The organism is Streptomyces sp. NPDC050422, assembly GCF_044458665.1.
Lineage (GTDB): Bacteria > Actinomycetota > Actinomycetes > Streptomycetales > Streptomycetaceae > Streptomyces.
Genome location: NZ_JBITIE010000018.1, coordinates 57406 through 112273 on the forward strand (window position 1 = coordinate 57406; position 54868 = coordinate 112273).

Annotated in this window: 54 protein-coding genes, 6 tRNA genes and 1 pseudogene (2 of these 61 running past the window's edge); 40 read left to right on the forward strand and 21 right to left on the reverse strand. The window is 71.5% G+C overall.

The annotated features are described in order from the left end of the window. Positions 1–669 carry the 3' portion of a serine hydrolase domain-containing protein gene (locus tag ACIBJG_RS27245; RefSeq protein WP_399311261.1) on the forward strand. Its footprint begins 537 nt before the window's first position, so 669 of the gene's 1206 nt are visible here — the last part of the coding sequence; the start codon falls outside the window, past its left edge; the stop codon is at positions 667–669. A 21-nt stretch (positions 670–690) separates the two neighbouring features. On the opposite strand, the pseudogene ACIBJG_RS27250 reads toward ACIBJG_RS27245, so the two are convergent. The 5 genes and pseudogenes from ACIBJG_RS27250 to ACIBJG_RS27270 form a co-directional block, all read right to left on the reverse strand. After that, positions 691–1431 (reverse strand): annotated as a pseudogene (locus tag ACIBJG_RS27250) (MMPL family transporter); the annotation flags it as partial. 104 nt (positions 1432–1535) lie between these two features. Next, entirely contained in the window at positions 1536–2279 is a 744-nt protein-coding gene (locus ACIBJG_RS27255; RefSeq protein ID WP_399311263.1) for a Clp protease N-terminal domain-containing protein, read from the reverse strand. A 188-nt stretch (positions 2280–2467) separates the two neighbouring features. Continuing rightward, positions 2468–2965 (reverse strand): peptidylprolyl isomerase, encoded by a 498-nt coding sequence (locus ACIBJG_RS27260; RefSeq protein WP_399311264.1) that lies wholly within the window; start codon positions 2963–2965, stop codon positions 2468–2470. Between the two features lie 130 nt (positions 2966–3095). Next, the gene (locus tag ACIBJG_RS27265) at positions 3096–3608 is read right to left on the reverse strand and encodes a DinB family protein (RefSeq protein WP_399311266.1); all 513 of its coding nucleotides are present in this window, start codon (positions 3606–3608) and stop codon (positions 3096–3098) included. Positions 3609–3777: 169 nt separating this feature from the next. Beyond that, positions 3778–4584, reverse strand: coding sequence for a LysR substrate-binding domain-containing protein (locus tag ACIBJG_RS27270; RefSeq protein WP_399311269.1), 807 nt, complete (start codon positions 4582–4584; stop codon positions 3778–3780). A 58-nt stretch (positions 4585–4642) separates the two neighbouring features. On the opposite strand from ACIBJG_RS27270, the gene ACIBJG_RS27275 reads away from it, so the two are divergent. The 4 genes from ACIBJG_RS27275 to rox all read left to right on the forward strand — a co-directional run bounded on the left by ACIBJG_RS27275 (position 4643) and on the right by rox (position 10678). After that, positions 4643–5032: a DUF5997 family protein gene (locus ACIBJG_RS27275; RefSeq protein ID WP_399311271.1), complete on the forward strand. Its 390-nt coding sequence runs from the start codon at positions 4643–4645 to the stop codon at positions 5030–5032. Between the two features lie 279 nt (positions 5033–5311). After that, complete coding sequence (locus ACIBJG_RS27280; protein ID WP_399311273.1) at positions 5312–6958, forward strand: TlrC/CarA/OleB/SrmB family ABC-F type ribosomal protection protein; 1647 nt, start codon at positions 5312–5314, stop codon at positions 6956–6958. Between the two features lie 53 nt (positions 6959–7011). Continuing rightward, the gene (locus ACIBJG_RS27285) at positions 7012–8805 is read left to right on the forward strand and encodes a hypothetical protein (RefSeq protein ID WP_399311275.1); all 1794 of its coding nucleotides are present in this window, start codon (positions 7012–7014) and stop codon (positions 8803–8805) included. Between the two features lie 418 nt (positions 8806–9223). Further along, positions 9224–10678: a rifampin monooxygenase gene (rox, locus tag ACIBJG_RS27290; protein WP_399311277.1), complete on the forward strand. Its 1455-nt coding sequence runs from the start codon at positions 9224–9226 to the stop codon at positions 10676–10678. 84 nt (positions 10679–10762) lie between these two features. Here the strand turns inward: rox and ACIBJG_RS27295 are convergent, their stop codons facing one another. Beyond that, positions 10763–11500 carry an esterase/lipase family protein gene (locus ACIBJG_RS27295; protein WP_399311279.1) on the reverse strand — a complete coding sequence of 246 codons (738 nt, stop codon included), beginning with the start codon at positions 11498–11500 and terminating at the stop codon, positions 10763–10765. 268 nt (positions 11501–11768) lie between these two features. Beyond that, the gene (locus ACIBJG_RS27300; protein ID WP_399311281.1) at positions 11769–12428 is read right to left on the reverse strand and encodes a TMEM175 family protein; all 660 of its coding nucleotides are present in this window, start codon (positions 12426–12428) and stop codon (positions 11769–11771) included. 257 nt (positions 12429–12685) lie between these two features. On the opposite strand from ACIBJG_RS27300, the gene argC reads away from it, so the two are divergent. The 5 genes from argC to ACIBJG_RS27325 are packed head-to-tail and all read left to right on the forward strand — an operon-like array spanning position 12686 to position 17519. Then, positions 12686–13714, forward strand: a complete 1029-nt coding sequence (gene argC / locus ACIBJG_RS27305) for an N-acetyl-gamma-glutamyl-phosphate reductase (protein WP_399311283.1) — start codon at positions 12686–12688, stop codon at positions 13712–13714. Continuing rightward, positions 13711–14865, forward strand: coding sequence for a bifunctional glutamate N-acetyltransferase/amino-acid acetyltransferase ArgJ (argJ, locus tag ACIBJG_RS27310; protein WP_399311285.1), 1155 nt, complete (start codon positions 13711–13713; stop codon positions 14863–14865). Before argC ends, argJ begins: the two co-directional genes overlap by 4 nt. Then, entirely contained in the window at positions 14862–15764 is a 903-nt protein-coding gene (gene argB / locus ACIBJG_RS27315; protein ID WP_399311286.1) for an acetylglutamate kinase, read from the forward strand. The genes argJ and argB overlap by 4 nt, the downstream gene beginning before the upstream one ends. Further along, the gene (locus ACIBJG_RS27320) at positions 15761–16972 is read left to right on the forward strand and encodes an acetylornithine transaminase (protein WP_399311288.1); all 1212 of its coding nucleotides are present in this window, start codon (positions 15761–15763) and stop codon (positions 16970–16972) included. Before argB ends, ACIBJG_RS27320 begins: the two co-directional genes overlap by 4 nt. 10 nt (positions 16973–16982) lie before the next feature. Beyond that, entirely contained in the window at positions 16983–17519 is a 537-nt protein-coding gene (locus ACIBJG_RS27325) for an arginine repressor (RefSeq protein WP_385287303.1), read from the forward strand. 286 nt (positions 17520–17805) lie between these two features. Here the strand turns inward: ACIBJG_RS27325 and ACIBJG_RS27330 are convergent, their stop codons facing one another. Beyond that, the gene (locus ACIBJG_RS27330) at positions 17806–18399 is read right to left on the reverse strand and encodes a pyridoxamine 5'-phosphate oxidase family protein (RefSeq protein ID WP_399311290.1); all 594 of its coding nucleotides are present in this window, start codon (positions 18397–18399) and stop codon (positions 17806–17808) included. 296 nt (positions 18400–18695) lie between these two features. Here ACIBJG_RS27330 and argH point away from each other — a divergent pair, with 296 nt between their 5' ends. The 3 genes from argH (at position 18696) to ACIBJG_RS27345 (ending at position 22181) form a co-directional block, all read left to right on the forward strand. Then, positions 18696–20129 (forward strand): argininosuccinate lyase, encoded by a 1434-nt coding sequence (gene argH / locus ACIBJG_RS27335; protein ID WP_399311292.1) that lies wholly within the window; start codon positions 18696–18698, stop codon positions 20127–20129. A gap of 63 nt (positions 20130–20192) precedes the next feature. Then, a complete protein-coding gene (locus tag ACIBJG_RS27340) occupies positions 20193–21164 on the forward strand; it encodes an aldo/keto reductase (protein WP_399311294.1) in 972 nt (323 codons plus the stop codon). 126 nt (positions 21165–21290) lie between these two features. Next, positions 21291–22181 (forward strand): sigma-70 family RNA polymerase sigma factor, encoded by an 891-nt coding sequence (locus ACIBJG_RS27345; protein ID WP_399311296.1) that lies wholly within the window; start codon positions 21291–21293, stop codon positions 22179–22181. 21 nt (positions 22182–22202) lie between these two features. Here ACIBJG_RS27345 and ACIBJG_RS27350 read toward each other — a convergent pair whose 3' ends face one another. Continuing rightward, positions 22203–22727 (reverse strand): hypothetical protein, encoded by a 525-nt coding sequence (locus tag ACIBJG_RS27350; protein WP_399311298.1) that lies wholly within the window; start codon positions 22725–22727, stop codon positions 22203–22205. Positions 22728–22812: 85 nt separating this feature from the next. On the opposite strand from ACIBJG_RS27350, the gene ACIBJG_RS27355 reads away from it, so the two are divergent. Both ACIBJG_RS27355 and ACIBJG_RS27360 read left to right on the forward strand, forming a co-directional pair. Next, positions 22813–23364, forward strand: coding sequence for a TetR/AcrR family transcriptional regulator (locus tag ACIBJG_RS27355; RefSeq protein ID WP_399311300.1), 552 nt, complete (start codon positions 22813–22815; stop codon positions 23362–23364). After that, positions 23361–24905, forward strand: coding sequence for an MFS transporter (locus tag ACIBJG_RS27360; protein WP_399311302.1), 1545 nt, complete (start codon positions 23361–23363; stop codon positions 24903–24905). The genes ACIBJG_RS27355 and ACIBJG_RS27360 overlap by 4 nt, the downstream gene beginning before the upstream one ends. Positions 24906–25050: 145 nt before the next feature. On the opposite strand, the gene ACIBJG_RS27365 is transcribed toward ACIBJG_RS27360, so the two are convergent. Then, positions 25051–25722, reverse strand: coding sequence for a lysophospholipid acyltransferase family protein (locus ACIBJG_RS27365; RefSeq protein ID WP_399311304.1), 672 nt, complete (start codon positions 25720–25722; stop codon positions 25051–25053). A gap of 235 nt (positions 25723–25957) precedes the next feature. On the opposite strand from ACIBJG_RS27365, the gene ACIBJG_RS27370 reads away from it, so the two are divergent. The 3 genes from ACIBJG_RS27370 (at position 25958) to ACIBJG_RS27380 (ending at position 28319) form a co-directional block, all read left to right on the forward strand. After that, a complete protein-coding gene (locus ACIBJG_RS27370; RefSeq protein ID WP_399311306.1) occupies positions 25958–27121 on the forward strand; it encodes a glycerophosphodiester phosphodiesterase in 1164 nt (387 codons plus the stop codon). Between the two features lie 90 nt (positions 27122–27211). Further along, positions 27212–27778: a sigma-70 family RNA polymerase sigma factor gene (locus ACIBJG_RS27375; protein ID WP_399311308.1), complete on the forward strand. Its 567-nt coding sequence runs from the start codon at positions 27212–27214 to the stop codon at positions 27776–27778. A 37-nt stretch (positions 27779–27815) separates the two neighbouring features. Next, entirely contained in the window at positions 27816–28319 is a 504-nt protein-coding gene (locus ACIBJG_RS27380) for a GNAT family N-acetyltransferase (RefSeq protein WP_399311490.1), read from the forward strand. Here ACIBJG_RS27380 and ACIBJG_RS27385 read toward each other — a convergent pair. Together ACIBJG_RS27385 and ACIBJG_RS27390 are read right to left on the reverse strand one after the other, a co-directional pair. Further along, positions 28316–28753 carry a hypothetical protein gene (locus tag ACIBJG_RS27385; RefSeq protein WP_399311309.1) on the reverse strand — a complete coding sequence of 146 codons (438 nt, stop codon included), beginning with the start codon at positions 28751–28753 and terminating at the stop codon, positions 28316–28318. The genes ACIBJG_RS27380 and ACIBJG_RS27385 overlap by 4 nt on opposite strands. 2 nt (positions 28754–28755) lie before the next feature. Further along, positions 28756–29115 carry a hypothetical protein gene (locus ACIBJG_RS27390; protein WP_399311311.1) on the reverse strand — a complete coding sequence of 120 codons (360 nt, stop codon included), beginning with the start codon at positions 29113–29115 and terminating at the stop codon, positions 28756–28758. Positions 29116–29736: 621 nt separating this feature from the next. On the opposite strand from ACIBJG_RS27390, the gene ACIBJG_RS27395 reads away from it, so the two are divergent. From ACIBJG_RS27395 to ACIBJG_RS27430, 8 genes are all read left to right on the forward strand, one after another. Beyond that, positions 29737–30789: a methionine ABC transporter ATP-binding protein gene (locus ACIBJG_RS27395; RefSeq protein WP_399311313.1), complete on the forward strand. Its 1053-nt coding sequence runs from the start codon at positions 29737–29739 to the stop codon at positions 30787–30789. After that, complete coding sequence (locus ACIBJG_RS27400; RefSeq protein WP_399311315.1) at positions 30786–31454, forward strand: methionine ABC transporter permease; 669 nt, start codon at positions 30786–30788, stop codon at positions 31452–31454. Before ACIBJG_RS27395 ends, ACIBJG_RS27400 begins: the two co-directional genes overlap by 4 nt. Before the next feature lie 70 nt (positions 31455–31524). Next, positions 31525–32391 (forward strand): MetQ/NlpA family ABC transporter substrate-binding protein, encoded by an 867-nt coding sequence (locus ACIBJG_RS27405; RefSeq protein ID WP_399311316.1) that lies wholly within the window; start codon positions 31525–31527, stop codon positions 32389–32391. 101 nt (positions 32392–32492) lie between these two features. Then, positions 32493–33170, forward strand: coding sequence for a GNAT family N-acetyltransferase (locus ACIBJG_RS27410; protein WP_399311318.1), 678 nt, complete (start codon positions 32493–32495; stop codon positions 33168–33170). 116 nt (positions 33171–33286) lie between these two features. Beyond that, entirely contained in the window at positions 33287–34525 is a 1239-nt protein-coding gene (gene cbiE, locus ACIBJG_RS27415) for a precorrin-6y C5,15-methyltransferase (decarboxylating) subunit CbiE (RefSeq protein ID WP_399311320.1), read from the forward strand. A gap of 333 nt (positions 34526–34858) precedes the next feature. Further along, a complete protein-coding gene (cobT, locus tag ACIBJG_RS27420; protein WP_399311322.1) occupies positions 34859–38320 on the forward strand; it encodes a nicotinate-nucleotide--dimethylbenzimidazole phosphoribosyltransferase in 3462 nt (1153 codons plus the stop codon). A 163-nt stretch (positions 38321–38483) separates the two neighbouring features. Beyond that, positions 38484–39737 (forward strand): uroporphyrinogen-III C-methyltransferase, encoded by a 1254-nt coding sequence (cobA, locus tag ACIBJG_RS27425; protein ID WP_399311324.1) that lies wholly within the window; start codon positions 38484–38486, stop codon positions 39735–39737. Positions 39738–39801: 64 nt separating this feature from the next. Continuing rightward, entirely contained in the window at positions 39802–40620 is an 819-nt protein-coding gene (locus tag ACIBJG_RS27430; protein ID WP_399311326.1) for a TrmH family RNA methyltransferase, read from the forward strand. A 389-nt stretch (positions 40621–41009) separates the two neighbouring features. On the opposite strand, the gene ACIBJG_RS27435 is transcribed toward ACIBJG_RS27430, so the two are convergent. Continuing rightward, complete coding sequence (locus ACIBJG_RS27435) at positions 41010–42290, reverse strand: protein kinase (RefSeq protein WP_399311328.1); 1281 nt, start codon at positions 42288–42290, stop codon at positions 41010–41012. Between the two features lie 205 nt (positions 42291–42495). On the opposite strand from ACIBJG_RS27435, the gene ACIBJG_RS27440 reads away from it, so the two are divergent. From ACIBJG_RS27440 to ACIBJG_RS27455, 4 genes are all read left to right on the forward strand, one after another. Beyond that, a complete protein-coding gene (locus tag ACIBJG_RS27440; protein ID WP_399311329.1) occupies positions 42496–42756 on the forward strand; it encodes a hypothetical protein in 261 nt (86 codons plus the stop codon). Positions 42757–42941: 185 nt separating this feature from the next. Further along, a complete protein-coding gene (locus ACIBJG_RS27445) occupies positions 42942–43151 on the forward strand; it encodes a hypothetical protein (protein WP_399311331.1) in 210 nt (69 codons plus the stop codon). 240 nt (positions 43152–43391) lie between these two features. Then, on the forward strand, positions 43392–44408 hold the full coding sequence (locus tag ACIBJG_RS27450; RefSeq protein ID WP_399311333.1) for a phosphotransferase enzyme family protein: 1017 nt from the start codon (positions 43392–43394) through the stop codon (positions 44406–44408). Positions 44409–44476: 68 nt separating this feature from the next. Further along, positions 44477–44761, forward strand: coding sequence for a zf-TFIIB domain-containing protein (locus ACIBJG_RS27455; RefSeq protein ID WP_399068083.1), 285 nt, complete (start codon positions 44477–44479; stop codon positions 44759–44761). A 102-nt stretch (positions 44762–44863) separates the two neighbouring features. On the opposite strand, the gene ACIBJG_RS27460 is transcribed toward ACIBJG_RS27455, so the two are convergent. The 5 genes from ACIBJG_RS27460 to ACIBJG_RS27480 form a co-directional block, all read right to left on the reverse strand. Then, positions 44864–44935, reverse strand: a tRNA-Val gene (locus tag ACIBJG_RS27460). A 23-nt stretch (positions 44936–44958) separates the two neighbouring features. Next, a tRNA-Val gene (locus ACIBJG_RS27465) sits at positions 44959–45030 on the reverse strand. 19 nt (positions 45031–45049) lie between these two features. Further along, a tRNA-Val gene (locus ACIBJG_RS27470) sits at positions 45050–45121 on the reverse strand. A 1-nt stretch (position 45122) separates the two neighbouring features. Then, a tRNA-Cys gene (locus tag ACIBJG_RS27475) sits at positions 45123–45196 on the reverse strand. Between the two features lie 37 nt (positions 45197–45233). Continuing rightward, a tRNA-Gly gene (locus ACIBJG_RS27480) sits at positions 45234–45306 on the reverse strand. A gap of 163 nt (positions 45307–45469) precedes the next feature. On the opposite strand from ACIBJG_RS27480, the gene ACIBJG_RS27485 reads away from it, so the two are divergent. The 3 genes from ACIBJG_RS27485 (at position 45470) to ACIBJG_RS27495 (ending at position 48237) form a co-directional block, all read left to right on the forward strand. Further along, the gene (locus tag ACIBJG_RS27485; protein WP_399311492.1) at positions 45470–46507 is read left to right on the forward strand and encodes a chorismate-binding protein; all 1038 of its coding nucleotides are present in this window, start codon (positions 45470–45472) and stop codon (positions 46505–46507) included. Beyond that, the gene (locus ACIBJG_RS27490) at positions 46504–47325 is read left to right on the forward strand and encodes an aminotransferase class IV (protein WP_399311335.1); all 822 of its coding nucleotides are present in this window, start codon (positions 46504–46506) and stop codon (positions 47323–47325) included. The genes ACIBJG_RS27485 and ACIBJG_RS27490 overlap by 4 nt, the downstream gene beginning before the upstream one ends. A gap of 75 nt (positions 47326–47400) precedes the next feature. Then, positions 47401–48237 (forward strand): GNAT family N-acetyltransferase, encoded by an 837-nt coding sequence (locus ACIBJG_RS27495; protein WP_399311336.1) that lies wholly within the window; start codon positions 47401–47403, stop codon positions 48235–48237. An 83-nt stretch (positions 48238–48320) separates the two neighbouring features. Here the strand turns inward: ACIBJG_RS27495 and ACIBJG_RS27500 are convergent, their stop codons facing one another. Continuing rightward, positions 48321–48836, reverse strand: a complete 516-nt coding sequence (locus tag ACIBJG_RS27500) for a DsbA family protein (RefSeq protein WP_399311337.1) — start codon at positions 48834–48836, stop codon at positions 48321–48323. 212 nt (positions 48837–49048) lie between these two features. Between ACIBJG_RS27500 and ACIBJG_RS27505 the strand changes: the two genes are divergently transcribed. From ACIBJG_RS27505 to ACIBJG_RS27520, 4 genes are all read left to right on the forward strand, one after another. After that, positions 49049–49501: a hypothetical protein gene (locus ACIBJG_RS27505; RefSeq protein ID WP_399311338.1), complete on the forward strand. Its 453-nt coding sequence runs from the start codon at positions 49049–49051 to the stop codon at positions 49499–49501. Positions 49502–49729: 228 nt separating this feature from the next. After that, entirely contained in the window at positions 49730–50749 is a 1020-nt protein-coding gene (locus tag ACIBJG_RS27510) for a LacI family DNA-binding transcriptional regulator (RefSeq protein WP_399311494.1), read from the forward strand. 72 nt (positions 50750–50821) lie between these two features. Next, positions 50822–51793 carry an acetylxylan esterase gene (locus ACIBJG_RS27515; protein WP_399311340.1) on the forward strand — a complete coding sequence of 324 codons (972 nt, stop codon included), beginning with the start codon at positions 50822–50824 and terminating at the stop codon, positions 51791–51793. A 214-nt stretch (positions 51794–52007) separates the two neighbouring features. Then, on the forward strand, positions 52008–52163 hold the full coding sequence (locus ACIBJG_RS27520; protein WP_164494018.1) for a hypothetical protein: 156 nt from the start codon (positions 52008–52010) through the stop codon (positions 52161–52163). A gap of 4 nt (positions 52164–52167) precedes the next feature. Here the strand turns inward: ACIBJG_RS27520 and ACIBJG_RS27525 are convergent, their stop codons facing one another. Together ACIBJG_RS27525 and ACIBJG_RS27530 are read right to left on the reverse strand one after the other, a co-directional pair. Beyond that, positions 52168–52743 carry a CGNR zinc finger domain-containing protein gene (locus tag ACIBJG_RS27525; RefSeq protein ID WP_399311341.1) on the reverse strand — a complete coding sequence of 192 codons (576 nt, stop codon included), beginning with the start codon at positions 52741–52743 and terminating at the stop codon, positions 52168–52170. A gap of 342 nt (positions 52744–53085) precedes the next feature. Further along, a complete protein-coding gene (locus ACIBJG_RS27530; RefSeq protein ID WP_003959770.1) occupies positions 53086–53499 on the reverse strand; it encodes an SsgA family sporulation/cell division regulator in 414 nt (137 codons plus the stop codon). Between the two features lie 190 nt (positions 53500–53689). Here ACIBJG_RS27530 and ACIBJG_RS27535 point away from each other — a divergent pair, with 190 nt between their 5' ends. The 3 genes from ACIBJG_RS27535 to ACIBJG_RS27545 form a co-directional block, all read left to right on the forward strand. Further along, on the forward strand, positions 53690–54181 hold the full coding sequence (locus ACIBJG_RS27535; RefSeq protein ID WP_399311343.1) for a TIGR02611 family protein: 492 nt from the start codon (positions 53690–53692) through the stop codon (positions 54179–54181). Between the two features lie 54 nt (positions 54182–54235). After that, positions 54236–54307, forward strand: a tRNA-Val gene (locus ACIBJG_RS27540). Between the two features lie 177 nt (positions 54308–54484). After that, positions 54485–54868, forward strand: partial view of an ABC transporter substrate-binding protein gene (locus ACIBJG_RS27545; RefSeq protein ID WP_399311346.1) — the 5' end (the start) only. The gene runs 900 nt beyond the window's last position; the window shows 384 of its 1284 coding nt (coding positions 1–384); the start codon lies at positions 54485–54487; its stop codon lies beyond the right edge, outside the window.

A 54868-nucleotide genomic window follows, 5' to 3' on the forward strand; every position in this document is an offset into this window, starting at 1 on the left:
TACGGCTTCCTGGTCGGCGAGGTGATCCGGCGGGTCAGCGGACTGCTGCCGGGGGAGTTCCTGCGGCGGGAGGTGACCGGCCCGCTCGGCATCGACTTCACCGTCGGCCTCCCGGAGAAGGAGGCGGCGCGCGCCGCCGAACTCGTCGTCCCGAAGGCGGACAGAGCTCAGCAGGCGGCGCTCTTCACGCGGATGGAACCGGTCGCCGTCGCCTCGCTGCTCAATCCGCCCACCGGGGCGGCCGCCGCCAACACCCCCGCGTGGCGGGAGGCGGAGATCCCCGCAGCCAACGGCCATGGCACGGCCCGTGCGGTCGCCGCGCTGTACGGCATCCTCTCGGGGCGCGGCAGTGCGGACGGGGTGCGCATCCTGTCCGAGGAGGCCGCCGAGCGCGTCCGCGAGGGGCAGGGCAGTTGCCGCGACCTGGTGCTGGGCGCGGGCTTCGTCCATGAGACGGAGATCGCGCTCGGCCTGTGGCTGAGTGGTCCCGACGCCAGTTACGGACCCAACCCGCGTGCCTTCGGCCACGACGGTGCGGGCGGATCGTGCGGCCTCGCCGACCCGGAGAACGGGATCACCCTGGGGTACGTCATGAACCGGATGGGCCCGCACATCGCGAACGACCCGCGCAAGACGGCGCTGGTCGACGCGGTGTACGCGTCGCTGTGACCCCCGCCACCCCGCGGCGCGTCAGGGCGCGGCCACCTGCGGGACCGACTCGCCCTCGGTGTCGATGTGGGGGAGCACCCGGTCCAGCCACCGGGGCATCCACCACGCGCTGCGGCCGAGCAGCGTCATCGCCGCGGGGACCAGCAGCAGCCGCACGATCGTGGCGTCGACGAGCACGCTGACCGCCAGCCCGAGCCCCAGCATCTTGACCACGATGTTGTCGCTGATGGCGAAGGCCGCGAAGACGCTGACCATGATGAGCGCGGCGCAGGTGATCACCCGTGCGGTGATCTCCAGCCCGTGTGCCACCGCTCCTTTGCTGTCCCGGGTCCGCAGCCAGGCCTCGTGCACCCGGGAGATCAGGAACACCTCGTAGTCCATGCTCAGGCAGAAGACGATGGCGAACATCATCATCGGTACGTAGCTCTCGATGGGCACGGTTCCGGAGACTCCCAGCGAGGGCCCGCCCCAGCCCCACTGGAAGACCGCCACCACCACTCCGTACGAAGCGGCGATGGAGAGCAGGTTGAGAACGGCAGCCTTGACGGCGACGAGGACGCCACGGAACACGATCAGGATGATGACGAAGGCGAGCCCGACCACGACCGCGATGATCAGGGGCAGTCTGCGGGCGACGATGTCCAGGAAGTCCTCCTGGGCCGCGGTCGTTCCGGTCACAGCGTCGGTACCGGCGATTCCCTGTGGCAGGACGTCGTCCTTGAGCTGGTTGAAGAGGGAGGTCGTGCCCGCGTCCTGCGGGGCCTCCGACACGTCCGGGGGACTGCCCGTTCCGCCGCACGGCCGGTAGCCGCAGGTGGTCCGGCGCAGCCGTGCGGCAGGTCCCGCCGGAGGCCGTCCCGGCCGGCTCAGTCCTTCTGCTGCGCGTCGACGATGAGCGTGAGCGCCTCGGTGATGGCCGCCTCCGCGGTCGCCTTGTCGAGCCCGAGGCCGGTCAGCAGCCCCGCACCGTCCTCGTGCTCCAGCAGGGCCAGCAGGATGTGCTCCGTGCCGATGTAGTTGTGCCCCATCCGCAGAGCCTCCCGGAACGTGAGCTCCAGGGCCTTGCGGGCGTCGGCGTTGTACGGGATGAGCTCGGGCAGCTGGCCCTCCGCGGCCGGCGGGAGGGCCTGCTCGGCGGCCTGGCGGACGGCGTCCAGGGCGACACCCTGTGCCTTGATGAACGCCCCGGCGAGGGCCTCCGGCTCGATGAGCAGCCCCAGCACGATGTGCTCGGTGCCGATCTCGGCGTTGCCCGCGGCGCGGGCCTCGTTCTGGGCGGCCATCACGACGTTCCGTGCGCGCGGGGTGAAGCGGCTGAAGCCCTGGCTCGGGTCGAGCTCGGACAGCTCGCCGGGGTCCTTGGCGACGAACCGCTTCTGGGCGGCCTGCCGGGTCACGCCCATGCTCTTGCCGATCTCGCTCCAGGAGGCGCCGGAACGCCGGGCCTGGTCCACGAAGTGGCCGATCAGGTGGTCGGCGACGTCACCGAGGTGGTCCGCCGCGATGACGGCGTCCTGAAGCTGGTCGAGGGCGTCGGGGTGGACCTTCTTGATGGCTGCGATGAGGTCGTCCAGACGGACGGGCTGCGTCATGCCTACGGGATTCGTCATGTGTCAACGGTAGGTTGACAGTGGCGCACTGTCAACCTTGGGTTGACGTGTGTGCTCGCTACACGATCAGGGGTGCGACGACGTCCGGACCGACGGCCCGGAAGACAGCCCGGAACGGCGGAACGCGCCGGCCGACGGTGTTCGTCGAACGGCGCGTTCCGGTGGGTTGTTCCGCGAGGGGACCGGGGTCAGAGCGTCCCGGAGTCGGCGATGGTGACCTTCGCCTTGGTGCGTCCGCCCTGCGAGCCGAGGCCCTCGATCTTCGTGACCAGGTCCATGCTCTGCTGGTCGGCGACCTCGCCGAAGACCACGTGCTTGCCGTCCAGCCAGGACGTCACGATGGTCGTGATGAAGAACTGCGAGCCGTTGGAGTTCGGGCCGCTGTTCGCCATGGAGAGGAGGCCGGGCTTGGTGTGCGCCAGCTTGAAGTTCTCGTCGTCGAACTTCGCACCGTAGATGCTCTTGCCGCCCGTGCCGTCACCGCGGGTGAAGTCGCCGCCCTGCAGCATGAACTCGGGGATGACGCGGTGGAAGGACGAACCCTTGTAGCCGTAGCCCTGCTCGCCGGTGGCCAGCTGGCGGAAGTTCTCCGCGGTCTTGGGAACGACGTCGTCGAACAGATTGAAGACGATGCGCCCGGCGGGCTCGTCGTTGATGGTGATGTCGAAGTAAACCTTGCTCGTCATGGAACCATCCTGACATCTGCCCGCCCGGCCCCGACGGGCGGGCGCGTCCAAACACCGCTCACGGGTGACCGGCCAGGGGCATGTGGTGGACACGCGGCCGGAGCCGTCGGCCCTGTCGCGCGCCGCGGCGTCACACCCCCGTAGTGCCGTCGATCCGCTCCCGCAGCAGGTCGGCGTGGCCGCTGTGGCGGGCGTACTCACCGATCATGTGCGTGTAGATCCACCGCAGGTTCACCTCGCCGCCAATGAAGGGGGCCGTGTCCTCCAGCGAGCGCGCGGCGCAGTTGACCCGGGACACGGCGATCTCCTCCTGCCAGCGCGCACAAGCTCCCGCGAAGGTCTCACCGCCGGAGAGCTCGAACCCTCCGTCATGGCCCTCGGGGCCGGCCGGCGCCCCGTGCGCGGGCGGGACGTCCTCGCCGGTCAGCACCCGGCGGAACCAGTTCCGCTCGACTTCCGTGAGGTGCTGGACGAGTCCCATCAGGGTCAGCGTCGAGGGCGACACGGATGCGTCACGGACCTGCTCGTCGGTGAGACCCTCGCACTTCACCGCCACGGTGGCCCGGTAGAAGTCGAGCCAGGCGGCCAGACCGGTGCGTTCGTCGGCGTTCAGGGGCGGCATGGGGCGTTCGGTGTTCGTCATGATCACCGATGCTGCCAGGAGGGTCTGACAATCACCCCGCCGAGACCCGCCGAGACCCGCCGAGACCCGAGACCCGCCGAGACCCGCCGAGACCCGAGACCCGCCGAGACCTGCCGAGACCCGAGACCCGCCGAGACCCGAGACCCGCCCCGGCCCGTACGTGCTTCGCCTACGGACGCCGTCGGGGCTTGCCGCGCTTCGCACCGGCCGCGCCCTTGGCCCCGCGGGCACCGCCCTTCGTGCCCTTCGCCCCGCCCGAACCGCTCCGGGGGTTCTTCCCCGCCGACGCACCCGCCGCGGGCTTGCGCCGCGCGCCGCCCGCGTCCCCGCGCTTCGACTTCGGCTGCTGCTCCGCAGGCGCCGTACCGCGTCCCCGAGAGCTGTTCACGGTCCGTCCGCGGACGATCCCGATGAAGTCCTCCACCAGATCCGTGGTCCTGTCCTCGGGCCAGGACAGGGCGATCCGCGATTCCGGCGCGTGCGACAGCGGACGGTAGGTGAGGTCCTTGCGGTGGTGCAGGCGGGCGAGCGACTGCGGGACGACCAGGACACCCACCCCGGCGGCCACCAGCTCGACGGCGTCCTCCGTCGTGGCCGGGCGTTCGATCGCGGGCTTGCCGGGGAGTTCCTCCCAGCCGAGGGTGTCGTCGAGCGGATGCAGCACGATGTCGTCGGCCAGCTCCGCGAGGGAGACCTCGTCGACCGCTGCCGCCACGTGGTCCTTGGGGATCACGACGACGGTCTGCTCGGTGTAGAGGGGGATCGCGCTGAGGTCCGTCCCGTCGACCGGCAGCCGGACGAAGCCCGCGTCGGCCTCACCGGCGCGCAGCAGGGCCGTCGCCTCGGCGGCGGGCACCGCGACGAGAGTCAGGGGGGTGCCGGGCAGACGCTCGTTCCAGATCCGCACCCACTTGGTGGGGGTCACTCCGGGGACGTACGCGAGCCGGAATGAAGGGGATGCTTCCGAGCCTGTCACCCCGCCAGGTTACCGGTCGTGGTCAGAGGTGGCGCACACGCTCGATACTCTTGACACCATGACGTCGCACCAGACCACCCAGACCATGAAGCCCGCGACCGCGGCGAAGAAACTGGGTGTGTACCTCGAGGCCACCCCCACCGAGTTCCAGGAGGGTGTCGTCTCGCGCGCCGAGCTGGCGGCCCTCCAGGCCGATCCGCCCGCGTGGCTGCAGGAACTGCGGAGCAACGGCCCGCACCCGCGGCCCGTGGTCGCGTCCAAGCTGGGCATCTCCATCTCCGGCCTCGCCCGCGGAGGTGTCACGGACGCCCTCACCACGGAGCAGATCGAGGCGCTGAAGCAGGACAACCCCGAGTGGCTGCAGAAGGAGCGGGCCACGCAGGCGGACGTCCGGAAGGAAACCGTACGCATCAAGGAGCGGAACGCGGAGCGCAAGAACGCTTCCTAGCGTTCGCTCCCGACCGCTGAAGACCGCCGTGTGGGTGGTCTCCGTCCCCTTGCCGATCCGGCCGGGGCGACGGAGACCGCCCATCGTCGTTTCCGCGCAGGCGCCGCCACGGCGGCCCGTAAAAGCGGGTGACGGCCGGCCCGCCCCGCCGTATCTTGGTCCGTATGGGAACGCTGTGATCGCCCCGCCCACGACCGTGTAGAGCTCAGCTCCGCCGTCGTGGTGCCGATTCGTCCACGAATCCGTTCTTTCGGCATGGCCGGGAACAGGGGCTTCAGCATGCACCCAGCACACTCCGCACAACTCTCCCTGCACGGCGTCACCAAGCGTTACGGCGACCGCACCGTGCTCCAGCAGATCTCGTTCAGCCTGGCGCCCGGTGAGAAGGCCGGCGTCGTAGGCGACAACGGGGCGGGCAAGTCCACGCTGCTCCGCCTCCTCGCGGGCGAGGAACGGCCCGACGCGGGCGAGGTGACCGTCGTCGCGCCCGGCGGTACCGGGTATCTCGCCCAGGCCATCGGGCTGCCCCCGCAGGCCACGGTCCAGGAAGCCGTCGACCAGGCGCTGGGGGAGCTGCGCGCCCTCGAAGCAGAGCTGCGCCGGGCCGGGTCCGCGCTGGCCGGAGCACATCCCGGGCCGGAGCTGGAGGCGGCCCTCGCCGACTACGCCCGCCTGACCGAGCGGTACGAGGCGCGCGAGGGCTACGGCGCCGACACCCGGGTCGACACCGCACTGCACGGGCTCGGTCTGCCGTGGCTGTCCCGCGACCGGCCGCTGGGGACCCTCTCCGGTGGCGAGCGGTCGCGGCTGGCCCTGGCCGCGACCCTCGCGTCCCGTCCGGAACTGCTGTTGCTGGACGAGCCGACCAACGACCTGGACGACCAGGCGGTCGGCTGGCTGGAGGACCACCTCAGGGCCCACCGCGGGACGGTCGTCGCGGTCACCCACGACCGGGTGTTCCTGGAGCGGATCACCACCACGGTCCTGGAGGTCGACGGCGGCAGGGTCTCCCGTCACGGGGACGGCTACGCCGGATACCTCACGACCAAGGCCACCGAACGCCGCCGGCGCCAGGAGCGGTACGACGCGTGGCGGGCCGAGCTCGACCGCAGCCGCCAACTGGCCGAGTCCAACGGCGCCCGCCTGGACGCCATCCCGCGCAAGCTGACGAAGCCCGGCTCCGGGGCCGGCGCGTTCCGCGCGCGTGGGCGTGCTCACGGTGCGATGAGCCGTATCCGTAACGCGAAGGAGCGGGTCGAGCGGCTCACCGCGCACCCGGTGACTCCGCCACCGGCCCCGCTGTCCTTCACAGCCCGCATCACCACGGCGGCCGGCACCCGCGAGGCACCGGCCGCGGCCCTGGACGGCGTGGTCGTCGAGGGCCGGCTGAAGGTGCCGGAACTGCGCATCGGCCCGGCCGAGCGGTTGCTGGTCACCGGCCCCAACGGCGCCGGCAAGAGCACCCTGCTGCGGGTCCTGGCCGGGGAACTCCGGCCGGACGCGGGCACGGTGGGATGCGCAGGGCGGGTGGGGCACCTGCGGCAGGAGGAGACACCGTGGCCGCCGGACCTGACCGTACTGGGGGCCTTCGCCCACGGCCGCCCCGGCGACCGCGACGAGCACGCCGACCTGCTGCTGTCGTTCGGCCTGTTCGAGCCGGACGACCTACGGACGCGCGTCGGGGACCTCTCGTACGGCCGGCGGCGCCGCATCGAACTCGCCCGGCTGGTCAGCGAGCCGGTGGACCTGCTCCTGCTGGACGAGCCGACCAACCACCTCTCGCCGGCCCTCGTGGAGGAACTGGAGGCGGCGCTGGCCGGCTACGTGGGCGCACTGGTGCTGGTCACCCATGACCGCCGGATGCGCTCACGGTTCAGCGGCACGCGGCTGGAGCTGAGGGAGGGCGTTGCCACCGGCAGGCCCTGAGTGGTCCGGCGCCCCGGCGCCGGCCGTCCGGGACAACCCTTAGGGTGACGCCCATGCTGGAGGGGATCGACGACGTCGAGTGGGCGGTACTGGAGCACGCGTACGGAGCGGCGGACGATGTCCCCGCCCTGCTGCGGGCGGCCGGATCGACGAACGCCCGGGACCGCGAGGAGGCAGTGGACGAGCTGTCCACCTCCCTCTGCCACCAGGGCTCCGTCTACTCGGCGACGGCGCCGGCCATGCAATTCGTCGCGCTGCTCGCACTGGACGGACCCGGCGACCGTCTGCCGCTGTTGTGGCTGCTGCACGGCGCGGCCGACGGGGCGGGACCCGAACGGCAGCAGGCGCGACGGGCGGTGGCCACGGCCCTTCCGGCCCTTCTCGGGCTCGCGGCGGACCAGGACGCGGGGGTACGGCGGGCCATGGTGTGGATCGTCGCCGCCTGTGAGGAGGCCTCCCTGCCGCTGCTCCCGCTGCTGCGGGCCCGGCTGGAGAAGGAGGAAGACGGCGAGGTGCGGGCGGACCTCGTCACCGCGCTGGGCCTGCTGGACGTCGCGCCGGACGTCAGCAGGGCGCGCAACCAGCGCCTGCTCTCCGCTCCGGAGCCTGCGGTGCGCAGGGCCGCGGCGACGGACCTGTTGCGTACGGCCTCGCTGCCGCTGCCGCTCACGCTCGTGGAATCGGCGCTCGACGCCCGGGAGGCCGCGCCCGGCGACGGGGACATCTTCCACCCATGGCCCGCTTCCCACGTCCCGCTCAGGCAACGGCTGATGGACGACCCGGAAGCGGCCCTGCGTGCCGTCGAACGGGGACTGCCGATGGCCCTGGAGCTCACCGAGACCTGGCGAGACCGGGAGAGGGACGTCCTGCCGTGGCTCGCGGCCGCGGCGACGAACTCCGAGGACCTCTGTCAGGTGGCCCGCGCGGGTGCCGCGATGCCGGGCGGGGAGGCAGCCCCGTGGCTCGACTCCCACCTGCGGTCCGACGCCCCTGAGATCCGGGTCGCGGCGACCCTTGCCGCAGTGCGGCTGCGCGTGCCCGGCGCGCTCGGCCTCGTCGTGCGGCTGATGGACGAACTGCCGGAGGCGGCGGCCTCGCTGCAACTGACCCCTCTCGGCACGCCCGGCACGGTCGTGACAGCGGCGGTGGAGGTGTTTGGCGCGGCGGCCGGACCGGTGGCCCGTCGGGTCGCGGCCCGGCCCCGCGCCGAGTGGCTCGACGCCCTGCTCCCCTTTCCGGGGCTCGCTGCCGACTGCGTGGACGACCTGGTCAGGCTGCTGCCCGCTTCGGCCGGGGTGCTGGCCGTGCTGGGACCGGCGGCCGGCCGGGAGGTCTCACAGGCCCTCCGGGCGCGTGCCCGGGCGGGTGACCTTTCCGCAGCGCTGGCGCTGGTGCGGGTCGACGGCGACGCCGAACCTGCGGTGCGGGTGGTGCACTTGATGCCGGATGTGGTGGCGCGACGTGCGGCGGCAGTCCGGGTGGCTGGCGAAATCGGCCCGTCGGCACGTGCGTTGCTCCCGCTGCTGGAAGAGCAGTTGGGGGCGCCGGCCCGGGAGAGGCGGGCGGGCGCGGCTGCCGCGATCTGGCGGGTCACGGGCCGCACGCACGACACGGCGCCGGTGATCGCGGACGGGCTGTCCCACCGCGGCGGCCTGCACGAACCACACCTCGGCGCGCTGCGTGCACTCACGACGATGCGCCTGCTCCCGTCTGCGGCCCGCCCCACGGTCGAGCACATCGTCTCCTCACCGCGCCGTGTCGTCAGGGCCCTTCTCTGCGACGGCACCCCCCACCCGGACCTCGTGGCGAGGGAGCTGGCACGGGAACTGCTGGCGGTAACCGGCTGAAGGGGGGAGGGGCGCCGGCCCGCGGTACCTCGGCGCGATGCGACGGAGGCGGCAGCGGGCGCAGCGAAAGCAGAGAAGGACAAGAAGGCAGAGAGCGCCGAAAAGGACGCGAACGCCGAGAGTGCCGAAAGCACTGAACAAGAAAGGCAAGGAGGGTTTCCCACTCCTTGCCACTATCAAGATATAGCGCACCCGGGGGCTTGCGGCAAGGCCCCGGGTATGCCGCACGATGATCGACCGCAGCCGGAACCAACGGAGTCGGCGACGGCGCGCGGTCCGCGCGTTCATGGCGAAGCAAGGATCGTGCGCGCCCGGTCCAACCGCCGGTGGGACGGGCGGGCGGACGTGGGCGGGCGGCACGGACCATGCCGGAGCGCAGGCCGAAGTCTGATCTCTTGAACTTGGATGGGTGTTTTCGATGATTGACGTGATCGTGGTCGGCGGCGGACCGACCGGATTGATGCTGGCCGCCGAGTTGCGGCTGCACGGCGTGCACGTGGTCGTGCTGGAGAAGCTGACCGGCCCGACGGGAGAGTCCCGCGGACAGGGCCTGCACGCGCGGAGCGTCGAGATGATGGACCAGCGCGGCCTGCTGGAACGGTTCCTGGCCGTGAGCGAGAAGTTCCAGGTCGGCGGTCTCTTCGGCGGCATCGCCACGGCGTGGCCGGAGCGGCTGGACATGGCGCACCCGTACGGCGTCGCCACCCCGCAGCCGGTCACCGAGCGGCTGCTCGAAGAGCGTGCCGTCGAACTCGGGACCGAGATCCGGCGTGGCTGCGAAGTGGTCGGGTTGAGTCAGTCCGAAGACGGGGCCGATGCCGGCGTGACCGTCGAGCTGGCAGACGGCACCCAGTTGCGCTCGCGCTACCTCGTCGGGTGCGACGGCGGCCGCAGCACGGTGCGCAAGCTGCTCGGCGTCGGTTTCCCCGGCGAGCCCGCCACGGTCGAGACGCTGCTGGGGGAGATGGAGGTGACCGAGGATCCGGAGAAGATCGCCGCCGTCGTCGCGGAAGTCCGCAGGACCCAGCTGCGGTTCGGCGTCGGCCCCGCGGTCGACGGTGTGTGCCGCGTCGTCGTGCCTGCCGACGGTGTCTCCGAGGACCGTACGACACCGCCGACCCTCGAGGACTTCAGACAGCGGCTGCGGGCCGTCGCGGGCACCGACTTCGGGGTGCACTCGCCGCGCTGGATGTCCCGGTTCGGGGACGCCACCCGGCAGGCCGAGCGCTATCGCGTCGGCCGGGCGCTGTTGGTCGGGGACGCGGCGCACATCCACCCGCCGACCGGTGGACAGGGGCTCAACCTCGGCGTCCAGGACGCCTTCAACCTCGGCTGGAAGCTGGCTGCCACGGTCGCCGGACGGGCCCCGGAGGGGCTGCTGGACAGCTACCACGCCGAACGGCACCCGGTGGGCGCCGCCGTACTGGCCAACACCCGCGCGCAGATCACGCTGCTGGGGACCGATCCTGGTGCGACCGCGCTGCGCGAGCTGTTCACGAAGCTGATGGGCTTCGAGGAGGTCAACCGGTACGTGACCGGGATGATCACCGCGGTCGACGTCCGGTACGACTTCGGCGAAGGCCACGAGCTGCTCGGCCGCCGGATGCGGGACGTGGAGCTGAGGGACGGGCGGCGCCTCTACTCCCTGATGCACGAGGGGCGCGGGCTGCTCCTCGACCGGACGGGCCGGCTCTCGGTGGGCGGCTGGGCGGACCGGGTCGACCACGTCGTCGACGCCGGCGAGGGTGGCGGCGGGGAGGAACGGGACGTGCCCGCGGTACTGCTGCGCCCTGACGGCCACGTGGCGTGGGCCGGTGAGGACCAGCAGGAACTGCTCGACCGGTTGCCCCGGTGGTTCGGCGCCGCCCTCTGAGTCCGGCCGGCCGCGCACGACCGGCGTCTCGCCCCTGGAGCCGACGAGGGCGGGGGGCGAGACGTGTCCGGTCCGTACCGCGGCTCAGGAGGCGACGAAGCGCGCGATCCGGCCCAGCACGATCGTGTCCGTCAGGTACCCGATGTGGGTCTGGCAGAGCACGTTGTTGTTCGTCGCGCCGGTCAGCCTGGTGCTGGTGTACGGGAGGATGACGCCGTCGCACGCCGAGTACCAGGTGGCGTACTTGGTGTCGCCCGGCGTCTCGTCACCGGAGGAGATCCGAGAGATGAACGACGAGCCCGGGTACATCTGCTGGCAGGTCGTGTAGATCAGGCAGGCACTGGCGAACGTGGTCCCGTGGTTGGCGCCCGCGATGGAGGCGAGGTGGCTGACGCTGGTGTTTCCGCCCAGGACCTTCAGGTAGTACTGGCTGACGAGGCCGCCCATCGAGTGGTTGACGATCGCGACCTTGCTCGCGCCGGTCTGCGACTTCACGTTGTTGACGAAGGTGGCGAGGCCCTGGGCGTTGGTGACGTTGTTGCCGTACGAGTTGTACTCGTAGGCGAACAGCTTGGAACCGGACCAGCCGTTGAGCTGGAAGACGCTCTTGGCGGTGACCCAGTTGGAGGCGTTGCCGGTGTACCCGTGGACGAAGACGACCGGGGTGCCGGTCGACAGCGGCGTCACGGCCGCGGCGGTGGCGGTCTTCGCGACGGGCGCACGGTCGGCGGCGCCGGCGGCCGACGTCGAGCCGAACAGGGTGAACGCGATCGTGACGGCCGCGAGAACGCCGAGAATCCGGCGTGGTGAACGACGACGCATGGGGCACTCCTGACAGGGGTGTGGGGATGCGGGGATGCGGATGCCTGCTCGGATCAGAGTCGGGGCGCCGGGCGTGGGCGGCATCGGCGAATTCACCGGTGCTCGCGAGCGGCCGTGGCCGGACGTACCCGGCGGGCCCCGAGTGCCGGGTACGTCCGGCACTCACCAGGCTGCCCGTCCTGGAAGGACAGGGAGAACGCCCCTTCTCGGACGCCCGTGCGTACCGAGGGGCACGCCGCGTGCGCCGAGAGGTGCCTGGACCGGCAGGTCAGGTGCGGTAGCGGGCCGAGGTGAACCGGCGGAGGAGGTACTTGAGGGGAAGCACCGCGAGCCAGGTCCACAGGGCTGCCGGGGGTGACACGGTGTAGGCCACCACCACGGACGCCGCGGCGACCGGGACGGTGGAGGCCAGATCGATGACCCCGTCCCAGGCGGTGCGGTCACTCGACCGGACCGTCATCCCGCCCGGGCGGGACCGTGCGAGGAGGAACAACGTAAGGTGCAGCAGGCCGATCCCGGCGATGGTCGCCGCGTACACGGCTACGGCTGCCGGGTAGCTTCCCCCGTATTCCGAGAGCACCGACGTCGGGAAGGGCAGCAGTGCCACCAGATCCAGTCCCGCCAGGGTGACCCGGACCATCAGGGTGTCGCACCGCCGGACCTGGTGCAGGATCGACCGCTGGTCGCGCCAGAAGCCGGCCAGCACGGCAAAACTGAGCGCGTACGCGCCCAGGCTCGGCCACACCCCGGCCAGGGCGGCCTCGAAGCCCGCCCGGTCCAGCGCGGGCGGGATGGTGATGTCCAGCACGAGCAGCGTCATCGCGATCGCATAGACCCCGTCCGACAACGCCACGAGCCGCTCCGGGCTCCTTGCCCCCTCGGCGGCCCCATCGGGCTCGGTCGGCACGTCCCCGCTCACCCTGGCCATGCCGCCAACCCTGACCGCCCCCCCCGCCCGCCCCGCGGGCCACGCCTCCGGATCACTCGCGCCTCCCGGCCCCTCGCCCGAACGGCCCAGAGAGAGGGGGCGTGCCGTCCTGCCTGCGGAGCGACAGGGGGCCGTTGCAGGACGCGGAAGGGCCGCCTGGAACGCCGAGTCCCCACAACCTTCCGCCGGATGATCGCCATTCTTTGCATAAAAGTGCAGTCATGCGTATAGTCATGCCATCGACGAGGAGGATTTCGATGGTGGTACGTGCAGCGGTGGCCGGGGCGAGCGGATACGCCGGCGGGGAACTCCTCCGTCTTCTGCTGGTCCACCCCGAGGTCGAGATCGGGGCCCTCACGGCGAACTCCAACGCGGGACAGCCGCTCGGAGCCCTGCAGCCGCACCTGCGGCCGCTGGCCGGCCGGGTGCTCCGGCCGACCACCGCCGAGGTGCTCGCCGGGCACGACGTGGTCTTCCTCGCCCTGCCCCACGGGCAGTCCGCCGCCGTCGCGGAGCAGCTCGGTGACGAGGTGCTCGTGGTCGACATGGGGGCCGACTTCCGGCTCAAGGACGCCGCGGACTGGGAGAAGTTCTACGGCTCGCCGCACGCCGGGACCTGGCCCTACGGCCTGCCCGAGCTGCCCGGCGGGCGGGCCGCGCTGGTGGGGAGCAAGCGCATCGCGGTGCCCGGCTGCTACCCGACGGCCGTGTCGCTCGCGCTCTTCCCGGCGTACGCGGGCCGGCTCGCCGAGCCCGAGGCCGTGATCGTCGCCGCCTCCGGGACCTCCGGCGCCGGCAAGGCGGCCAAGCCGCATCTGCTCGGCTCCGAGGTGATGGGCAACATGTCGCCGTACGGCGTCGGCGGTGTCCACCGGCACACGCCCGAGATGATCCAGAACCTCAGCGCCGCCGCCGGCGAACCGGTCACCGTGTCCTTCACCCCGACCCTCGCACCGATGCCCCGCGGCATCCTCGCCACGTGCAGCGCGAAGGCGAAGCCCGGCGTGAGCGCCGAGTCGCTGCGTGCCGCGTACGAGAAGGCCTACGCCGACGAGCCGTTCGTCGATCTGCTCCCCGAGGGGCAGTGGCCCGCGACCGCCGCCGTATACGGCTCCAACGCCGTGCAGATCCAGGTCGCGTACGACGAGGCGGCCGGCCGGATCATCGTGATCAGCGCCATCGACAACCTTGCCAAGGGCACCGCGGGCGGTGCCCTGCAGAGCATGAACATCGCCCTCGGACTTCCCGAGGACACCGGACTTTCCACGATCGGAGTGGCACCGTGAGCGTCACGGCAGCACAGGGATTCTCCGCGGCGGGCATCGCCGCGGGGATCAAGGACAGCGGTAAGCCGGACCTGGCCCTCGTGGTCAACAACGGTCCCCGTCGCGCCGCCGCGGGCGTCTTCACCTCCAACCGTGTCAAGGCCGCCCCCGTCCTCTGGTCGGAGCAGGTGCTCAAGGGAGGCGAGGTCACCGCCGTCGTCCTCAACTCCGGCGGCGCCAACGCCTGTACGGGCCCGCAGGGCTTCCAGGACACCCACGCCACCGCCGAGAAGGCGGCCGAGGTCCTCGAAGGCCACAGCGCCGGCGAGATCGCCGTCGCCTCGACCGGGCTCATCGGTCTGCTGCTCCCCATGGACAAGCTGCTGCCCGGCATCGAGAAGGCCGCGGCGGCCCTGAGCGAGCACGGCGGCGAGAAGGCCGCCATCGCCATCAAGACCACCGACACCGTCCACAAGACGGCCGTCGCCGGCGGCGAGGGCTGGACCGTCGGCGGCATGGCCAAGGGCGCGGGCATGCTCGCCCCGGGCCTGGCCACGATGCTCGTCGTCCTCACCACCGACGCCGACGTCGCCACCCCCGCACTCGACGCCGCGCTGCGCGACGCCACCCGGACCACGTTCGACCGGGTGGACTCCGACGGCTGCATGTCCACCAACGACACCGTGCTCCTGCTGGCCTCCGGGGCGAGTGGCATCACTCCGGAACAGAAGGAGTTCGCCGAGGCCGTACGGGCCGTCTGCGACGACCTCGCCCGGCAGCTGATCGGCGACGCGGAGGGCGCCTCCAAGGACATCCGGATCGAGGTCGTGAACGCCGCGACCGAGGACGACGCCGTCGAGGTGGGCCGCTCCATCGCCCGTAACAACCTCCTCAAGTGCGCCATCCACGGTGAGGACCCCAACTGGGGCCGGGTGCTGTCCGCCATCGGCACCACGAAGGCGGCCTTCGAGCCGGACGATCTGAACGTCGCCATCAACGGCGTCTGGGTCTGCAAGAACGGCGGGGTCGGTGAGGACCGCGATCTCGTCGACATGCGCTACCGCGAGGTCAAGATCACCGCCGACCTCGCCGCAGGCACCGAGTCAGCCGTCATCTGGGCCAACGACCTCACCGCGGACTACGTCCACGAGAACAGCGCGTACAGCTCATGAGCGCCGCGCGGAAGCACACCGCACTCCCGAAGGCGCAGATCCTCATCGAGGCACTGCCCTGGCTGACCCGGCACAACGGCAAGACCGTCGTCATCAAGTTCGGCGGCAACGCGATGATCGACGAGGAGCTGAAGGCGGCCTTCGCCCAGGACGTCGTCTTCCTGCGGCACGCCGGCCTCAAGCCCGTCGTCGTGCACGGCGGCGGCCCGCAGATCAGCGCCCAGCTCGACAAGCAGGGCCTGGTCAGCGAGTTCAAGGCCGGGCTGCGCGTCACCACGCCCGAGGCGATGGACGTCGTACGGATGGTGCTCGCCGGACAGGTCCAGCGCGAGCTCGTCGGACTGCTCAACCAGCACGGGCCGCTCGCCGTCGGCATGACCGGCGAGGACGCCCACACCATCACCGCGATCCAGCACCGCCCGGTGATCGACGGCGAGGCCGTCGACATCGGCCGGGTCGGCGAGATCACCGCGATCGACACCGGGGCCATCCAGGCGCTGCTCGACGACGGCCGCATCCCCGTCATCTCCTCCATCGCCCGCTCGGCGGAGGACAACCACGTCTACAACGTCAACGCCGACACCGCGGCCGCCGCACTCGCCGCCGCGCTGAACGCCGAGACGCTGATGGTCCTCACCGACGTCGAGGGCCTCTACGAGGACTGGCCCAACAGCGACGACGTGATCAGCCGCCTCACCGCCACCGAACTGGAGAAGCTGCTGCCGGAACTCTCCAGCGGCATGGTGCCCAAGATGCAGGGCTGCCTGCACGCCGTGCGCAACGGCGTGGAGACAGCCCGCGTCATCGACGGCCGGGTCCAGCACTCGATCCTGCTGGAGATCTTCACCGACGAGGGAATCGGCACGATGGTCGTGCCCGACGCACAGGGGGAAGCATGACCAACGCCGAGCTCTCGCAGCGCTGGAAGTCCGCTCTGATGGACAACTACGGCACCCCGAAGCTGTCCCTCGTGCGCGGCGAAGGCGCCCACGTGTGGGACGCCGACGGCACCGAGTACCTCGACTTCGTCGGCGGTATCGCGGTGAACGCGCTGGGCCACGCCCACCCCGCGGTCGTCGAGGCGGTCTCCACCCAGATCGCCTCCCTCGGTCACGTCTCCAACCTCTTCATCGCCGAGCCGCCCGTCGCCCTCGCCGAACGGCTGCTCCAGCTCTTCGGCCGGACCGGCAGGGTCTACTTCTGTAACTCGGGCGCAGAGGCCAACGAAGCCGCGTTCAAGATCGGCCGACTGACCGGCCGCACCCACATGGTCGCCACCGACGGCGGCTTCCACGGCCGCACGATGGGGGCCCTCGCGCTCACCGGCCAGCCCAAGAAGCGCGAGCCCTTCGTCCCGCTGCCCGGTGACGTCACACACGTCCCGTACGGGGACGTCAAGGCGCTGCGGGCCGCGGTGACCACCGACACCGCGCTGCTGATCATCGAGCCGATCCAGGGCGAGAACGGTGTGGTCGTGCCGCCCAAGGGCTATCTGGAGGCGGCCCGGGAGATCACCCGGGCCACCGGCACCCTGCTCGTCCTCGACGAGGTGCAGACCGGGATCGGCCGGTGCGGCACATGGTTCGAGTACCAGGCCCACCAGGGCGTGGAGCCCGATCTGGTCACCCTCGCCAAGGGGCTCGGCGGCGGGCTGCCGATCGGTGCCACGGTGGCGTTCGGCGAGGCGGCCGACCTGCTCGCGCCCGGCCAGCACGGTACGACGTTCGGCGGCAACCCGGTGGCCTGCGCCGCCGGTCTCGCGGTTCTGGACACCCTGGCCGCCGACGGTGCGCTGGACAACGTGAAGCGGCTCGGCGAGCGGATCCGCAGCGGTGTGGAGGGTCTGGGGCATCCCCTGGTCTCCCACGTCCGCGGCTCCGGCCTGCTGCTGGGTATCGTGCTCACCGAGCCCCTCGCACCTCAGGTGCAGCAGGCGGCTCAGGGCGCCGGACTCCTGGTGAACGCACCCGCCCCCGATGTCGTACGGCTGATGCCGCCGCTGATCATCGGTGAGGCGGAAGTGGACGCGTTCCTCCAGGCACTGCCCGGCGCTCTCGACGCGGCTTACGGGGACGGACGATCCGGAGAGGGACACACCGGAGAATGAGGCGACGACGATGACCGAGGCGCAGGAATCCGAGCACGGCGGGCCGTCCGTGCCGCAGACCCGCACCGCACGCCACCGCCGGATCGTGGACATCCTGAACCGGCAGCCCGTGCGGTCGCAGAGTCAGCTGGCCAAGCTCCTCGCGGACGACGGGCTGAGTGTCACCCAGGCGACGCTCTCCCGGGATCTGGACGAACTGGGTGCGGTGAAGATCCGCAACACGGGCGGCGAGCTGATCTACGCGGTGCCGAGCGAGGGCGGATTCCGTACCCCGCACGCACCGCTGGGCGGCTCCGCCAAGGAGGAGCGGATGCGCCGCCTCTCCGCCGAACTGCTGATCTCGGCGGAGGCCTCGGCCAACCTCGTCGTCCTGCGTACGCCCCCGGGCGCCGCCCAGTTCCTCGCCTCGGCGATCGACCAGGCGGAGCTGCACGACATCCTCGGCACCATCGCCGGAGACGACACGCTCATGCTGATCAGCCGCGACCCGGCGGGCGGGCAGGCGCTCGCCGACCACCTTCTGCGGCTCGCGCAGAACGACCGTTGACGAGCGGTCAGTAGCGAGTGATCGCGGTCGGACCCGAGCGGGTCCCGATCGCGATATGCGGACGGCGGGCCGGATCGGCCCAGGCCAGGAGCCGGTCCATCGCGGCCGCCGGCACGGAGACGCAGCCGGCGGTCGCACCACGCCCGTTGACGTGCCGGACCGTAGACCGGCCGCCCCCGGGCCGCCTGCGGACCTGCTCCGTACGGCCCAGTCGCTCACGTCCTCACCCGTTGAGGGCTGTCCCGCAGTTCCTGGGCGGCCGGGACAGCCCTCAGGGGCAGCGGCGTCACGGCGAGGGCGGCATGACCGGCAGCGGGAGCGGCAGCCCCGGCAGCCCGTCCATGCTGGTGGCGATGTGTTCCTTCTTCTCGAAATAGGCGCTGAGAGAGGCGTCGTCCTCCCGTGCGAAGCGCTGCCCGTGCAGCGAACGGTCCTCGTCGTACGACATGAAGGGGACGCCGTATCCGCAGGTGTCCCGGATCAGTTCGGCCGTCACCACGATGATCGCCCGCAGTCCGTGCCGGGAGGGGTCGACCCCGTCGAACCGTCCGAGCAGTTCCGGGAAACGGGGGTCGTCGCGGAAGACCGGCTCACCGCGGCCGTGGACCCGCACGATGTTCGGCGGCCCCTGGAAAGCGCACCACATCAGGGTGATCCGCCCGTTCTCGCGGAGATGGGCGACCGTCTCGGCGTTGCTCCCGGCGAAGTCGAGGTAGGCCACGGTCTGTTCGTCGAGGACGGCGAACGAACCGCTGACGCCCTTGGGGGAGAGGTTGACCGTGCCCTTGGCGTCCAGCGGGGAGGTGGCGGTGAAGAAGATGGGCTGCGCCTCGATGAAGGTGCGCAGCCTTCCGTCCATGCGTTCATACGTCTTTCCCATGAGGCGGATTATCCGCTCCGACGCCCGTGGTGGCGGGGGATTTCAGCCGCTGGGACGGCCGCTCCGGACAGAGCCGGCCCGCGCCCGGCCGGCAGCGGCACCACGGCTGCGTGCGGTGCGCCCCTTCGCAGCTTTGACAAAACATACAGAGGACCGCATAGTTATGCTTGTTAGTGATTGCGGCAGTGGCTGCACCGTGGATCGCGCCGTGAGCAGGCATCCGTGACCGAGTGTGCTGCACTCGCACGGGGAAGCGGTCGCACATCCAACCCCCTGGTTCTTCCTAGGAGCACGCAGTGAGCAACGGCAACGGCAACGGCGACGTACGTCTGTGGGGCGCCCGCTTCGCGGACGGTCCGGCCGAGGCGCTGGCCAGGCTGTCCGCGTCCGTCCACTTCGACTGGCGGCTCGCGCCGTACGACATCGCCGGCTCCCGCGCCCACGCGCGCGTCCTCAACAAGGCGGGCCTGCTCACCGAGGACGAGCTGAAGCGGATGACCGCGGGGCTCGACCAGCTGGAAACCGATGTCGCGGACGGCTCGTTCATCGGCACGATCGCCGACGAGGACGTCCACACCGCCCTGGAGCGCGGGCTGCTGGAGCGGCTCGGCCCCGACCTCGGCGGCAAGCTGCGGGCCGGCCGGTCCCGCAACGACCAGATCGCCACGCTCTTCCGGATGTACCTGCGTGACCACGCCCGCATCATCGGCGGCCTGATCGCCGAGCTCCAGGACGCCCTCGTCGGCCTCGCCGAGGCCCACCCGGACGTGGCCATGCCGGGCCGTACGCACCTCCAGCACGCCCAGCCGGTGCTCTTCGCCCACCACGTCCTGGCCCATGTGCAGTCCCTGTCCCGGGACGCCGAGCGGCTGCGGCAGTGGGACGAGCGGACCGCCGTCTCCCCGTACGGCTCCGGCGCGCTCGCCGGCTCCTCGCTCGGGCTCGACCCGGAGGCGGTCGCCGCCGATCTCGGCTTCGAGCGCGGCTCGGTGGGCAACTCCATCGACGGCACGGCCTCGCGGGACTTCGTCGCCGAGTTCGCGTTCATCACCGCGATGATCGGCGTCAACCTCTCCCGGATCGCCGAGGAGATCATCATCTGGAACACGAAGGAGTTCTCCTTCGTCACCCTCCACGACGCCTTCTCCACCGGCTCCTCGATCATGCCGCAGAAGAAGAACCCGGACATCGCCGAACTGGCCCGGGGCAAGTCCGGACGGCTCATCGGCAACCTGACCGGCCTCATGGCCACGCTCAAGGCCCTGCCGCTCGCGTACAACCGTGACCTCCAGGAGGACAAGGAGCCGGTCTTCGACTCCTGCGACCAGCTGGAGGTCCTGCTCCCCGCCTTCACCGGCATGATGGCCACCCTCACCGTCAACCGCGCGCGCATGGAGGAGCTGGCCCCGGCCGGGTTCTCGCTCGCCACCGACATCGCCGAGTGGCTGGTCAAGAAGGGCGTGCCGTTCCGCGTCGCCCACGAGGTCGCCGGCGAGTGCGTCAAGGAGTGCGAGAGCCACGGCATCGAGCTCGACGAACTCACCGACGAGCAGTTCGCGAAGATCTCCGAGCACCTCACCCCCGAGGTCCGCACGGTCCTCAACGTGGCCGGCGCGCTCGCCTCCCGCGACGGTCGCGGCGGCACGGCCCCCTCGGCGGTCGCGGTCCAGCTGACCGAGGTCAAGGCGGACCTGGCGACGCAGCACGCCTGGGCGGCGGCCCGCAAGTAGTCCCAAGGGCATCGCGGGCTACGTTGGGGGTAGTCGATTCCTGCCGACGACGAGGAGCCCGCGATGCCGTTCGCCCGACTGACCACAGCGACCACCCCGACCGCCCACATCGGGCTCGGCCTGGCAGCGGTCGGCAGGCCCGGCTACATCAATCTGCACCGCGACCGCGACCTGCCGGACGAGCGCAGCGTCGAGGCGCTGCGCGCCCGTACGCACGAACTGCTCGACGCGGCCTACGCGCAGGGCGTCCGGTACTTCGACGCCGCCCGCTCCTACGGCCGCTCCGAGGAGTTCCTCGGTGACTGGCTGGCCGCCCGGCCCGACGTCCGCGACGTCGTCGTCGGGAGCAAGTGGGGCTACACCTACACCGCCGACTGGAGCGTCGACGCCGAGGCGCACGAGGTCAAGGACCACACCCTCGCGACGTTCGACCGTCAGCGCGCCGAGACCGCTGCCCTGCTCGGTGACCGGCTCGACCTCTACCAGATCCACTCGGTGACCCCCGACAGCCCGGCGCTCACCGACAAGGAACTGCACACCCGGCTCGCCGCGCTCGCCGCCGAAGGCGTCAGCGTCGGCCTCTCCACCAGTGGACCGGCCCAGGCCGACGCGATCCGGGCCGCCCTCACCGTCACGGTGGACGGCGAACCCCTCTTCCGTACGGTCCAGGCCACCTACAACGCCCTGGAGACCTCGGCCGGACCGGCGCTGGCCGAGGCCCATGCCGCCGGGCTCACCGTCATCGTCAAGGAAGCCATGGCCAACGGCAGGCTCGCAGGTACGGAGGCCCCCGCCGTGATGCGGGAGATCGCCGCCGAGGAAGGGCTGGGCAGCGACGCGGTCGCCCTGGCGCTCGTGCTGCACCAGCCGTGGGCCGGTGTCGTGCTCTCCGGCGCGGCGACCGTGGAACAGCTCGCCGGCAACCTCCACGCGGCCGTCCTCGACCTCGACGAGGAGCGCAGGGCGGGGCTGGACGCGCTGGTGGAGGAGCCGGAGGCGTACTGGCGTCACCGCGCGTCCCTCCCGTGGAGCTGAACCCTTCCCGCGCGCCTGTCACCTCGGACGGATCCACTCCCGTCGCATTGGACGGATCCACTCCTGTCACATCGGACGGATCCGGTACGTCAGTGCGGTGACGGCACACGACGTGGGAGGACGGCTGTGGACGGACACGATTTCCTGGCGGCACGCTTCGAGGAGAACCGGGAACGCCTCAAGGCCGTGGCGTACAGGATGCTCGGCTCCGACAGTGAGGCGGAGGACGCGGTCCAGGAGGCGTGGATCCGCCTCGGCCGCTCAGACAGCACGGCGATCGACAACCTGGGCGGCTGGCTGACCACCGTGGTCGGCCGGGTCTGCCTGGACATCCTGCGCTCGCGCCGCTCCCGCCGCGAGGAACCCCTGGAGACCGGCGCGCCGGAGGCCGACGTACCCGGCCGGACCCTGGGCCCGCAGCCCGGCGCCGACCCTGAGCAGCAGGCGCTGATGGCCGACTCGGTGGGCCTCGCGCTGCTCGTCGTGCTCGAAACCCTGGACCCGGCCGAGCGGCTGGCCTTCGTGCTCCACGACATGTTCGCGGTGCCCTTCGACGAGATCGCCCGGATCGTGGACCGCACCCCGGCCGCCGCCCGGCAGCTCGCCAGCCGGGCCCGCCGCCGGGTGCAGGGCGCCGACCCGGTGCCCGATCCCGACGCGGCCCGCCGGCGGGAGGTCGTCGACGCCTTCCTCGCCGCCGCCCGCGGCGGCGACTTCGACGCGCTCGTCGCCGTGCTCGACCCGGATGTCGTGGCCCGGTCCGAAGGTGCGGCCGGAGCCCCCTCGCTCGTGCGTGGGGCCGCGCACGTGGCCCGGCAGGCCATCATGTTCGCCCCGTTCGGCCGGTCGGCGCGGTTCGCACTGCTCGACGGCGCACCGGCCGTCGTCTCGGAGGTCGACGGGCAGCGGTTCTCGGTCATGCGGTTCACGATCGAGCGCGGAAAGGTCGTCGAGCTGTTCGTGATCAACGATCCCGCGCAGTTGCCCGGGCTCGACCTGCTCCTCCTCGGCGACTGAGCGGGGCGGGCCGGGGAACGGTCAGCCGGCCGTTCCCCGGCCGTCCGCCCACGCCGCCAGCGCGTCGAAGTCGGCCCGGTCCAGGCCGACCCGCGGATCTATCGGCAGCAGCAGGCTCTCGCCGCCCGCCCCGTGCTCCGCGACCCAGGCCAGGTCCCGGTCGGTGATCTCGTCGTCGACCCACGCGTATGGCCGACCGGCCGCGTACTCCACGACGTACCGCGTCTTCCAGTACGTCCCGTCCGGTGCGGCGCCGTGCATCTCCGGCCAGTCGATGTACGGCAGGGCGGGCAGCCCCAGACGCGGCCCGATCCACTCGTTCGCCTCGTCCTTCCAGGTGGTCGCCCAGATCAGCTCGTAGCGGCCGGCGAGCGCGAGCAGCTCCCCGCCGTGCGCCGGGTTGAGCAGAACGGGCAGCGCCGGTCCGCTGGTCCACCCTGTCGGGCGCATGCGGTGCCTGGTGTATCCCTCCGGCACGCGGCGGCGGGAGAGCGCTGCGTACGGATTGAGCGGACCGTCGATGTCGATCAGCAGCAGCGGCTTCATGCGGACATGGTCCTCCGGCCCCGGCGGACGGCGCGACCCCATTTTCGGTGAGACATGAGCGTCTCAAATGGGTTAGTGTCGTCTCATGACTCTTGATCGTGAGCAGGTCCTGCGCAGCGCCGCTGCCCTGCTGACCCGCAAGTCGACGGCCACCATGGACGAGGTCGCCAAAGCCGCCGGTATCGGCCGCGCCACCCTGCACCGGCACTTCGCCGGGCGGGACGCGCTGGTCAGGGCGTTGGAGGGGCTGGGGATCCAGGAGTTCGGTGCAGCCCTCGACGCCGCGAAGCTGGACGAGGGCACGTCTCAGGAGGCGCTGCGCCGGTTCGTCGCCGCGATCGAGCCGAGTGCCGGACTGCTCTCCTTCCTCGTGACCGAGAACCAACTCTTCGAGGGCGACGAGCAGAACGACGGCTGGGACCGGCTCGACGCCCGGGTCGCCGCGTTCTTCCGGCGGGGCCAGGAGCGCGGCGAGATCCGCATCGACCTGACTCCGGCCTGGCTGACCGAGGCGCTCTACGGGCTCATCGGCAGCGCCGCGTGGGCCGTTCAGACGGGCCGGGTGGCCGGACAGGACTTCGCGTACATGATCGTCGAGTTGCTGCTCGGCGGCGCACGCCGGAGCGTGGAGCCATGAGCAGCATGGAACTGCGACCGGAGCCCTCGCCCGACCTGTACCGCCCCGGGCGGTGGATCGCGCTGGCCGTGCTCGTGCTCGCCGTGCTGCTGGTGGCCATCGACGCCACCGTGCTGGGCCTCGCGACCCCGTTCCTCAGCGAGGACCTCGAACCGACCGGCACCCAGCTGCTCTGGATCGGCGACGTCTACTCCTTCGTCATCGCAGGGCTCCTGGTCTCGATGGGCAGCCTCGGTGACCGCATCGGCCGCAAGAAGCTGCTGCTGTGCGGTGCCACCGCCTTCGGCGCGGTCTCGGTGCTCAACGCATACGCGCACACGCCCGAGATGATGATCCTGGCGCGAGCCCTGCTGGGCGTGGCGGGCGCCACTCTGATGCCGTCCACCCTCGCCCTGATCCGCAACCTCTTCCATGACGCCCGCGAGCGGAGTCTCGCCATCGGCATCTGGGGAGCGATGGCCTCGGCCGGTGCGGCGGTCGGGCCCGTCGTCGGCGGATTCCTCCTGGAGCACTTCTGGTGGGGCTCGGTCTTCCTGATCAACGTGCCCGTCATGGCGGTCCTCGTCGTGGTCGGGATCAAGATGATCCCCGAGTCGAAGAACCCGGCGCCCGGACCGTGGGACCTGGTGAGCGTGGTGCTCTCCCTGGTCGGCATGATCGGGGTCGTCTACGCCATCAAGGAACTCGCCGCGCACGGCGGGAGCTGGGAGGTCGCGCTCTCGGGCCTCGGCGGTCTGGCGGCGCTCGTCTGGTTCGTACGCCGGCAGTTCCGGCTCCCGGCCCCGCTGCTCGACATGCGGCTCTTCCACCACCGGGGATTCTCCGGCGCGGTGCTCGCCGACCTGCTGACCATCCTCGGCCTCTCCGGCCTGGTCTTCTTCCTCTCCCAGTTCCTGCAACTGGTCCAGGGGCGCGGACCGCTGGAGGCCGGGCTCGCCGAACTTCCCGCGGCGGTCGGCGCGGTCACGGCGGGTCTGCTGGCCGGGACCACCGCCCGCCGCTTCTCCGTACGCGTCGTGGTGACCGGAGGCCTCGCCGGGATCGGCCTGTCACTGGCCGCGGTCTCCGCCGTCCACAAGGACACCGCCTATCCGCTGATCGGTGCGCTCCTGCTGGTCGTCGGGGTGGGCGCGGGCTTCGCGTTCACGGTCACCTCCGACGTGATCCTCTCCAGCGTCCCGAAGGAGCACGCCGGCTCCGCCTCCGCGGTCTCCGAAACGGCGTACGAGCTCGGCGCAGCCCTTGGCATCGCCCTGCTCGGCTCCATCGTCACCGGGGTCTACCAGGGATTCAACGCGCCGCCCGGAACCCCGCCCGACGTCGCGGCGGCCGCCCATGAGTCACTGGGCGGCGCGGTCGAGGCCTCCGCGGTGCTGCCCGAGCAGCAGGCGACGATCTTGGTCTCCGCCGCCCAGGAAGCTTTCGTCGACGGCTTGGGGGCTGCTTCGGCCATCGGCGCCGTCGTCCTGATGGCGACGGCGGTCGCCGCCTGGTTCCTGCTGCGCGGCCAGGAGCTGGAGGAAGGCATCGTGCACGACTAAGGGCTGTGCCGAGCAGGCCGTTCGAGGGCGGAGCGAATATCCGGACCAGGCCGTTCGCGGGGGAACGAACATACGGAAGGGCCCGTACCGCCAACCGGGGTACGGGCCCTTCCGTATGTTCCGTGCCGTGCCGTCGCGCTCCGGCTCAGGCGGCCTTGGCCTTTGTCGCGTACATGTCGACGTACTCCTGACCGGACAGCCGCATCACCTCGGCCATCACCGAGTCCGTCACCGCCCGCAGCACATAGCGGTCACGGTCCATGCCCTCGTAGCGCGAGAACTCCATCGCCTCACCGAAGCGGACCGTGACCTTGCCCGGCCGCGGCAGGCCGGCGCCGCCCGGCTGCAGCTTGTCCGTACCGATCATCGCGAACGGCACCACCGGTGCACCCGTCATCAGCGTCAGACGCGCGATGCCCGTGCGGCCCCGGTAGAGGCGGCCGTCGGGGGAGCGGGTGCCCTCCGGGTAGATCGCGAAGGCCCGGCCCTCCTCCAGCACCCGGCGGCCCGTCATCAGTGCCGCGACACCGCCGCGGCCGCCGTCCCGGTCCACCGGGATCATGCCGCAGCCGGTGAAGAACCAGGCCATCAGCCGGCCCTTGATGCCCTTGCCCGTGACGTACTCGTCCTTGCCGATGAAGAACACCGGCCGGTCGCAGCAGATCGGCATGATCATCGAGTCGATGAAGGTCAGGTGGTTGCCCGCCAGGATCACCGGCCCGGACCCCGGAATGTTCTCGATGCCTTCAATCCGCGGACGGAACATCAGACGCAGGATCGGTCCGAGCACTGCCTTGATGAGTGCGAGTCGGGACAACGGTTCCTCCGGTGTAGTGGCCGGGCCGGCCGAGGCGACGGATTGTGAGGGTCCATGCAGGTGAGGACGATACTCGCGGGTACTCGCTGATCGCACATCGGGTTCACTCAGTGGATACGCAGTGTTGACGTGTGTTTGCGCCATGTTCGTCCGGATGGCGCCGTCCGGACCGCACCGCTGCCTACGCTCGGTCCTCGCCCGGACAGGTGCCGGACATCACATGCGAGGAGCATTCATGACAGAGCGTGCGCAGGCCAGTCCCGGACGACGGACCGTCATGGGCGTGGGGGCCGCGGTACTCGGCTCCGCCGCCCTCGGCGCCACCGGTACGGCGCAGGCGGCCGGAAAGCCCGCGGGCGCGTCCGCCGGACACGGCCACCGCCTCGACCTGCCGGTGCCGACCGTCATCGGCCACCGCGGCACCAGCGGCTACCGCCCCGAGCACACGCTGGGCTCCTACCAGCTGGCCCTCGACATGGGCGCGCACCTCATCGAGCAGGACCTGGTCCCGACCAGGGACGGCCATCTCGTGTGCCGCCACGAGAACGACATCACCGCCACCACCGACGTCTCCGCCCACCCCGAGTTCGCGAGCCGCCGGACGACGAAGACGGTCGACGGCGCCGCCCTGACCGGCTGGTTCACCGAGGACTTCACGCTGGCCGAGCTGAAGACGCTGCGGGCCAAGGAGCGCATCCCCGGCAACCGCCAGAAGAACACGCTGTACGACGGCCGCTGGGAGATCCCCACCTTCGAGGAGGTCCTGCGCTGGGCCGACCGTGAGGGCCGACGCCGCGGAAAGCCCGTCTGGCTGTACGTCGAGACCAAGCACCCCACCTACTTCCGCGGCCTGGGCCTCGGCCTGGAGGAGCCGCTCGCCAAGCTGCTGCGCCGCTACAACCGGCACCGCGCGCAGTCCCCGCTGATCCTCCAGTCCTTCGAACCCGGCAGCATGCAGCGGCTGGCGAAGCTCGTCGCCGCCCCGCGCGTCGTGCTGCTCTCCGGCGCCGGTTCCAAGCCCTGGGACTTCGTGGTGTCCGGCGACCCCCGCACCACCGACGACCTGGTGAAGCCCGCCGGCCTGAAGTGGATGGCGTCCTTCGCGCAGGGCATCGGCCCCACCCTGGACCTGGTCATCCCCAAGGACGGTGCGGGCCGGCTCACCACGCCCACCACCCTGGTGCGGGACGCGCACGCGCAGGGCCTGATCCTGCACCCGTACACGATGCGCAACGAGAACACCTTCCTGCCCGCCGACTTCCGCCGGGGCACGGACCCCAACGCGTACGGAGACGCCTTCGGTGCCTTCGCGGCGTACTTCGCCACGGGAATCGACGGGATCTTCTCCGACAACCCGGACACTGCGCTGCTCGCGGCGGCGGACTTCGCCGGCAAGTAGCGGCGTCAGCACCCGGCCGGGGCGTGCCCCGGTCGGGTGGTCCCGGCAGGTTCGGCGACCGGCGGCCGGTATACCGGGTCGGGTGGGGGCGTGACTCCCATCGATCTTCCCCGGGCCGTGCCCGCCCCGGGCGCCGCGGCCGTCGTCCGCTCGCTTTACCCACTGGTCGGAGCCGAGGCGAGGGCGGAGGCCGCCGCATCCGCCACCGGCGCGGCCGTCGACCCCGCCGATCTCGAACAGACCGTCTGGCTGCGGCTGCTGGAACGGCTGGCGGACCAGGGCTTGCCCGCGGACCCCGCCCGGTGGGTGCGGGACACCGTCAGAGCGGAGGCCCGCCGGGCCCGCCGCACCGCCCGGCGCGAGCGCCCCTACCGTGACGAGAGGGCCGCCGACCTCACCGGCTGCCCGGAACGAGCAGCCCTCGGCGCGGACCAACGCCGGTTGCTGCGCGCCGCGGTGGACCGGCTCCCCGGCCGCTGCACCCGCTTACTGCGCGCGCTGCTCGCCCCGGGCGATCCCACCTACCGAGAGATCGCAGGGGAGTTGGGTATGTCACAGGGCAGTTTGGGTCCGATCCGTTCCCGATGCCTTGGATGTCTGCGCAGAATGCTGGCGGCGGAGGTTGTAGCTCCTGAACTGCGGGGAAAGGAGCGGTAGACAACCGGCGGATCAGGTGAGCGAGAGGCATGCGCAGATGGGCATGAGCGTGATCATCTCGGCGGCGAAGGCGCAGGACGCCGAACAGATCTTGAAACTCCAGTACCTCTGTTTTCAGAGCGAGGCGGAACTGTACGGGAACTACCGGATCGACCCGCTTGTCCAGACCCTCGACTCGGTACGCGCGGAGATCGCCACGAACCTGGTGTTCGTGGCGCGGCTCGGCGAGGAAGTCGTCGGTTCGGTACGCGGGTCGGCGGACCAGGACGGAACAGGGCAGATCGGGAAACTCTGTGTCCACCCCCGGCTGCAGGGACACGGCCTCGGCGCCCGCCTGCTGGGCGCGGCGGAGGCCGGACTCGCCGACCAGCGGTCGGCCACCCGCTTCCGGCTGCACACCGGACACCGGAGCGAAGGAAATCTGCGGCTCTACCGGCGTGCGGGCTACGCCCTCGTCGGCAACGCCACCGGTCAGGACGGGGTCCGGATGATCCTCCTGGAGAAGGAGGCCTCGGCGCCCGCCTACGTGACGAGCGCCTAGGACGGACGCGCGCGGCGCAGCCACATCATCCCGGTGACCGGAAGGATCACCGGGATGAACAGGTAGTCCCGGCCGAAGTACGACCAGACCGTGGCGTCGGAGAACGCGGACGGCTCGACCAGCGTCCACGTACCCACGATCAGTACGCCGACGAGCTCGGCGGCGCAGCACACCAGTGCCGTCCGGCGCGCCTTCTCGCCGCCGCGCACCAGCGAGTAGGTGATGAAGCCGTAGACGGCCGCCGCGGCGGCCGACAGCACGTAGGACAGGGGGGCCTTCCCGAAGTCCAGGATCATCTGGACGATCGCACGGGAAGCCGCCGCCACGGTGAACACGCCGTAGAACCAGACCAGTACCCGTCCAGGCCCGGTGCCCAGATCGAAGGGCTGTTTCTCGCCGGCGGCCGCTGCGGGGGTGCGATCGGTGTCGGTCACGGTCAGTTTCCCCAGATGTCGTAGAGCCGTACTTCGAGAACGGCCAGTACGACCGCGCCCGCCGCCACCGTCACCGAACCCCACCGGGTCCGCTCGCTCAGCGACAGGAAGCCCGCCGCCGGTACGGCGAGGAAGGCCCCGATCAGATACGCGATGAAAATGGTCATGCCCTGTTCCGGCCGTTCGCCGCGGGCCAGCTGCACGATCCCCACCACCAGCTGGGCCAGCGCCAGAGTCGAGACCACGGCCATTCCGATGAAGTGCCAGTCCTTGGTCGGCTGGTCCCGGTAGGCGGCGAATCCGCACCAGGCGGCGAGGGCGAGGGCGGCCACGCCGACCGCGATCGTCAGGGCGTCAAGCATGAGCCGAGGGTATTACGGGCGGCGAGGACCGTTGCGTGCGCCCCCACGCCCGCCCGTCGCCGCCGGCGGGAACGAGTGCCCGTGACCGGGCCGCGCGGACGGGCGGGCGACCGTGGTCTTGGCCACACGCCTATGTGCTCCCGGCCGGTGAAGGGTACGGCCGCGGAGGGTGAACCCCTTGCATCGGCGCAGGTCACAGCCATATGGCCGGAGATCTCCCCGGCCGTTCGGCCCCGGCCGACACACCATCCACGGCCGTCCGCTATTCGGACAGTCGGTTCGACGGAAACCTGACGTCTGTTTTACTTGGCACATGACCACGACGAGCAGCCGCATCCTTGCGACCGAGGCGATCACGACGCCCGGTGCTCGTTGTATGTGTCGAATGCGCGCCTTCTGAGGGCCCACGCCTGAGCCTCGCGCCCCGAAGCGAGCCCGAGCCCGAGCCGTCCGCACCCAGCGGAACGCGCCCCCAGCACGCTGCCCCGCGGCCACCGCCGTGCCCGGCCGTGCCGGAACCCCGCTCGGAACGTCCGATCGAAACGTCCGGACAGTCGCACCGGACGAATGCCCCGTGCCCGGCGGACACCGCGCCGCGCACTCGACAGTGACGGAAACCCTGTGATCACCACTACGGGCCTCACGAAGGTCTACCAGTCGCGCGACCGTGAGGTCACCGCCCTGGACGGCGTCGACCTGCACGTCCGCGAGGGCGAGGTGTACGGCGTCATCGGGCAGAGCGGCGCCGGCAAGTCCTCCCTCATCCGCTGCGTCAACCTGCTGGAGCGCCCCACCTCCGGCACCGTGACCGTGGCCGGCCAGGACCTCACCGCTCTCGCGGGCCGCGGCCGCCGCGCCGGCAAGGAACTGCGCGAGGCACGCAGTCGCATCGGCATGGTCTTCCAGCACTTCAACCTGCTGGCCTCCCGCACCGTCCAGGGCAACGTGGAACTCCCGCTGGAGATCCTCGGCGTCACCGGCCGCGAACGCTCCCGCAAGGCGCTCGAACTCCTCGACCTGGTCGGCCTCGCCGACAAGGCCAAGGCCTACCCCGGCCAGCTGTCCGGCGGCCAGAAGCAGCGCGTCGGCATCGCCCGCGCACTCGCCGGCGACCCCAAGGTGCTGCTCTCCGACGAGGCGACCTCGGCCCTGGACCCCGAGACCACCCGCTCCATCCTCCAGCTGCTGCGCGACCTCAACCAGCAGCTCGGCCTCACCGTCCTGCTCATCACGCACGAGATGGACGTCGTCAAGACGATCTGCGACTCCGCCGCGCTGATGCAGAAGGGCCGCATCGTCGAGTCGGGAACCGTCGGCGAGCTGCTCGCCACCCCCGGCTCCGAACTCGCCCACGAGCTGTTCCCGGTCGGCGGCACCGCCTCCGGCCCCGACCGCACGGTCGTCGACGTCACCTTCCACGGCGACGCCGCCGGCCGGCCGGTGATCTCGCAGCTCTCCCGTACGTACAACATCGACATCTCGATCCTGGGTGCCGCGATGGACACCGTCGGCGGCAAGCAGATCGGCCGGATGCGCATCGAGCTGCCCGGCCGGTTCGAGGAGAACGTCGTCCCGATCGGCTTCCTGCGCGAGCAGGGACTGCAGGCCGAAGTAGTCGACGACGCCGAACCCGTCGTCATCCCCGCACCGCTCACCAAGGAGGTGGCGAAGTGACCTGGTCCGAAATGCAGCCGCTGCTCACGCAGGGCACCGTCGACACCCTCTACATGGTTCTGTGGTCCGCGGTCGTCACCGTCCTGGTCGGACTGCCGCTCGGCGTCCTGCTCGTCCTCACCGACAAGGGGGGACTGCTGCAGAACACCCCGGTGAACAAGGTCATCGGCGTGATCGTGAACGTCGGCCGTTCGCTGCCGTTCATCATCCTGCTGATCGCCCTGATCCCCTTCACCACCTGGGTCGTCGGCACCTTCATCGGCCCGACCGCGATGATCGTGCCGCTGGCCGTCGGCGCCATCCCGTTCTTCGCGCGGCTCGTCGAGACGGCCGTGCGCGAGGTCGACCACGGGCTCGTCGAAGCCGTCCAGTCCATGGGCGGTTCCATCCCGACGATCGTCCGCAAGGTCCTGCTGCCGCAGGCGCTGCCGTCCCTCGTCTCCGGCGTCACCACCACCGTCATCGTGCTCATCGGCTACTCCGCGATGGCCGGTGCGGTCGGCGGCGAAGGGCTCGGATCCAAGGCCGTCACTTACGGATTCCAGCGCTTCGACAACCAGTTCATGCTCATCACCGTCGTGCTGCTGGTTGTCATCGTGAGCGTGATCCAGCTGATCGGCGACGGAGCCGTACGCCTGCTGGCCCGCCGAGGCCGCACCTCCTGAACTTTCTTTCTCCGAGCCCGCACTCCTTGTCCGGGCGCACCACCATCACCACCTGAAAGAGGCACTCTTCGTGCGTAGGAACATCAAGATCACCGCTGCTGCCGCCGCCACCGCCGCCCTCGCCTTCGGCCTCACCGCCTGCGGTACGGACTCCGACCCGGCGTCCAAGAGCGAGTCCGGCGCCAAGGCCGACACCTCCAAGGCCCTCGTCGTCGCCGCGTCCCCGACGCCGCACGCCGACATCCTGGGCTTCGTCAAGAAGAACCTGGCGGCCAAGGCGGGCCTCAAGCTGGAGGTCAAGGAGTTCACGGACTACGTCCTGCCGAACACCGCCACCGAGACCGGCCAGGTCGACGCCAACTTCTTCCAGCACCAGCCCTACCTGGACGACTTCAACAAGAAGAACAACACCCACCTGGTCTCCGTCGGCACCGTGCACCTGGAGCCTCTCGGCCTCTACTCCAAGAAGGTCAAGGCCCTGGCTGACATCAAGTCCGGCCAGACCATCGCCGTGCCCAACGACACCACCAACGAGGGCCGCGCGCTCCAGCTCCTCGCCGAGAACGGCCTGATCACCCTCAAGGCCGGAGTCGGCACCAGCGCCAAGCTGAGCGACATCACCGACAAGAAGGGCCTGGAGTTCAAGGAGCTGGAGGCCGCAACCGTCCCCCGCGCCCTGAACGACGTGGACGCCGCCGTCATCAACGGCAACTACGCCATCGAGGCCGAGCTCAAGCCCGCCGACGACGCCCTGGCGCTGGAGAAGGCCGACGGCAACCCCTACGCCAACATCATCGCCGTGAAGAAGGGCAATGAGAAGGACCCCCGCGTCGAGAAGCTCGTGAAGCTCCTGCACTCCGACGAGGTCAAGAAGTTCATCGAGGACACCTACCAGGGCTCGGTCGTCCCGGCCTTCGGGACCGAAGCCAAGTCCTGACCCCGGCACGGCACTTGCCCGCGGAGCCCCGCACACCCCGCCCGGGTGTGCGGGGCTCCGCCGTGCCGACCCGGCCATGCACAAGGTCCGCCCGATGCTGCATGCTGTGCCTTTACACGGTCTTCGGCATGGAGCTGCGCATGACTTCCACCTTTCCGGACATCTCCATCAGCACGGACCGGTTGGTGCTGCGCCCGTTCGACATGGCGGACGTCCCCGCGTACATCGAGATGATGAACGACGAACTCGTCGTCGCCTGGACCGAGTCGCCCCACCCCTACACCCAGGTCGACGCCGAACGCTGGGTCCGCAGGATCGCTCCCACACAGCGGACCAAGGGCGACGGCATCGTGCTCGCCGTCACCGAGTTCCTCACCCAGCGCCTCGTCGGCTCGGTGCGGCTGCGCAACACCGACTGGCGCACCCGCGCCACCGAGGCCGCCTACATCACCGCCCCGTGGGCGCGCGGCGAGGGCTACGCCACTGAGTCGGTCCTGGCGCTGGCCCAGTGGCTCTTCCGTGACCAGGCCTTCGAGCGCATCGAACTGCGTACCGCCGCCGACAACACCGCCTCCCAGCAGGTCGCGCAGAAGCTCGGCTGCATCAGCGAGGGAGTCCTGCGCAACGCCCGCATAGCCCGCTCACAGACCGAGGACGGAGGATGGACCGACATCAGGACCGATCTGATCGTCTGGGGCCTGCTTCCCGAGGACCTCGAAGGGGTGGCCGAAGAGCTCGCGGACGCGGGTGGCTACGGCACCTACAACGACTGGAACTAAGAGGGTCCGACTACCCCGGGGCACCGACGGCACACTGGTCCGGACCAGGTAGCCTCACCCTGCCCGACCCCGGGCAACCAGCCCCACCTGCAACAACTCCAGGAGACTGACGACAGATGGCCGACCGGGTCACAGTGATCGGCTGGGACGGCTCGCCACTGACCAGAGCGGCCACGGCCGCTCTCTCGGCCGCAACCCTCGTCGCCGGAGCCGCCCACCACCTCGCCCTGCCCGAGGTCCCGCACGGCGCGGAGCGGATCCGGCTCGGCTCCGTCGACCTCGCGGCCCGCCGCATCGCAGGCCATCGCGGCAGCGCCGTGGTCCTCGCCGACGGCGACCCCGGATTCTTCGGTGTCGTACGCACCCTGCGCGCCCCCGAGCACGGCCTCGAAGTCGAAGTCGTGCCCGCCGTCTCCTCCGTCGCCACCGCCTTCGCCCGCGCCGGCATGCCGTGGGAGGACGCCCAGACGGTCGTCGCCCACCCCCGCACCCTGCGCCGCGCCGTGAACGTCTGCCGCGCCCACCACAAGGTCGCCGTCCTCACCTCGCCCGGCGCGGGCCCCGCCGAACTCGCCCTGCTGCTCGAAGGCGTCCACCGCACCTTCGTCATCTGCGAGGAACTCGGCACCGACCGCGAACAGGTCTCCGTCGTCACCTCCGACGCAGCCGCCGACCACGTCTGGCGCGACCCCAACGTCGTCATCGTCATCGGCGGAGGTCCCGAACAGCGGGCCGAAGGAGCCTGGATCGCCGGCCGCCACCCCGCCTACCCCCAGGGCGTACGCGGCTGGGCGCTGCCCGCCGACGCCTACCGGGGCGCCGGACCGGACGCCGGCGGCGGCAGCGGCGAGGGAGAGGCCCCAGGGCTCCGCGCCGCGCAACTCGCGCACCTCGGGCCCCGGACCGGAGACCTGCTCTGGGACATCGGCTCCGGCAGCGGCGCCCTGGCCGTGGAGGCGGCCCGCTTCGGCGCGGCCGTCCTGGCCGTCGACAGCGATCCCGACGCCTGTGCCCGCACGGCCGCGGCCGCCCGGACCTTCGGGGTCCAGCTCCAGGTCGTCGAAGGCCGGGCCCCGCATGTGCTGGAACGGCTGCCCGAGCCCGATGTCGTACGGATCGGCGGCGGCGGCGCCCCCGTCGTCATCGCCGTGGCCGACCGCAGGCCCGAACGGATCGTCACGCACGCCTCGACCCGCGACGAGGCCGAGGCGCTGGGCGCGGCCCTCACCGGGAACGGCTACACCGTCGCCTGCTCCCTCCTCCAGTCCGTCGAACTCGACACGGCTGCATGGTCGGAGCGCGAACGCACGGTCGTCTTTCTGCTGTCCGCACTGCGTTCGGACCTTGCCCCCTGACCCGGTCGGCGTACGGTGCGAGGTAGGCTGGCCGATCGTTGCACCGCGCCCGGACGTTCGTCGCTTCGTTCGTCAATGTCCGGAAAAGGGGACTGTTTTGGTCCCGGTTGTGGTACGGCAGAACCGGGGGACGCGCAACGTGGCGCAGTCCACAGCGAGCCGTGGCGAAATGACCTGCCGCGGCGGCGATCGGCCGCGAGAATGCAGTATGTCCGCGACCGACTCGTGCCGCGCGGCGAGCCCGCTCGTTCCATGGGACGAGTACCGGCGTGCCGTGTCGGGGCGTCCCGGGCGAAGGGCCGAAGGAGCACTGACGATGGGCGAGGGGTACGCATGAGTGACACCGGCCAGATCCCGGGCGAGGGACTGCCGGAGAACGCAGGCATGGTGGAGCAGCCGGGCATCCCCGCCCCGGGCGCCTACACCTACCTCGACCCCTCCGAGCGCGTGTCCGAGGACGACGACCTCCTTCTGATGCCCAGCCCCCAGGGCGCCTGGAGCGAACCCCAGGCAGGCCAGGCACCGCTGCCCGAGCAGAACGGCGGGTACCGGCCCGGCCACGCTCCACAGCCGCAGGGTGACGTTGGCGCGCAGGGCCCTGTCCAGTTCCAGGAGCAGGTCCAGGTCCCGGCGTACGCGATGCAGCAGGCCGCCGCAGCGCCGCAGGAGACGGGGCAGGGGACCCACGAGTCCGGCGGCCGCGACTCCGGCCATGTCGACCTCAGCGGCGTGCGCATCCCGTCGCCCGTCCCCGCACCGGCACAGGCCCAGGTCCCCGTGGCCCAGGCACCCGTGCGCCGCCCGCTGCACCGCGGTCCGGCCTCCGCCGAATCCGGCCCCGCATACGGTGGTACGTCAGGTGGCGGCGTGGTCCGTTCACTGGCCGACCGGGGCCCGGCGGGAGCGCCCCAGCCGCAGGACCTGCCCCCGATGCAGGCAGCCGTCCAGGCGCCCGCACGGCACGCCGGCCCGGCCACCGCGGAACCCGAGCACTTCGAGCTGCCGGCCGACGAGGTGGCAGCCCTTCCGGGCCCGCAGCTCGGCGAGATCCCGCCGCAGGGGAACCAGTGGGCGGCCCAGGCGCCGCCGAGGACCGCCGAACCGGTCGAGGCGCCCGTGGCCGCTCCGGCCGCCGCGGAGGCGCCGGAGCCGTCGGCAGCAGAAACGGTCGTCCCGGAGGCGGTCGTTGAAGAGCCGGTCGCGGAGGAGCCCGTGGCCGAGGCGCAGACGGAGGAGCCCGCACCGGTCGTGCAGGCCGCCGAGCCGGTGACCGTCGAGCCCGTGGTCGTCGAGCCCGTGGTCGCCGTGGCCGAGGGGCCGGTTTCCGTACCCCTGGCGGTCGAGATCCCGGTCGAGGCCGCCCAGGAAGCCGCCGAGGAGGCCTCTCAGGCCGAGGTGCAGGCCGAGACCGCACCCGTGCACGCGGCGCCGGTCGAGGCCGCACCCGCTGAGCAGACGGCCGCCGAAGCCGCACCTGTCGAGGCTGTGCTCGTGGAGCAGACGGCCGCCGAGGTGCCGCTCGCCCCGGTCGTGCCTGCCGAGTCGGGCCCCGTCGCGGACGCGCAGGCCGAAGAAGTCCTGGCCGAGGCCGCTACTGCCCTACAGCCGCCGGTGGAGCCGGTTCCCGACGGAGCCTCCCTGGGCCGGTTCGTACGGGTCGCGGGCTCGCTTCCGACCACGCCGCACCTGGCACCCACGCCGGTGGCCGAGGAGCCGGTGGAGCCCGCTGCGGAGACCGAGACCGCGACCGTGGTCGAGGCGGCCATCGAGCCCGTGGCGGCGCAGCCCGTCGTTGCGGCGCAGCCCGTCGTCCTGCCCGAGCCCGTCGTCGCGCCCGAGGCGGAGACTGGCCCCGAGGTCATCGAGACCCCGGACGTCACGGAGAGCCACCCGGAGCCCGTACGACCCGAGGCCACCGAGCCCGCGCCGCAGGCCCCGGTCACCGAGCTCGCGGAGGCCGCCGAGACCGCCGCCGCTCCCGCAACGGCCGACGAGCCCGAAGCACCGCAGGGCGCCGACGCCGACGCCCGGGCCTCCGAGGCCGAAGAGGTGCCCGTCGCCTCGCCGCCCGCCCCCGGCTACGACGACGCCGAGCGCGAGGCCGTCCTGCGCGTCATGCGCGAGCGCCGCGACATCCGCAACGGCTTCCGTGGCGACCCCATCCCGCACGAGGTGCTCCTGCGGGTCCTGGAGGCCGCTCACACGGCGCCCAGCGTCGGGCACTCGCAGCCCTGGGACTTCGTCGTCATCCGTTCCGCCGAGACCCGCCGCTCCATGCACGAACTGGCGCAGCGCCAGCGTGAGGCGTACGCGAAGTCGCTTCCCAAGGCGCGGGCGAAGCAGTTCAAGGAACTGAAGATCGAGGCGATCGTCGACACGCCCGTCAACATCGTCGTCACGGCGGACCCCACGCGCGGCGGCCGCCACACCCTCGGCCGGCACACCCAGCCGCAGATGGCCCCGTACTCCTCGGCCCTCGCCGTCGAGAACCTGTGGCTCGCCGCCCGGGCCGAAGGCCTCGGCGTCGGCTGGGTCAGCTTCTTCGACGAGCGCGAGATGGTCCGCGCCCTGGGCCTGCCCGAGCACCTCGAAGTCGTCGCGTACCTCTGTGTCGGTTACGTCGACGAGTTCCCGGAGGAGCCCGAGCTGATGCAGGCGGGCTGGTCCAAGCGACGCCCGCTGTCCTGGGTCGTCCACGAGGAGACGTACGGACGCCGTGCCCTGCCCGGCGAGGAGCCGCACGACCTGCTCCAGGAGACCATCTCCACCATCCGGCCGCTGGACGCCAAGGCGCTCGGCGAGGCGTGGGAGCGCCAGAAGCGGATGACCAAGCCGGCCGGTGCGCTCGGCATGCTGGAGATCATCTCCGCGCAGCTCTCCGGGCTCTCCCGGATGTGCCCGCCGCCGATCCCGGAGCCCGCGGCCGTCGCGATCTTCGCGGGCGACCACGGGGTGCACGCCCAGGGCGTCACGGCCTGGCCGCAGGAGGTCACCGGCCAGATGGTCGCCAACTTCCTCGGCGGCGGCGCGGTCTGCAACGCCTTCGCGAACCAGGTCGGCGCCGAAGTGTGTGTCGTCGACGTCGGCGTGGCCTCGGAGCTGCCCGCGCAGCCCGGCCTGCTGCCCCGCAAGGTGCGTGCCGGAACGGCGGACTTCACCACCGGCCCCGCGCTCACCCGCGAAGAGGTCCTCGCCGCGATCGAGGTCGGCATCGAGACCGCCCGCGACCTGGTCGCGGCCGGCAACAAGGGTCTGCTCACCGGTGAGATGGGCATCGCCAACACCACGGCGTCCGCCGCCCTGATCTGTGTGTACACGGGGATGGACCCGGCCGAGGTGACCGGTCGCGGTACCGGCATCAACGACGAGATGCACGCCCGCAAGGTCGACGTGGTGCGCCGTGCCCTCGACCTGCACCGGCCGGACCCGGCCGACCCGATCGGCGTACTGGCGGCCGTGGGCGGGCTGGAGCACGCCGCGATGGCCGGGTTCCTGCTCGGCGGGGCCTCGCTCCGCACGCCGGTCATCCTCGACGGCGTGAGCGCGGGCGCCGCGGCCCTGGTCGCACGCGCCATCGCGCCGGAGGCCCTGGCCGCCTGCATCGCGGGCCACCGCAGTGCCGAGCCCGGCCATGTCGCCGCGCTCAACAAGCTGGGCCTGCGCCCCCTGGTCGACCTCGACCTCCGCCTCGGCGAGGGCACGGGCGCACTGCTGGCGCTGCCGATCGTGCAGAGCGCGGCCCGCGCGATGCACGAGGTGGCGACGTTCGACTCGGCGGGCGTGACGGAGAAGTAGCGCAGCCGCGGGGGTTTCGGGGGCGCTGCCCTCGGACCCCCGCTCCTCAATCGCCGGAGGGGCTTGATTCTGCCCCCACCCCGTATCGTGAACCCGCACGTCACAGCCGCTCCACCGCCGCAGCGGCCGCAGCCCCCGCATCGCACGAGGAGCCCGCACCGTCATGGCCGAGCACGCCGATCACCCCGCCTACCCCGTCGGACTGCGCCTGAGCGGGCGCCGCGTAGTCGTCGTCGGCGGCGGCCAGGTCGCGCAGCGCCGCCTCCCCGCCCTCATCGCGGCCGGCGCCGACATCGTCCTCGTGTCACCCGCAGCCACCCCGTCCGTCGAGGCGATGGCGGACGCCGGCGAGATCCGCTGGGAGCGCCGCCCCTACGCCGACGGGGACCTGGCCGACACCTGGTACGCCCTCATCGCATCCGACGACACGGCGGCCAACGACGCCGCCTCCGCAGAGGCAGAGCGGACCCGCACCTGGTGCGTCCGCAGCGACAACGCGGACGCCGCCACCGCCTGGACCCCCGCGACCGGCCGCAGCGAGGGCGTGACGGTCGCCGTGCTCACCACTGACGCGCACGGCCGCGACCCGCGCCACTCCGCCGCCGTCCGCGACGCCATCGTCGAGGGCCTGCGCGACGGCACCCTCGCCGCACCCCACCACCGCACCCGCGCCCCCGGCGTCGCCCTGGTCGGCGGCGGACCCGGCGACCCCGACCTGATCACCGTCCGGGGCCGCCGCCTGCTCGCCGAGGCGGACGTCGTCATCGCGGACCGGCTCGGCCCGCGCGACCTGCTCGACGAACTCCCGCCGCACGTCGAGGTGATCGACGCCGCCAAGATCCCGTACGGCCGCTACATGGCGCAGGAGGCGATCAACAACGCGCTGATCGAGCACGCCAAGGCGGGCAAGGCCGTCGTCCGGCTCAAGGGCGGCGACCCGTTCGTCTTCGGGCGCGGCATGGAGGAGGCCCAGGCGCTCGCCGCCGAAGGCATCCCGTGCACCGTCGTGCCCGGCATCTCCAGCTCGATCTCGGTCCCCGGCGCAGCCGGAATCCCCGTCACCCACCGCGGTGTGGCCCACGAGTTCACCGTGGTCAGCGGCCACGTGGCCCCGGACGACGAGCGCTCGCTGGTCGACTGGGAGGCACTCGCCCGGCTGCGCGGCACCCTGGTGCTCCTGATGGCCGTCGACAAGATCGGCGCTATCGCCCGTACGCTCATCGCCCACGGCAAGTCCCCTGAGACGCCGGTCGCCCTGGTCCAGGAAGGGACGACGGCGGCCCAGCGTCGCGTCGACGCGACGCTCGCCACGGTCGCCGAACGGGCCGTGGCCGAGGACGTCCGCCCGCCCGCCGTCATCGTCATCGGTGATGTCGTCGCGGTCGGCGGGGCACCCGCCGCACGCACCGCAGAGTAACCATCGGTAACGGATCTTCCTCCAGACCGTTGGCACCACACACCGGACAAGGCAGTATCAACCTGTGGCTGATCTCATCACCGTCGACGACCCGGACGACCCCCGCCTGAGCGACTACATCGGTCTGACCGACGTCGAGCTCCGGCGCCGACGAGAGCCCGCCGAGGGCCTCTTCATCGCCGAGGGGGAGAAGGTGATCAGACGCGCCAGGCACGCCGGGTACGAGATGCGCTCCATGCTGCTCTCGGCGAAGTGGGTCGACCTGATGCGCGACGTCATCGACGAGGTTCCGGCGCCCGTGTACGCGGTCAGCCCCGAGCTCGCGGAACGCGTCACCGGCTACCACGTGCACCGCGGCGCACTCGCCTCCATGCAGCGCAAGCCCCTGCCGACGGCCGACGAACTGCTCCGCACCACCCGCCGCGTGGTCGTGATGGAGGCCGTCAACGACCACACGAACATCGGCGCGATCTTCCGCAGCGCCGCCGCCCTCGGAATGGACGCCGTCCTGCTCTCCCCGGACTGTGCGGACCCGCTGTACCGGCGCTCGGTCAAGGTCTCGATGGGCGCTGTCTTCTCCGTGCCCTACGCCCGCCTCGACACCTGGCCCAAGGCCTTGGAGACGGTGCGGGAAGCGGGCTTCAAGCTGCTCGCGCTGACGCCGGACGAGAAGGCCAGCAGCATCGAGGAGGCCGCGCCGCACCGGATGGACCAGGTGGCCCTGATGCTCGGTGCCGAGGGCGACGGACTGTCCACACAGGCCCTCGTCGCCGCCGACGAGTGGGTGCGCATCCCGATGGCCCACGGCGTCGACTCGCTGAACGTCGGCGCGGCCGCCGCGGTCGCCTTCTACGCGGTCGCCACGGGGCGCCCGGAGAGGTAGAGCGTGCTTCGAAAGTCCTGCCTGCCGGGCGGCGTCTGGCACTTCCCCGAGCTCTCGGCTTCGCTCGAGCAGGGGAGACCCCATTGCTCGCGGCGTTGCCGAAAAGTCCTGGTAGCTCCGCTACGAGGACTTCCCGGCGCCTTGCGATCGCATGCACCAGACGCCGCCCGGCCCGCCCTCCGGGCGGACGGCGCTACTTTCGAAACACGCCCTGTAGGGCCTGTCCGGCGGATCAAGGCCGGGGTCACGACCTCTGGCACGGCACCTCGCCGCGTTGCCGAAGCGCCCTGATAGCTCCGCTATGAGGATGCTCCGGCGCCTTGCGATGCACCGCACCAGACGCCGCGCCCCGTCCGACCTTGATCCGCCGGACAGGCCCTAGAAGGGCCCTACTGCTCGCTCTGCCCCTGGGTCTGGCCCGCGCCGAGCCCACGGGCCGGGCCCTGGCAGCCCTGCGCCGCCGCGATACCCAGCGCCACCAACAGCGTCACCACGACGAAGACCACCAGCCGCTGCCGCAGCAGCCGCGGATTGGCGGGACGCCGGCCGGCGGACGTCGGGCGTGCGCCGGGCCGGGTACCCGGCCTGCCGTTCGTCCCGACCGCGCCCTGCGACCTCTTACCCGAACGCGTCGTATTGCGCGGCTGCTGCTGCGCGGGGCGCGAACCCCCGGTGCGGGGAGGCGAAGGCCGCCCGGAAGCCGTCTGCCGGCTCTGCGGCCGGGACACCGGAGCGGGGCCGGGCGCGCGACGTGTCTGCTGCTCGGTGTACGGGCCGTCCAGGCGCCCCGTCGGCCGGTCCGCCTCCTGCGCCGAACGCTGGGCGGGCGGCCGGCTCTCGTGCAGCCCCTGCGCCTCCCGCGCCGCGATCTCCTTGAGCCGCATGGAGAGTTGCAGCGTGCTGGGCCGCTCCTCCGGGTCCTTCGCCAGGCAGGCGCTCAGCAGCGGTGCGAGCGCGTCGTGCACGTCGTACAGCTGAGGCTCCTCGTGCACCACCCGGTAGAGCATCACTTCGGAACTGCCGTGCCCGAAAGGCGAATCGGCCATCGCCGCGTACGCCAGCGTCGCACCGAGCGAGAAGACGTCCGTCGCGGGCGTCACCGCGGCGCCCCGCACCTGCTCGGGGGCGAGGAAGCCGGGCGAACCCACCGCCGTACCGACGTGCGTGAGTGTGGAAGCGCCGGTGGCCCAGGCGATCCCGAAGTCGATGATCCGGGGGCCCTTGGGGGACAGCAGGATGTTCGACGGCTTCAGGTCACGGTGGACGACACCGGCCTCGTGCACCGCCACCAGACCTTCGGAGAGCGCGGCGCCGATCGACGCCACCTCGGCGGCCGACAGCGGACCCTCCTCGGCCACCTTGTCGTGCAGCGAGGGGCCGGGGACGTACTGCGTCGCGAACCACGGGCGGTCCGCCTCCAGATCGGCGGCGACCAGCCGTGCCGTACAGCCGCCGCGGATCCGCCGGGCGGCGGACACCTCGCGCGCGAAACGCGAACGGAACTCCTGGTCCTCCGCCAGGTCGGGGCGGATCACCTTCAGTGCCACCCGCTGGCCCCGCCGGTCCGAGCCGAGGTAGACGACACCCATGCCGCCCGCCCCGAGCCGCCGGTGCAGCCTGAACGAGCCGACGACACGCGGGTCCTCGCGCCGGAGCCGCATCATCGCCATGTCTGCCCATCCCCGCTGCCTGGTCCGCCTGACGAGGCACAGCTTACGTACCCGCCGCCCGGGGTGCTCAGAGGCCGCGCCCTCGCCGGAGAATCGATTGTCAGTGCCGGGTGGGAAACTTGAGGAGTGGTCAGGGAGCCGCAGATCCACGCTCCCCGGCCCGTGCGAGATCTCAAAGGTCCGTCGCAGAAGGGGGATTGGATCAGTGAAGGGCGATCGGGTCGAGATAGTCGTGGACGCCGGAGACACGACCCGAACCTACGAAATGGTGGCCTCCAGGGCAGGGCGCAGGGTGGAGACCGCGGTCCGCCGAGGGGTGGTCGAAGTGAGTGAAGTCACCAGGAACGGCTCCGTGGTGCGCACCGCCCGCTTCATGGCGACCAGGGTCCTCGCCCTGGTCGAACAACCGGTACCCAGGGAGGACGCCTCGGAGCGTCCCCTCCGGGATGACCCCAACATCCGGTAGTCCGTCTCCACCCAGGGGAGTACGCCGACTACCCACGGCTCATCCTCCGGGAGGCCCGGTATTCGGTACGCGGGCATGACGCCGCCCGCTCCCCGGATCCCTAATGTTGAAGTCAAGCGGCGGGCGTCGCACTCGTCCCCCGAGGTCAAACGCCCGCCGCTCCACATCAGGTCAGGAGAGGAACCATGGCGGACACGGCAGCGCGGACGATGGTCCGCACGCAGGGACGCAAGGCCTATGCCGCGTTCGGCAGCCGCCCGTCGTCCGGCAAGCGTCACCCGCTGGTGGCGACGGCCATGGTTCTTCCTCTGGCGGCCCTGCTCGCAGTCGTCTTCGGCGGCTGGGAAGCGGTGGTCACACAGGCGTCGTCCGTGGGCGTGATGCTGGGGCGCTGAGCGGCGCCCCGGGTCCGGAAGAGCGGTCCGGACCGGGACATCCGGCCAACAACCCCGTGGGGACGGGGGTGCGGCGGACGGCAGCGTTTGTCCGGTCAGCTGGGGAGCTGACCGGACATCGCGCTGTCCGGGGCCTGTGCGGCCCACCCCGTGCACGGGCAGGCCGGTGCGATCCGCGTACGCTCTCCGGCGGGCGCGGCGCCGGCCGGGTCCGCCGATCCTGTGCCACCGGGGGAGTCCGTGACCACCGCTGTCGTACGTGTGCTGGGCGACCTCGCCCACGAAGCGGCCCACGCCCGTTCCGGGGCCTGCTGCGGCTGCCCGCCGCCGACCGTCCTCGCGGACCGGGCGGACGGCACCGTGGTCCGCTGCGGCCCCGTCGTCGCCAAGGCCCACGCCCCCGGTACGGATGCCGCCGCCCTGTCCGCACGCCTGGGACTGGCCGCCGACCCCGGCCTGGCCGGCATCCTGCTCGCTCCGCTTCCCGTACGGCCCCCTGCCGGCCAGGCGGGGTACGGCACCGCCTCGCCGTACCTCACCGAGCTGCACGGGCGTCCCGTCACCCTGTGGCCGTACGGGGAGCCGGTGGACCCGGGCGACCCGGACGAGGCGCCCTGGGAGGAGGCCGCCGCCCTGCTGGCCCGCCTGCACCGCGTCCGACCCGCACCAGGTGCGCCGGGCATACCGGAGGCGCCGCCCCCCATGCGCGGCCCGGCGAAGGCCGCGCTCGCCGTGGCCCGGATGCGTGCGGCCCGGCCCGGCGACCCGGCCACCGCCCCCGTGCTCGCGGCCTGGCGCGGGCTGCCGCCCTGGATGCGGGACGAGGCGCCGGCTGCCGCACCACGGGTGCACACGCTCTGCCACGGCGATCTGCACCTGGGCCAGCTGGTCCGGCACCCCGAGCCGCACGGCCCCTGGCTGCTGATCGACGTCGACGACGCCGGACCCGGCGCCCCCGCCTGGGACCTCGCGCGCCCCGCCGCCTGGTACGCGGCAGGGCTGCTGCCCCCCGAGGTCTGGTTCCGCTTCCTGGGCGCCTACCGCGCCGCGGGCGGCCCCGCGGTGCGCGCCGACGGCGATCCGTGGCCCGAGTTGGACCTGGCGGCCCGGGCCCTGACCGTACAGACGGCGGCACTGGCCCTCGCCAAGTCCGCGGCGGAGTACCGGGTTCCGGATGAGGTGGAACAGGCGATGATCGACGCCTGTGCCCGAATTGCCGCTCTCCCGCCCGAGTTGGCCGCCGAACACTCGTCGTAGGGTGAGCCGACCGCCGCCGGGCATGCATTCCGGCGACGGCTAACCGACGGCGAGGAGTGAGCCCGAAGATGCAGTGTCCCAAGTGCCACGCACAGATGCAGACGTACAACCGCAACGGCATTCAGATCGAGCAGTGCAGCGGCTGCCGGGGGATATTCCTGGACTACGGCGAGCTGGAGTCCCTGACCCGTATGGAGTCGCAGTGGACGCAGCAGGCTCCGCCGGCGCCGCCCGCCCCGCAGGCATACCCCGCAGCCCCGGCACCCGCGTGGGGCGCCCCGCAGCAGCACTACGGCGGGCACCAGGGTCACCACCGGCAGAAGAGCTTCGGCCGCATGCTCTTCTCGTCCTGATCCCGCCCCGGGGCCCGGACGGAACGCGTCCGGGCCCCGGCGTCGGCAGGCGGGGCAAACGACGAAGCCCCGGTCGTCGGGACGACCAGGGCTTCGGGGCTGTGCGCGATACTGGGATTGAACCAGTGACCTCTTCCGTGTCAGGGAAGCGCTCTCCCGCTGAGCTAATCGCGCAGGGTGAACCTGCGTGTACTGCGTGCGCGATACTGGGATTGAACCAGTGACCTCTTCCGTGTCAGGGAAGCGCTCTCCCGCTGAGCTAATCGCGCGGGGGTCCTTGCGGACCGGTGGACGATACTGGGATTGAACCAGTGACCCCTTCCGTGTCAGGGAAGTGCTCTCCCGCTGAGCTAATCGTCCTTGGAGGTGGAGACGGGATTTGAACCCGTGTAGACGGCTTTGCAGGCCGTTGCCTCGCCTCTCGGCCACTCCACCAGGGGTGGGGGTTCGGGAAGATCCCCCACCTTCTGCGAGCGGACGACCAGGTTCGAACTGGCGACCTCAACCTTGGCAAGGTTGCGCTCTACCAACTGAGCTACGTCCGCTTGTCGGTTCCGGTTCGCTTGCGCGTCCCGGCGACGTGTTGAACTCTAGCGGATTCCGGGGCCAGTACAAAAACGCGTTTGTGCAGCGTGCGCAGGTGCGCTCGCCCCGGCGCAGGTCACGGCACGCCGCTCTAGACTCGCCGACGTGCACGACCTCGCTCCCATGGCCCGCTTCGGCGGCCTCGTCGCCTCCGATCTGCAGGATGTGACCAGTGATCCCGCAGCCCTCGACTCGTCGGGTTTCTGGGCGGTTTCAGCTGGTTTCGAGGGTCGGCTCGTCTGTGCCCGCTTCGCCACCGTACGCACCGCGGCCGTGCCCGCACCCGTGCGTGGTGCCTGGTGCGGCCCGGCCGCCGGTGACTGGACGTCGTCCCTCGACCGTGCCGCGTACACGGCGGGCGTGCGGCGCATCCGCGCGTACATCGCGAGGGGCGAGGTCTACCAGGCCAATCTCTGCCGCGTGATGACCGCGCCGCTGCCCGATCCGGCCGCGGCGGACATGGACGCCCTCACCGCACTGCTGGCGCGCGGCAACCCCGCCCCGTACGCAGGAACGATTCGGCTCCCTGGCCACGGCGTGGAGATCGCGACCGCCTCGCCGGAGCTTTTCCTGCGCAGGGACGGCCGCACGGTCGAGTCCGGACCGATCAAGGGCACCGGCCGCACCGAGGCCGATCTGCTGGAGAAGGACCACACCGAGAACGTGATGATCGTCGACCTGGTCCGCAACGACCTGGGCCGGGTCTGCGCGACCGGGTCGGTCACGGTCCCCGGCCTCTGCGTCGTCGAGAAGCACCCGGGCCTCGTCCATCTCGTCTCCACCGTGCGCGGCCGCCTCGCCGACGGTGCCGGCTGGCCGGAACTGTTCGCCGCGGCCTTTCCGCCGGGCTCCGTGACCGGGGCACCCAAGTCCAGCGCCCTCAGGATCATCGAGGAGCTGGAGACCGCCCCGCGCGGCCCGTACTGCGGCGGCATCGGCTGGGTGGACGCCGACCGGGCCACCGCCTCGCTCGCCGTGGGCATCCGCACCTTCTGGACCGACCGCACGGGCGCCGTCCCGGTGCTGCGGTTCGGCACCGGCGCCGGCATCACCTGGGGCTCGGATCCGGAACGCGAATGGGACGAGACCGAACTGAAGGCGTCCAGGCTGCTCGCGGTAGCGTCGGGCGCATACGAAGCAACCGGAAGGACCGCACCATGAGGATCTGGGTCAACGGGGGGCTGCGGGCTGCCGATGACGCCCGGGTGTCCGTGCTCGACCACGGGCTGACCGTCGGCGACGGCATCTTCGAGACGGTGAGGACCGCCGAGGGCAGGCCCTTCGCGCTCACCCGCCACCTCGACCGGCTGACCCGCTCCGCCCTGGGCCTCGGCCTGCCCGCGCCCGACCTGGACGAGGTGCGCCGCGCCTGCGCCGCCGTCATCGAGGCCAATCCGGCCGCGCTCGGCAGGCTCCGCATCACCTACACCGGCGGCATCTCGCCGCTCGGCTCCGACCGCGGCACCGCGGGCCCCGGACTGGTCGTCGCCCTCGGCGAGGTGAAGCGCCGCCCGGACACCACGGCGGTCATCACCGTTCCCTGGACGCGCAACGAACGCGGCGCGCTCACCGGGCTCAAGACCACCTCGTACGCCGAGAACGTCGTCGCCCTCGCCCGCGCCCACGAGAACGGCGCCTCCGAGGCGCTGTTCGCCAACACGGTCGGCCGGCTCTGCGAAGGCACCGGCTCCAACGTCTTCGTCGTCCTCGACGGACAGCTGCACACCCCGCCCGTCGCCTCCGGCTGTCTGGCCGGGATCACCCGCGCGCTGGCGGTGGAGTGGACCGGGGCGCAGGAGACGGACCTGCCGTTCGACGTCCTGGACCGGGCCGAGGAGGTCTTCCTGACCTCCACCCTGCGCGACATCCAGGCCGTCCACCGGGTCGACGGCCGGGAGCTGTCCGGCGCGCCGGGACCGGTGACGGCCAAGGCGATGCGCGTCTTCGGCGAGCGGGCCGGCGACGATCTGGACCCGTGACCGGGGCGGCGGCCGGCCGGTCCCCCGCCGCAAATACGGATGACGTGCGTTCGGGCAGGGGATAGAAATCCTCTGATGACCACGACACTCCGGCCGTCCGGGCCGATCCAGTCAGGCGCCGACGGCGCACAGAGCCGCGCGTACGACGTGTGCGACAACGGGCGCCCCGTCGGCGCCGTGGAAATCGCCACGGATCCCGGGTCGGACGACGGGACGGGGTTGCTGCGGTCCCTGCGGATCGACGAGGCGGTCCGGCGGCGCGGCCGCGGCACCATCGCCGCGCTGGCGGCCGAGGAGGTGCTGCGGGGCTGGGGCTGCACGCAGGTGCGAACGGAAGTCGCCCCCGGGAACGAGGCGGCGCAACGGCTGACCGCCGCACTCGGGTACACCGAACGCAGCCGGAACATGATCAAGCAACTGCCCGCCGACCCCCCGGCACTGCCCGAAGGGCTGACCGCGCGGCCGATGACGCCCGAGGAGTTCACGGCCTGGGAGGACGGCGCGATCGCGGGCTACGCGGAGAGCCTGATGACGCGTGGCACCCCGCAGGAGTCGGCGCTGCGGGCAGCCCGCGCCTCGCACGCCAGGCATCTGCCGCAGGGCCTCGCCACCGAGGGCGCCCAGCTGAACCACCTCATCCACGAGGACGAGAAGGCCGGCTTCCTGTGGGTGGCGCGGTTCGAGATGCACCCCGGTCAGGTGGTCGGCTACGTCTTCGACGTCGAGGTGGAGACACGCTTCCGGGGGCGGGGGTACGGCCGGGCGCTGATGCTCCAGGCCGAACGCCTCGTGCTCGCAGCCGGCGATACGCGGCTGGGCCTGCACGTCGTCACCGCCAACACGCCCGCGCTCCGGCTGTACGAGTCGCTCGGCTACGAGCCGACCCGGTACAACCTGGCCAAGCCGCTCTGACCGCGCGTCCCGGCGGTCCGGGCTCGGGGGCCGGCCGGCGCGGGACAGCGCCCCCAGCCCGGCCCGCTGCCCCGAGCCCGTTCTCAGTCCTGTGCGGCGAGCAGCCGGTCGGCGATCTCCTCGATGCGCTCGCGCAGCCCTTCCTGGCTCTTGCCGCCGTCCAGCCGCTCGCCCCCGATCACGTACGTGGGCGTGCCCGTGACCCCGATCGCCTTGCCCTCGGCCTGGTCGGCGTCGACGATCAGCATGTGCCGGCCGTCGATCAGGGCGGTGTCGAACTCCTCGGCGTCCAGGCCCAGTTCCCCCGCCACCTCGACCAGCAGCGGCTCGCCGGTGCGGCCGAGGTCGGCGGTGCGGGCGAGCAGCGCCTCGATGTACGGCCAGTCCTTGCCCTGCGCCGCGGCCTCCTCGGCGGCCTGCGCCGCGGCGAAGGCGTGCTTGTGCTTCTCCAGGGGGAAGTGCCGGAACCGGATCTCGATCCGGTCGCCGTACCGGGCGCGCAGGGCGTGCACATCGGTCAGGGCGTGGTGGCAGTCGGGGCACTGGAGCTCGCACCAGACGTCGAGGACGACCGGTGCTGCGGGGGTGGAATCGCTCATGGGACCAGTCTCCCAGGGTGTACGGGAGCGTCACGACCGGTGTCCGGCGGAGCGCGGGAACAGGGCGGAATCGGGCCGCCCGCCGCAGGCCGTACGGCACCTGGGGAGGATCCCGGCCCTGAAATGTCCCTGATGTGGGCTCGGAGCGTGGCCGCCCGGCCGGTGACCGGTGCAGGATGGAAGGGACGTTTCCCCTGCGCCTGGAGGCACCGATGCTTGCCGAGACCATTTGCTCCGCGGTGTCCGCGGCGGGCCTGGGCATCGCCGCCGTGACCGCGTACCGGAAGCGGTTCCTCACGGCGACCAGGATCGCCGCCTACTCCCTGGTCCCGATCGGCCTGGTGCTGACCGGCGTCGTCGAGTGGGTGTCGGACATCGCCTTCAAGCCGAGCGTCTGGCTCGGCTTCGCGGTGCTGGGCGTGGCCTGGCTGCTGTTCATGACCACCCGCGCGATCGAACGCCGTGGCGGGGGCACCCGCAAGGAACGCAAGGCGGCCGCCCGGGCCGCGCAGGGCGACGCGGTGGTGCCCGCCGCCTCGGCCCCCTCGCTGGGGGCGGGCGTACCGGCCGCCGAGCCGCGGCAGAAGCCGAAGAAGCAGTCCGCCGGCGGGCAGGGCGACGACTTCAGCGACATCGAGGCGATCCTGAAGAAGCACGGCATCTGACGGCCGCTCGTGCCTTCCGCCCCTCTTCGGGCGCCGCACGGATTCGGGCACCGCACGGATTCGGGCACCGCACGGACCTCGCCCGCATGAATCGATTCAGGCGTGATTCTTGACGGCGTTCGGCCCGACGGTTAGCGTCCCAACCGGATTGAAACAATTCATTCACGCCGTCCGTACGATGGGGTGACGCCGCTTCTGGGTGCGGCCAAGGGCAGTGGGGCAGAACTAGTGGCGCGTGTGGCAGGGATCAAGGACGTGGCCCGGCAGGCCGGGGTCTCCGTGGGCACGGTCTCCAATGTGATCAACCGCCCCGAGGCCGTGCTGCCCGATACCCGGGCCCGGGTGCTGGCCGCGATCGAGGAGCTCGGATACGTCCGCAGCGAGTCGGCCCGCCAGCTCAGGGCCGGCCGCAGCCGGATCATGGCGCTCCTCGTCCTGGACATGGGCAACCCCTTCTTCGTCGACGTGGCCCGTGGTGCCGAACGCGCCGCCCGTCAGGCGGGCCTCGGCGTCATGGTCTGCAACAGCGGCCAGAGCCCCGCGGAGGAGGCCGAATACCTCGGCCTCTTCGCGGAACAGCGCGTATGCGGCGTGCTGGTCACCCCTGCCGACGCGACCGGCCGCAACCTCGAATCCTTCAGCCGTCACCGGATCCCCTACGTCCTGGTGGACCGGGTGGCTTCCGGCACCGGGACCTGCGCGGTCTCCGTCGACGACGTGCGGGGCGGCGCCCTGGCCGTCGGCCATCTGGTCTCTGCCGGGCACCGCTCGGTGGCGTACGTCAGCGGACCCGGCGACCTGCACCAGATCAGGGACCGCCGCCAGGGCGCGCTGTCCGCCCTCGCCGAGGCCGGGCTGCCTGCCGAAGCGCTCGTCGAGATCCCCTCCGACCGCCTCGACGTGGCGGCGGGCCGTGACGCCGGGGCCAGGCTGCTCGGCCTCGTCCCGCGCCCCACCGCCGTGTTCTGCGCGAACGACCTGCTCGCCCTCGGCGTGCTCCAGGCCCTGTACGCGGCCGGGGTGCGGGTGCCCCAGGACATCGCCATCGTCGGGTACGACGACATCGAATTCGCCGCCGCCGCCGCCGTGCCGCTCACCTCGGTCCGCCAGCCCGCAGTCGTGATGGGCCGGATGGCCGCCGAACTCCTGCTGGAGGAGTCGGACGACGAGGGCGGCACCCACGAGCACCGCAGCGTCGTGCTCCAGCCCGAACTCGTCGTGCGCGCATCGAGTTCCACACCCCGCTGAGCCCCGCCGCCCGGCCCGGACCCCTTCTGCCACCCTTTCCGTTCCCTTCCGCGTGCCCGAAAAGGAGACGTCGTGTCCCTGTTCGACCTGCCCCTGGACCAACTCCGCAGCTACCGGCCTCAGTCCACTGAACCCGACGACTTCGACGCCTTCTGGCGACGCACCCTCGACGAGGCCGGCGAGCACCCGCTGGATGCCGAATTCAGTCCCTACGACGCCGCGTTGAGCAACGTCGACGTCCACGACGTGTCGTTCGCCGGCTGGGGCGGCCACCGCATACGCGCCTGGCTGAACGTGCCGGCCGGTGCCGAAGGACCGCTGCCTGCCGTCGTCCACTACCTCGGCTACGGCGGCGGACGCGGACTGCCGCACGACCACCTGGTCTGGCCCGCGGCCGGCTGGGCCACCCTGGTCGTGGACACCCGCGGCCAGGGCGCCGTCAACAGCCACTCGGCGGGCTCCACCGCCGACCCGCACGGAGGCGCCGGCCCGCAGTCGCCCGGCTTCATGACCCGCGGCATCCTCGACCCCGACGACTACTACTACCGCCGGGTGTTCACCGACGCGGTGCGTGCCGTCGAGGTGGCCCGCGCCCACCCGTCCGTCGACCCGGACCGGATCGTCGTGCACGGCGGCAGCCAGGGCGGCGGCATCGCGCAGGCGGTCGCGGGGCTCAGCCCCCACGTCAGGGCCGCGCTCGTCGACGTACCGTTCCTGACGCACTACCGGCGGGCCGTCGAGATCACCGACAAGGACCCGTACCAGGAGATCGTGCGTTTCCTGGCCACCCAGCACGGCCGTGCCGACCAGGTGTTCCGGACCCTTTCGTACTTCGACGGGATCAGCTTCGCCGCCCGGGCCGACATGCCGACGCTGTACTCCGTGGCCCTGATGGACCCCATCTGCCCGCCGTCCACGGTCTTCGCCGCCTACAACAACTGGGCGGGTCCCAAGGAGATCGAGGTCTACCCCTGGAACGGCCACGAGGGCGGCACCTCGGTCCACCGGGCCGCACAGCTGCGCATGCTGCGTGACCTGGGCTGACCGGACGCGGAACCAGGGGTGCGGGGCGCGGGAGTTCCGGAAGCCCCGTGGCGGAGCGGAGTCCCGAAAACCCGACGGGGGAGCGGAGTTCCGAAAGCCTGACGGGTGATCGGACGCCGGAGCGATTCGGCCCACCCTGTGAGGGGTGAACTCCCGTCACGAAAAGGAGTGTTGATCACCAACGGGGGCCGGTCTGCGTCATGATCGTCCCGAGATGGTGGACACCTCCCGGGGCGATGCCCCCGCACCCCCAGCCGAAGAGCCGCGTGGCTGCCTCTTCGCGCTTTCCCAGCCCCCTCTGATGATCTTCCTCACGGTGATCGGCGGCTTGCTGCTGATGGCCGCGTTGCACGATCTCTTCGTGCTGTGAGCCGTCAGCCGGCCGCTTCCCTGCGGCGTGCCCGGTACGCGGCCACGTGCAGGCGGTTACCGCAGGTGCGGCTGGAGCAGTAGCGGCGGGAACGGTTGCGCGAGAGGTCGACGAAGGCGTGCCGGCAGTCCGGCGCCTCGCAGCGCCGCAGCCGCTCCGTCTCGCCCGCCACGATGATGAACGCGAGGGCCATGCCGCAGTCGGCCGCCAGGTGGTCGGCGAGCGAGGCGTCCGGTGCGAAGTAGTGCACGTGCCAGTCGTAGCCGTCGTGGTTGCTGAGCTGCGGCGTGGTGCCCGCGGCGGCCACGAGCGCGTTCACGAGCGAGGCGGCGACCTGTGCGTCCGTAGCGGCGAAGACCTCGGCGAACCGCGCCCGTACGTCGTGGACGGCCCGCAGGTCCTTCTCGTCGAGCTCGTTCACCCCGCTCACCCGGTGGCGTCCGGTGAACGCGTACAGCGCCTCGATGTCGGCGAGTCCGTCGACGGGCGAGCCGCCCTCGGGCTGCTCGCTCTCCGGCGCGGTGTTCACCAGAGCGACCACCACGTCGAGGGCGATCCGGGTGTCGTGGGGGATCAGCACGCTTCCGCTCCCTGGCCTCCGGCGGGACGGGACGCCCGCCGATGCCGGCTGACTCTACTGGCTCACCCCGGGGGCACCGTGGCCTGAGTGGCCTGAGTGGCCTGAGTGGCCTCAGGGGCCCCCGGGGCGCGCCCGCCCACTTGGGCGACGGGCGGAGGGCTCCGCGGGTGTCCGGCAGGCGCGTGGGGCCTCGGAGGGGCACGCCGGACCCCCGGGGGAACGCGGACCGGCGCCGTCACCACGGTGGATTCCGTGGTGACGGCGCCGGTGTCAGCCGTATGAGGTTGTCTGCGCGACGCCATCTCCCCGAGTCGGACGGCGCCGTGCAGCTCTCGGCCTGGCTCAGCTCTCGGCCAGGATGTGTGAGAGCTCCGTATCGAGATCGAAGTGACGATGCTCGGTCCCCGGCGGAACCGCGGCGTCGGTCCTTTTGAGGAACGACTCCAGGGCCCGCGCGGGGGCCTCCAGCAGGGCTTCGCCCTCTGGGGAGCTCAGTGCGATACAGACGACGCCCTGGCCGTGACTACGGGATGGCCAGACGCGGACGTCTCCGGTGCCGGTGGGCCTGTGCAGCCCCTCGGCAAGGAGGTCACGGGCGAAAACCCACTCGACCGTCTCCTCCGCTCCGGTGTGGAAGGTGGCGTGCACGGCATACGGATCGGCCGTGTCATACCGCAGGCCCGCGGGTACAGGCAGTGAGGACTCGCTCGACACAACGAGGCGCAGGTGCAGCTCGCAGCTGACCGTGGTGTTCATAAGCGCCAGGGCCTTTCGCTCAGTGTGCGCTCGGGGATTCGCACGTCGGCGAAATCGACATGCCACCTACGGTGGCGTTGTAAACCCCTCTGACCGTTTTGTGATCCTTCAGGTGGCTAGTGCAGGGGTGTGTAACTTTGGGTGATGCGGCCATTCCGGTGACGAGGAGCGTTCCGGTAGGTTGGCCCCCATGAATGCGGAGAGTGACGAGCGGGACGGGGCCGCCGCACCGGCGGATCCGGCGCCCGCGGCGGGGGAAGCGCGCAAGAGCGTGACGGGGGACGTCACGGAGGGTGTGACGAAGGAGGACCGGGAGCTCGGCTCCAGGGCGCCGGGGTTCATCAAGGCGTCCAGGACGCTGCACCTGAGCTGGCAGGTCGGCGTGTTCGTGGTCGGCCTGGCCGTGGTGGCGGCGGGCATCGTCATGCTGCCGCTGCCGGGCCCCGGCTGGCTGGTGATCTTCGGGGGCATGGCGATCTGGGCGACCGAGTTCGTCTGGGCGCAGCTGGTGCTGCGCTGGACGCGCCGGAAGGTCACCGAGGCCGCTCAGCGCGCGCTCGATCCCAGCGTGCGGCGGCGCAATATCGCCCTCACGGTGATCGGCCTCGTGATCATCGCGGTGCTGGTGGGGATCTATCTGTGGAAGTTCGGAATCGTCATGCCGTGGAAGATCAACGAGTGACCTGGGGATGGTCGGGGAGCGCCGCTGACATGGGGTAATGTTTGGCGTGCGCCCGGGCGATTAGCTCAGTGGGAGAGCGCTTCGTTCACACCGAAGAGGTCACTGGTTCGAACCCAGTATCGCCCACCCCGGACCGACGGCCCGGAAGCTTCTTGAAGCTTCCGGGCCGTCGGCGTTTCCGGAACATGTCGTTGAAGCGCTTCGATCGATTTTCGTCCCAGCCATTGACGCCGCCGGTGCCGCTCCCTACTTTGACCCGGCAAGCGCTTTCTAAAACGATTCAATCAAGCGTAGGGGCGAACTATGTCTCGGAACCAGGGCATGGACCGGCGGCAGATGCTGAAGCTCGCGGGCTTGTCGGCTGCCGGTCTGGGGCTGACGGCGGCCGGCTGTGGCTCGGGCGGCGGCTCGAACGGCCCGGTCACCATCCGGCATGCCTGGTGGGGCGCCGACGACCGGGCGAAGAAGGTCCAGGAGTGCGTCAAGCTCTTCGAGAAGAAGCACCCGAAGATCAAGGTGAAGACGGACTTCCAGCAGTACCCGGACTTCTGGAAGAAGTTCAACACCCAGGCGGCCGGCGGCAACCCGCCGGACGTCATCCAGAACGCGGTGACGTTCCTGCGCAAGTACGAGGCGAAGAACGTCCTGCTCGACCTCAACCCGCAGGCGAAGAAGGGCAACCTCCAG

What these genes read in the sequence shown, in the direction of transcription:
- ACIBJG_RS27435 (WP_399311328.1), bottom strand. Translation starts at nt 42,290, where the DNA reads ATGGCGATGATGCGGCTCCGGCGCGAGGACCCGCGTGTCGTCGGCTCG.
- ACIBJG_RS27535 (WP_399311343.1), top strand. Translation starts at nt 53,690, where the DNA reads ATGAATGCGGAGAGTGACGAGCGGGACGGGGCCGCCGCACCGGCGGAT.
- ACIBJG_RS27370 (WP_399311306.1), top strand. Translation starts at nt 25,958, where the DNA reads ATGACAGAGCGTGCGCAGGCCAGTCCCGGACGACGGACCGTCATGGGC.
- ACIBJG_RS27260 (WP_399311264.1), bottom strand. Translation starts at nt 2,965, where the DNA reads ATGACGAGCAAGGTTTACTTCGACATCACCATCAACGACGAGCCCGCC.
- ACIBJG_RS27445 (WP_399311331.1), top strand. Translation starts at nt 42,942, where the DNA reads ATGGCGGACACGGCAGCGCGGACGATGGTCCGCACGCAGGGACGCAAG.
- ACIBJG_RS27360 (WP_399311302.1), top strand. Translation starts at nt 23,361, where the DNA reads ATGAGCAGCATGGAACTGCGACCGGAGCCCTCGCCCGACCTGTACCGC.
- ACIBJG_RS27280 (WP_399311273.1), top strand. Translation starts at nt 5,312, where the DNA reads ATGCACCCAGCACACTCCGCACAACTCTCCCTGCACGGCGTCACCAAG.
- ACIBJG_RS27455 (WP_399068083.1), top strand. Translation starts at nt 44,477, where the DNA reads ATGCAGTGTCCCAAGTGCCACGCACAGATGCAGACGTACAACCGCAAC.
- ACIBJG_RS27380 (WP_399311490.1), top strand. Translation starts at nt 27,816, where the DNA reads ATGGGCATGAGCGTGATCATCTCGGCGGCGAAGGCGCAGGACGCCGAA.
- ACIBJG_RS27490 (WP_399311335.1), top strand. Translation starts at nt 46,504, where the DNA reads ATGAGGATCTGGGTCAACGGGGGGCTGCGGGCTGCCGATGACGCCCGG.
- ACIBJG_RS27530 (WP_003959770.1), bottom strand. Translation starts at nt 53,499, where the DNA reads ATGAACACCACGGTCAGCTGCGAGCTGCACCTGCGCCTCGTTGTGTCG.
- ACIBJG_RS27355 (WP_399311300.1), top strand. Translation starts at nt 22,813, where the DNA reads ATGACTCTTGATCGTGAGCAGGTCCTGCGCAGCGCCGCTGCCCTGCTG.
- ACIBJG_RS27325 (WP_385287303.1), top strand. Translation starts at nt 16,983, where the DNA reads ATGACCGAGGCGCAGGAATCCGAGCACGGCGGGCCGTCCGTGCCGCAG.
- ACIBJG_RS27300 (WP_399311281.1), bottom strand. Translation starts at nt 12,428, where the DNA reads ATGGCCAGGGTGAGCGGGGACGTGCCGACCGAGCCCGATGGGGCCGCC.
- ACIBJG_RS27485 (WP_399311492.1), top strand. Translation starts at nt 45,470, where the DNA reads ATGGCCCGCTTCGGCGGCCTCGTCGCCTCCGATCTGCAGGATGTGACC.
- ACIBJG_RS27320 (WP_399311288.1), top strand. Translation starts at nt 15,761, where the DNA reads ATGACCAACGCCGAGCTCTCGCAGCGCTGGAAGTCCGCTCTGATGGAC.
- ACIBJG_RS27500 (WP_399311337.1), bottom strand. Translation starts at nt 48,836, where the DNA reads ATGAGCGATTCCACCCCCGCAGCACCGGTCGTCCTCGACGTCTGGTGC.
- cbiE (WP_399311320.1), top strand. Translation starts at nt 33,287, where the DNA reads ATGGCCGACCGGGTCACAGTGATCGGCTGGGACGGCTCGCCACTGACC.
- ACIBJG_RS27285 (WP_399311275.1), top strand. Translation starts at nt 7,012, where the DNA reads ATGCTGGAGGGGATCGACGACGTCGAGTGGGCGGTACTGGAGCACGCG.
- ACIBJG_RS27390 (WP_399311311.1), bottom strand. Translation starts at nt 29,115, where the DNA reads ATGCTTGACGCCCTGACGATCGCGGTCGGCGTGGCCGCCCTCGCCCTC.
- ACIBJG_RS27330 (WP_399311290.1), bottom strand. Translation starts at nt 18,399, where the DNA reads ATGGGAAAGACGTATGAACGCATGGACGGAAGGCTGCGCACCTTCATC.
- ACIBJG_RS27275 (WP_399311271.1), top strand. Translation starts at nt 4,643, where the DNA reads ATGACGTCGCACCAGACCACCCAGACCATGAAGCCCGCGACCGCGGCG.
- ACIBJG_RS27295 (WP_399311279.1), bottom strand. Translation starts at nt 11,500, where the DNA reads ATGCGTCGTCGTTCACCACGCCGGATTCTCGGCGTTCTCGCGGCCGTC.
- ACIBJG_RS27340 (WP_399311294.1), top strand. Translation starts at nt 20,193, where the DNA reads ATGCCGTTCGCCCGACTGACCACAGCGACCACCCCGACCGCCCACATC.
- ACIBJG_RS27495 (WP_399311336.1), top strand. Translation starts at nt 47,401, where the DNA reads ATGACCACGACACTCCGGCCGTCCGGGCCGATCCAGTCAGGCGCCGAC.
- argB (WP_399311286.1), top strand. Translation starts at nt 14,862, where the DNA reads ATGAGCGCCGCGCGGAAGCACACCGCACTCCCGAAGGCGCAGATCCTC.
- cobA (WP_399311324.1), top strand. Translation starts at nt 38,484, where the DNA reads ATGGCCGAGCACGCCGATCACCCCGCCTACCCCGTCGGACTGCGCCTG.
- ACIBJG_RS27505 (WP_399311338.1), top strand. Translation starts at nt 49,049, where the DNA reads ATGCTTGCCGAGACCATTTGCTCCGCGGTGTCCGCGGCGGGCCTGGGC.
- ACIBJG_RS27520 (WP_164494018.1), top strand. Translation starts at nt 52,008, where the DNA reads ATGGTGGACACCTCCCGGGGCGATGCCCCCGCACCCCCAGCCGAAGAG.
- rox (WP_399311277.1), top strand. Translation starts at nt 9,224, where the DNA reads ATGATTGACGTGATCGTGGTCGGCGGCGGACCGACCGGATTGATGCTG.
- ACIBJG_RS27265 (WP_399311266.1), bottom strand. Translation starts at nt 3,608, where the DNA reads ATGACGAACACCGAACGCCCCATGCCGCCCCTGAACGCCGACGAACGC.
- ACIBJG_RS27410 (WP_399311318.1), top strand. Translation starts at nt 32,493, where the DNA reads ATGCTGTGCCTTTACACGGTCTTCGGCATGGAGCTGCGCATGACTTCC.
- ACIBJG_RS27255 (WP_399311263.1), bottom strand. Translation starts at nt 2,279, where the DNA reads ATGACGAATCCCGTAGGCATGACGCAGCCCGTCCGTCTGGACGACCTC.
- cobT (WP_399311322.1), top strand. Translation starts at nt 34,859, where the DNA reads ATGAGTGACACCGGCCAGATCCCGGGCGAGGGACTGCCGGAGAACGCA.
- ACIBJG_RS27350 (WP_399311298.1), bottom strand. Translation starts at nt 22,727, where the DNA reads ATGAAGCCGCTGCTGCTGATCGACATCGACGGTCCGCTCAATCCGTAC.
- argC (WP_399311283.1), top strand. Translation starts at nt 12,686, where the DNA reads ATGGTGGTACGTGCAGCGGTGGCCGGGGCGAGCGGATACGCCGGCGGG.